Source organism: Aureibaculum koreense, from assembly GCF_034296135.1.
In the GTDB taxonomy this organism is placed as follows: domain Bacteria; phylum Bacteroidota; class Bacteroidia; order Flavobacteriales; family Flavobacteriaceae; genus Aureibaculum.
The window spans coordinates 1-57,671 of record NZ_JAXKVV010000009.1; the positions used below are offsets into that span (position 1 = coordinate 1).

49 protein-coding genes (1 of these 49 running past the window's edge) are annotated in these 57,671 nt (G+C 33.6%); 21 read left to right on the top strand and 28 right to left on the bottom strand.

The window, feature by feature from the left end; genetic code table 11:
- The first annotated feature begins 402 nt into the window (after positions 1-402).
- On the top strand, positions 403-3,054 hold the full coding sequence (locus tag UMM65_RS09675; protein ID WP_321976307.1) for a DUF7133 domain-containing protein: 2,652 nt from the start codon (positions 403-405) through the stop codon (positions 3,052-3,054).
- A gap of 78 nt (positions 3,055-3,132) precedes the next feature.
- Here the strand turns inward: UMM65_RS09675 and UMM65_RS09680 are convergent, their stop codons facing one another.
- Positions 3,133-4,770: an aminopeptidase P N-terminal domain-containing protein gene (locus tag UMM65_RS09680; RefSeq protein ID WP_321976308.1), complete on the bottom strand. Its 1,638-nt coding sequence runs from the start codon at positions 4,768-4,770 to the stop codon at positions 3,133-3,135.
- Positions 4,771-5,113: 343 nt separating this feature from the next.
- Here UMM65_RS09680 and thrA point away from each other — a divergent pair, with 343 nt between their 5' ends.
- Complete coding sequence (thrA, locus tag UMM65_RS09685) at positions 5,114-7,558, top strand: bifunctional aspartate kinase/homoserine dehydrogenase I (protein WP_321976309.1); 2,445 nt, start codon at positions 5,114-5,116, stop codon at positions 7,556-7,558.
- A 1-nt stretch (position 7,559) separates the two neighbouring features.
- A complete protein-coding gene (locus UMM65_RS09690; RefSeq protein ID WP_321976310.1) occupies positions 7,560-8,489 on the top strand; it encodes a homoserine kinase in 930 nt (309 codons plus the stop codon).
- Between the two features lie 4 nt (positions 8,490-8,493).
- Here UMM65_RS09690 and UMM65_RS09695 read toward each other — a convergent pair whose 3' ends face one another.
- The 8 genes from UMM65_RS09695 to UMM65_RS09730 all read right to left on the bottom strand — a co-directional run bounded on the left by UMM65_RS09695 (position 8,494) and on the right by UMM65_RS09730 (position 14,298).
- Positions 8,494-9,249 carry a LytR/AlgR family response regulator transcription factor gene (locus UMM65_RS09695; protein WP_321976311.1) on the bottom strand — a complete coding sequence of 252 codons (756 nt, stop codon included), beginning with the start codon at positions 9,247-9,249 and terminating at the stop codon, positions 8,494-8,496.
- Positions 9,246-10,382 carry an amidohydrolase family protein gene (locus tag UMM65_RS09700; RefSeq protein WP_321976312.1) on the bottom strand — a complete coding sequence of 379 codons (1,137 nt, stop codon included), beginning with the start codon at positions 10,380-10,382 and terminating at the stop codon, positions 9,246-9,248. Before UMM65_RS09700 ends, UMM65_RS09695 begins: the two co-directional genes overlap by 4 nt.
- Positions 10,379-10,717 (bottom strand): 2TM domain-containing protein, encoded by a 339-nt coding sequence (locus tag UMM65_RS09705; protein WP_321976313.1) that lies wholly within the window; start codon positions 10,715-10,717, stop codon positions 10,379-10,381. The genes UMM65_RS09700 and UMM65_RS09705 overlap by 4 nt, the downstream gene beginning before the upstream one ends.
- 10 nt (positions 10,718-10,727) lie before the next feature.
- On the bottom strand, positions 10,728-11,060 hold the full coding sequence (locus UMM65_RS09710) for a 2TM domain-containing protein (RefSeq protein ID WP_321976314.1): 333 nt from the start codon (positions 11,058-11,060) through the stop codon (positions 10,728-10,730).
- A 52-nt stretch (positions 11,061-11,112) separates the two neighbouring features.
- Complete coding sequence (locus UMM65_RS09715) at positions 11,113-11,427, bottom strand: 2TM domain-containing protein (protein WP_321976315.1); 315 nt, start codon at positions 11,425-11,427, stop codon at positions 11,113-11,115.
- 113 nt (positions 11,428-11,540) lie between these two features.
- Positions 11,541-12,869, bottom strand: a complete 1,329-nt coding sequence (locus tag UMM65_RS09720; protein WP_321976316.1) for a 2TM domain-containing protein — start codon at positions 12,867-12,869, stop codon at positions 11,541-11,543.
- 2 nt (positions 12,870-12,871) lie between these two features.
- Entirely contained in the window at positions 12,872-13,294 is a 423-nt protein-coding gene (locus UMM65_RS09725; protein WP_321976317.1) for a DUF2141 domain-containing protein, read from the bottom strand.
- Between the two features lie 5 nt (positions 13,295-13,299).
- On the bottom strand, positions 13,300-14,298 hold the full coding sequence (locus UMM65_RS09730) for a DUF2141 domain-containing protein (RefSeq protein ID WP_321976318.1): 999 nt from the start codon (positions 14,296-14,298) through the stop codon (positions 13,300-13,302).
- 257 nt (positions 14,299-14,555) lie between these two features.
- Between UMM65_RS09730 and UMM65_RS09735 the strand changes: the two genes are divergently transcribed.
- Both UMM65_RS09735 and UMM65_RS09740 read left to right on the top strand, forming a co-directional pair.
- Positions 14,556-14,756 carry a helix-turn-helix domain-containing protein gene (locus UMM65_RS09735; RefSeq protein ID WP_321976320.1) on the top strand — a complete coding sequence of 67 codons (201 nt, stop codon included), beginning with the start codon at positions 14,556-14,558 and terminating at the stop codon, positions 14,754-14,756.
- Between the two features lie 2 nt (positions 14,757-14,758).
- A complete protein-coding gene (locus UMM65_RS09740; protein WP_321976321.1) occupies positions 14,759-16,171 on the top strand; it encodes a Fic family protein in 1,413 nt (470 codons plus the stop codon).
- Between the two features lie 14 nt (positions 16,172-16,185).
- Here the strand turns inward: UMM65_RS09740 and UMM65_RS09745 are convergent, their stop codons facing one another.
- On the bottom strand, positions 16,186-18,348 hold the full coding sequence (locus UMM65_RS09745; RefSeq protein WP_321976322.1) for a TonB-dependent receptor: 2,163 nt from the start codon (positions 18,346-18,348) through the stop codon (positions 16,186-16,188).
- Positions 18,349-18,485: 137 nt separating this feature from the next.
- Here UMM65_RS09745 and UMM65_RS09750 point away from each other — a divergent pair, with 137 nt between their 5' ends.
- Positions 18,486-19,163 carry an FG-GAP repeat protein gene (locus UMM65_RS09750; protein WP_321976323.1) on the top strand — a complete coding sequence of 226 codons (678 nt, stop codon included), beginning with the start codon at positions 18,486-18,488 and terminating at the stop codon, positions 19,161-19,163.
- Positions 19,153-19,740: a hypothetical protein gene (locus tag UMM65_RS09755; protein ID WP_321976324.1), complete on the top strand. Its 588-nt coding sequence runs from the start codon at positions 19,153-19,155 to the stop codon at positions 19,738-19,740. The genes UMM65_RS09750 and UMM65_RS09755 overlap by 11 nt, the downstream gene beginning before the upstream one ends.
- Before the next feature lie 22 nt (positions 19,741-19,762).
- Here the strand turns inward: UMM65_RS09755 and UMM65_RS09760 are convergent, their stop codons facing one another.
- The 4 genes from UMM65_RS09760 to UMM65_RS09775 form a co-directional block, all read right to left on the bottom strand.
- Positions 19,763-22,285: a M14 metallopeptidase family protein gene (locus UMM65_RS09760; RefSeq protein ID WP_321976325.1), complete on the bottom strand. Its 2,523-nt coding sequence runs from the start codon at positions 22,283-22,285 to the stop codon at positions 19,763-19,765.
- 45 nt (positions 22,286-22,330) lie between these two features.
- Positions 22,331-22,468, bottom strand: a complete 138-nt coding sequence (locus UMM65_RS09765) for a hypothetical protein (protein WP_321976326.1) — start codon at positions 22,466-22,468, stop codon at positions 22,331-22,333.
- Positions 22,469-22,588: 120 nt separating this feature from the next.
- Complete coding sequence (locus tag UMM65_RS09770) at positions 22,589-22,966, bottom strand: PUR family DNA/RNA-binding protein (RefSeq protein ID WP_321976327.1); 378 nt, start codon at positions 22,964-22,966, stop codon at positions 22,589-22,591.
- Positions 22,967-23,161: 195 nt separating this feature from the next.
- A complete protein-coding gene (locus UMM65_RS09775; protein WP_321976328.1) occupies positions 23,162-24,922 on the bottom strand; it encodes an ABC transporter ATP-binding protein in 1,761 nt (586 codons plus the stop codon).
- A 170-nt stretch (positions 24,923-25,092) separates the two neighbouring features.
- Between UMM65_RS09775 and nusB the strand changes: the two genes are divergently transcribed.
- From nusB to UMM65_RS09810, 7 genes are all read left to right on the top strand, one after another.
- Positions 25,093-26,034 (top strand): transcription antitermination factor NusB, encoded by a 942-nt coding sequence (gene nusB / locus UMM65_RS09780; RefSeq protein WP_321976329.1) that lies wholly within the window; start codon positions 25,093-25,095, stop codon positions 26,032-26,034.
- A 121-nt stretch (positions 26,035-26,155) separates the two neighbouring features.
- Positions 26,156-26,617 carry a DUF1573 domain-containing protein gene (locus tag UMM65_RS09785; RefSeq protein WP_321976330.1) on the top strand — a complete coding sequence of 154 codons (462 nt, stop codon included), beginning with the start codon at positions 26,156-26,158 and terminating at the stop codon, positions 26,615-26,617.
- Positions 26,618-26,629: 12 nt separating this feature from the next.
- Positions 26,630-26,944, top strand: a complete 315-nt coding sequence (gene yajC / locus UMM65_RS09790; RefSeq protein WP_321976331.1) for a preprotein translocase subunit YajC — start codon at positions 26,630-26,632, stop codon at positions 26,942-26,944.
- 71 nt (positions 26,945-27,015) lie between these two features.
- Positions 27,016-27,984: a YbbR-like domain-containing protein gene (locus UMM65_RS09795; protein WP_321976332.1), complete on the top strand. Its 969-nt coding sequence runs from the start codon at positions 27,016-27,018 to the stop codon at positions 27,982-27,984.
- Positions 27,981-28,574: a dephospho-CoA kinase gene (gene coaE, locus UMM65_RS09800; RefSeq protein WP_321976333.1), complete on the top strand. Its 594-nt coding sequence runs from the start codon at positions 27,981-27,983 to the stop codon at positions 28,572-28,574. Before UMM65_RS09795 ends, coaE begins: the two co-directional genes overlap by 4 nt.
- 91 nt (positions 28,575-28,665) lie before the next feature.
- Positions 28,666-30,234: a sensor histidine kinase gene (locus UMM65_RS09805; RefSeq protein ID WP_321976334.1), complete on the top strand. Its 1,569-nt coding sequence runs from the start codon at positions 28,666-28,668 to the stop codon at positions 30,232-30,234.
- Between the two features lie 10 nt (positions 30,235-30,244).
- Complete coding sequence (locus UMM65_RS09810; protein WP_321976335.1) at positions 30,245-30,952, top strand: response regulator transcription factor; 708 nt, start codon at positions 30,245-30,247, stop codon at positions 30,950-30,952.
- A gap of 37 nt (positions 30,953-30,989) precedes the next feature.
- Here UMM65_RS09810 and UMM65_RS09815 read toward each other — a convergent pair whose 3' ends face one another.
- The 4 genes from UMM65_RS09815 to UMM65_RS09830 all read right to left on the bottom strand — a co-directional run bounded on the left by UMM65_RS09815 (position 30,990) and on the right by UMM65_RS09830 (position 36,656).
- Complete coding sequence (locus tag UMM65_RS09815; protein WP_321976336.1) at positions 30,990-31,313, bottom strand: hypothetical protein; 324 nt, start codon at positions 31,311-31,313, stop codon at positions 30,990-30,992.
- A 21-nt stretch (positions 31,314-31,334) separates the two neighbouring features.
- On the bottom strand, positions 31,335-32,297 hold the full coding sequence (locus UMM65_RS09820) for a PorP/SprF family type IX secretion system membrane protein (protein WP_321976337.1): 963 nt from the start codon (positions 32,295-32,297) through the stop codon (positions 31,335-31,337).
- 22 nt (positions 32,298-32,319) lie between these two features.
- On the bottom strand, positions 32,320-35,610 hold the full coding sequence (locus tag UMM65_RS09825; RefSeq protein WP_321976338.1) for a T9SS type B sorting domain-containing protein: 3,291 nt from the start codon (positions 35,608-35,610) through the stop codon (positions 32,320-32,322).
- Positions 35,611-35,873: 263 nt separating this feature from the next.
- The gene (locus tag UMM65_RS09830) at positions 35,874-36,656 is read right to left on the bottom strand and encodes a CDP-alcohol phosphatidyltransferase family protein (RefSeq protein ID WP_321976435.1); all 783 of its coding nucleotides are present in this window, start codon (positions 36,654-36,656) and stop codon (positions 35,874-35,876) included.
- A 228-nt stretch (positions 36,657-36,884) separates the two neighbouring features.
- On the opposite strand from UMM65_RS09830, the gene UMM65_RS09835 reads away from it, so the two are divergent.
- Entirely contained in the window at positions 36,885-38,741 is a 1,857-nt protein-coding gene (locus UMM65_RS09835; protein ID WP_321976339.1) for a DNA topoisomerase IV subunit B, read from the top strand.
- Positions 38,741-41,410: a DNA gyrase/topoisomerase IV subunit A gene (locus tag UMM65_RS09840; protein WP_321976340.1), complete on the top strand. Its 2,670-nt coding sequence runs from the start codon at positions 38,741-38,743 to the stop codon at positions 41,408-41,410. Before UMM65_RS09835 ends, UMM65_RS09840 begins: the two co-directional genes overlap by 1 nt.
- Positions 41,411-41,523: 113 nt before the next feature.
- On the opposite strand, the gene UMM65_RS09845 is transcribed toward UMM65_RS09840, so the two are convergent.
- Positions 41,524-42,081 carry a thioredoxin family protein gene (locus UMM65_RS09845; RefSeq protein WP_321976341.1) on the bottom strand — a complete coding sequence of 186 codons (558 nt, stop codon included), beginning with the start codon at positions 42,079-42,081 and terminating at the stop codon, positions 41,524-41,526.
- Positions 42,082-42,128: 47 nt separating this feature from the next.
- Between UMM65_RS09845 and UMM65_RS09850 the strand changes: the two genes are divergently transcribed.
- The 3 genes from UMM65_RS09850 to UMM65_RS09860 are packed head-to-tail and all read left to right on the top strand — an operon-like array spanning position 42,129 to position 45,634.
- The gene (locus tag UMM65_RS09850) at positions 42,129-42,467 is read left to right on the top strand and encodes a tRNA-binding protein (RefSeq protein ID WP_321976342.1); all 339 of its coding nucleotides are present in this window, start codon (positions 42,129-42,131) and stop codon (positions 42,465-42,467) included.
- Position 42,468: 1 nt separating this feature from the next.
- Positions 42,469-45,402, top strand: a complete 2,934-nt coding sequence (locus tag UMM65_RS09855) for an FAD-binding and (Fe-S)-binding domain-containing protein (protein WP_321976343.1) — start codon at positions 42,469-42,471, stop codon at positions 45,400-45,402.
- Between the two features lie 58 nt (positions 45,403-45,460).
- Positions 45,461-45,634: a hypothetical protein gene (locus UMM65_RS09860; protein WP_321976344.1), complete on the top strand. Its 174-nt coding sequence runs from the start codon at positions 45,461-45,463 to the stop codon at positions 45,632-45,634.
- On the opposite strand, the gene UMM65_RS09865 is transcribed toward UMM65_RS09860, so the two are convergent.
- From UMM65_RS09865 to UMM65_RS09905, 9 genes are all read right to left on the bottom strand, one after another.
- Positions 45,629-45,949, bottom strand: a complete 321-nt coding sequence (locus tag UMM65_RS09865) for a DUF6122 family protein (protein WP_321976345.1) — start codon at positions 45,947-45,949, stop codon at positions 45,629-45,631. The two genes, UMM65_RS09860 and UMM65_RS09865, sit on opposite strands and share 6 nt — an antisense overlap.
- Complete coding sequence (locus UMM65_RS09870; RefSeq protein ID WP_321976436.1) at positions 45,940-46,569, bottom strand: WbqC family protein; 630 nt, start codon at positions 46,567-46,569, stop codon at positions 45,940-45,942. Before UMM65_RS09870 ends, UMM65_RS09865 begins: the two co-directional genes overlap by 10 nt.
- Before the next feature lie 41 nt (positions 46,570-46,610).
- On the bottom strand, positions 46,611-48,173 hold the full coding sequence (lepB, locus tag UMM65_RS09875) for a signal peptidase I (protein ID WP_321976346.1): 1,563 nt from the start codon (positions 48,171-48,173) through the stop codon (positions 46,611-46,613).
- 282 nt (positions 48,174-48,455) lie between these two features.
- Entirely contained in the window at positions 48,456-49,157 is a 702-nt protein-coding gene (gene dapB, locus UMM65_RS09880) for a 4-hydroxy-tetrahydrodipicolinate reductase (RefSeq protein WP_321976348.1), read from the bottom strand.
- Between the two features lie 9 nt (positions 49,158-49,166).
- On the bottom strand, positions 49,167-49,748 hold the full coding sequence (locus tag UMM65_RS09885) for a DUF5683 domain-containing protein (RefSeq protein WP_321976349.1): 582 nt from the start codon (positions 49,746-49,748) through the stop codon (positions 49,167-49,169).
- Complete coding sequence (locus UMM65_RS09890) at positions 49,749-50,642, bottom strand: ParB/RepB/Spo0J family partition protein (protein WP_321976350.1); 894 nt, start codon at positions 50,640-50,642, stop codon at positions 49,749-49,751.
- On the bottom strand, positions 50,635-51,405 hold the full coding sequence (locus UMM65_RS09895; protein WP_321976351.1) for a ParA family protein: 771 nt from the start codon (positions 51,403-51,405) through the stop codon (positions 50,635-50,637). The genes UMM65_RS09890 and UMM65_RS09895 overlap by 8 nt, the downstream gene beginning before the upstream one ends.
- 141 nt (positions 51,406-51,546) lie before the next feature.
- Positions 51,547-54,360 carry a M16 family metallopeptidase gene (locus tag UMM65_RS09900; RefSeq protein ID WP_321976352.1) on the bottom strand — a complete coding sequence of 938 codons (2,814 nt, stop codon included), beginning with the start codon at positions 54,358-54,360 and terminating at the stop codon, positions 51,547-51,549.
- Between the two features lie 35 nt (positions 54,361-54,395).
- On the bottom strand, positions 54,396-55,283 hold the full coding sequence (locus UMM65_RS09905; protein WP_321976353.1) for an SDR family oxidoreductase: 888 nt from the start codon (positions 55,281-55,283) through the stop codon (positions 54,396-54,398).
- Between the two features lie 182 nt (positions 55,284-55,465).
- Here UMM65_RS09905 and rpmH point away from each other — a divergent pair, with 182 nt between their 5' ends.
- Positions 55,466-55,627 carry a 50S ribosomal protein L34 gene (gene rpmH / locus UMM65_RS09910; RefSeq protein ID WP_321976354.1) on the top strand — a complete coding sequence of 54 codons (162 nt, stop codon included), beginning with the start codon at positions 55,466-55,468 and terminating at the stop codon, positions 55,625-55,627.
- 144 nt (positions 55,628-55,771) lie between these two features.
- Positions 55,772-57,671: the 5' portion of a carbamoyl-phosphate synthase large subunit gene (gene carB / locus UMM65_RS09915; protein ID WP_321976355.1), read on the top strand. Its footprint extends 950 nt past the window's final position; 1,900 of the gene's 2,850 nt are visible here — the first part of the coding sequence; the start codon lies at positions 55,772-55,774; the stop codon falls past the right edge of the window.

Consider the following 57,671-nt stretch of genomic DNA (forward strand, 5'->3'; position numbering starts at 1 on the left):
GCTACAAGATAAAATTACTGAGATGGTAAACCAACTAACTCCTGAACTTATAAAATCTATCACCAGTTATCAATTATACACTAAAACATTTTTTGAGTATTTTTAAATCAGAAATGGTATAAGCTCATAGAAAATGCTCCTAATTTCATAATACATGTTTTAAATGTTTAAATATAAAGATTTTTACAAAAACCTGTTGCAAATTCACAATACTTCTTATTGAAGTAGCGGTGGTCTTATTCTTTTTTAAATTTATAAAATCAGGTATAAGAAAAAAATATCATAATTGTAAATTATAAAAATAAAACATAGTCTAAAATAATATAGACACTCAACTTATCTTAAAATTAATTAGATTTGTCTTTTAAACATATTTACAACCCACCATTTAAAGATTACAACATGATAAAAAGAATTGGATTTCTAATATTAATACTCTTATTAATTACTAATTGCAAAGAAAAAATTAAATGTGAATCAAGCTCAGATATTGTTGTTTACCCAACTGACTCTTTGATTAACACACTTAAATATCCAAAAAATTTGGTTATAACAGGCTTTTCTGGCCCCGAGGTTAATCCTAGTCCAGCTTGTATGGCAGTTGCACCCAACGGAGATGTGTTTGTTGGTGTTGATATGATCGGGTCGCTGGGAAAAGACATGGGTAAAGGTTTTATCAAGAAGTTGATAGACTGTAATCATGATGGCATAATGGATTCTTATACTCAATTTGCCCAATTAGATAATCCGCGTGGAATATTAGCTATTGGGGATCAAGTGTTCGTTTTACATACAACATTTTCTAGTGAAACTAAAAAAGCAGAAAACATGGATCTGGTCGTTTTTGACGATTTGGATAAAGATGGTGTTGCCGACGGACCTGCAAAAGTTTTGATAAAAAATATAAGCAATCCAAAATATTTACGTGAAAGAGGAACAGATCATGCCACAAATGGAATTCAAATGGGTATCGATGGTTGGATTTATATTGCTGTAGGTGATTTTGGTTTTTATAACGCAACGGATGCTAGTGGTAAGCAGCTAACCATGTTAGGCGGTGGCATTGTAAGGGTGAGACCTGATGGTACAGAAATGGAAGTCTATACACATGGATTACGAAATATATACGACGTAGCGATAGATCCATTTATGAATATCTTTACAAGAGGAAATACCAACGATGGTGGTGGATGGAACATTAGGTTCATCCACCAAATACAATCTGGTGAATATGGTTACCCAATGTTGTTTAAGCATTTTACTGAAGAAATTATTCCTGCCCTCGTAGATGTTGGCGGTGGTTCAGGTACAGGTGCATTGTATATGAATGATGACAGATGGCCCTCTGATTATAATAATGTACCAATGATGGCAGATTGGGGAAGAAGTCAACTGTATATTCATAGAGTTGAAAAAGATGGTCCTAGTTTTACCCAAAAGGATGAGCAATTTATCCAAATGCCACAAATAACCGATGTCGACGTTGATGCCGCTGGAGCAATGTATTTATCCGCTTGGGATGGTGCCGGGTATTCAGGAAACCCAGACAAAGGCTATGTTGTACGCGTTACACCCAAAGATTTTACTTATAATCCATTTTTAGATGTACAGGAAGCTTCTATAAATGAATTGGTAGATGCTTTAAAATCTGGTAGTGCAAAAGCCAGATTAAGTGCACAATATGAATTATTAAAACGTCCAAAATCAAAAACAGCCTCTAAAGTATTGCAATTAACAAAAGATAAAAATCAATCTTTAGAAGTTCGTACTGCAGCAGTTTTCACTTATGCTCAAATTGCTGGAGAAGAAGGGATTAAAAATTTGGCCGAACTTACAAACGATGGTGCTTTAAAAGAATTTGCTTTACGAGCAATGGCAGATCGTAAGTCTTATGTTGAAAAAGCACCTATCAACGCCTTTATTGAAGGTTTAAAATCATCATCTGATCGTGTAAAAGCAGCTTCAATTATTGGTTTAGGAAGATTAGGTGATCCAAAAGCAACTACAGAATTATTAAAAATTGAGGTACCCAATTCTTTTGTGGCACCTAAAATTAATACCGAAGGACCACATGCCACCCCAAATTCAGAAATCATATTACCGCACTTAGCGGTCAAAGCCTTGGTAAACTTAAATGCCGTTGATGAATGTATAGCCGCCCTTCAAAAAGAACAGAATGAAATAGCCCTTTGGGCGATGCGTTATATACATGATGCTAAGGTAGTTGAAGGCCTAATAAGTGCTTATGAAAATTCGGACAGTGAAGAATTCAAAGATAAAATATTAAACAACTTGGCCAGAATATACCATAAAGAACAACCTTATGACGCCTCTTGGTGGTGGAGTACAAGGCCAGACACACATGGTCCCTATTATAAAACTTTAGATTGGGAACAATCGCCAGTAATACGTTCATTTTTAATGGACAAGTTTAAAGAGAGCGGTAATAACAAAGCAAAAGATACTTTTTTCGCTGAGCTAAACAGTAAATATAGATTGGGCATAGATGCGTTTGGTGAGATTAAAAAAGAAGAACCTAAAGAAGATATGCCTGTTGTCGATTTCGAAAAAATAAAGAATAAAAAGGGACAAATAGGAGAAACTTCTATTGAAGATGTCATGTTAGCATTAGGCAAAATAAAAGGAAATTCTGAAAAAGGAAAAGCCTTGTTTACAAGTCAAGGTTGCATCGCATGCCATAGCATTACCAAAGATGAAGTTATGAAAGGGCCGTTTATGGGCCAAATAGGATCCATAATGAATAAGGAACAGATAGCAGAATCTATATTAAAGCCAAATGCCTCTATATCACAAGGATTTTCGACGGTACAAATTAAAACCAAAAGTGGCAAAACCTATGTAGGGTTTATCACAGAAGAATCTGCTGATAATTTAACTATTAGAGATATTGTTGGTACAGCCACACAATTAAAGAAAACGGATATAGAAACTAGAAAAGAATTAGAAACCTCAATGATGCCTGCTGGTTTGGTAAATTCCTTAAGTTTTGAAGAAATGGCTTCATTGGTTCAATTTTTAAAGGAGCAGAAGTAATCTGATTCTATAAAAATTCAGTATATATTGAGGTCTTATCAAAGGGAAATGCCACTTGATAAGACCTTATTAATATAACTATTCGTCTAGTTTTGGCAATTCAAAACTATTCAAAACGCTTGTTTCTTTCATTAATTTTTCTATCTCTTCTGCTTTCCGTGGTGCAGCCGCCGATAAATTCACAGGACCATTTTCAGTAACCAAAATATCATCTTCAATTCTAACTGCAATTCCCCACCATTTTTTATCGCACGGACTATTTTCTGGAATATAAATTCCGGGCTCAACAGTAAGTACCATATTCACTTTAAATTCTCCTTGACTGCCGGCATCATGTACATCCAACCCAATGTGGTGTGATGATCCATGAGGATAGTAGTTATGCTGTTCATCAATTGACTTTATAATCCCTAATTTAAACAAGCCTTCATTCACAATTTTACGAGTAGCAGCGTGAGATTCTGCGAATGTACTTCCTAATTTTACCAATGCTATACCCGCTTCTTGTGCATCATAAACAATATCATAAATAGCCCGTTGCTCTGGCGAAAATTTTCCGTTGGCAGGTATTGTTCTTGTTACATCCGCCGTATAACCATGGTATTCAGCACCTAAATCCATCAAAACCAAATCATTTCCAACTTTGGTTTTATTATTCTCAATATAATGTAAAATACAACCATTATGTCCACCACCAACAATAGAAGGGTAACCTTCATACTCTGCACCATATTTCTTATAAACAAATTCATGTACTCCTTGAATTTCCGCTTCTGACATGTTTGGGTGCATCGCTTTCATAATTTCACGTTGTCCCATAGCGGAAATTTCAATTGCTTTTTTAAGTAATTTCATTTCCTCTGGAAGTTTGGTTTCACGTAAAGAACCCATAAGGTGCCCCAAAGTACTGATGTCAATATTAGTCTTTGCTGGAGCTTCTAATTTTAAACTTATCTTTTGCTTAAACTCTTTTCTGAGCTCGTTGTTTTCGGCAGTCTGATATCCTTTTAATAGCTCATCTTCTTTAAGTTCTGGGTAAAAATCCATGTACCTCCCTAAATTCTGGGCAACATTGGCACTATTTTCTATTTCTGTAGCTTTTATCATTTGATATATTCTGTCTTTTGCCGGATTTGGCAATAAACTTTTATCATAATTTGCTTTACCTTTAAATTGTTGCACTAAATCGTATAAATCTGCATTATTTCTTCCAGAATCCCTATAATCATCATGAAAATCGAAAATTAATACTTTATCAAATTTTTTAAAGTCGTAAGACGCAGTACTAAATTCACTACCATTATAAACCATTTTAAATCCCAATTTTTCTTTAGTGCCCTCTACCCCTAATCTCTTACCCGTCCATTGTTCTGCCCTTGGATCTTTTTCTTGCACATAAATTACTTCATTGTAGGTATTAGAACCATCTGATTGGTTTTCAGAAAAAATCAACAGAACGGCATGTGGTTCTTTATAACCGGTTAAATAATAAAAATTTGGATCTTGATGATAAATATATTCAACATCATTAGCCCTGTTCCTAACAGGGTTTGCGAAAAATACAGCCACGCTGTTCGGAGGCATTTTTTGTCGGAGTGCTTCTCTCCTCTCTTTATGGAATTCTTTTGATAAGTAATCCTTTGGTAAATAGTCGTTTTGACTAAAACTAAATTGGGCAAAAAATAAGAAAATTATACAAGTAACTATTGATTTCATTATTAATGGTTTTTTGGTTACGTTCCAAAAATACAATTATATTCCTATCAATTAAAGTCTTAAATATTAATTATTTGTAAAAATTTAATATGGAAATCTAAAAAATTAATAAAAAGCACAACAAATTTAAAAACTTAACTCGTTATTAAAACAATATCCATTACATTTGAACCGTGCAAATAAAAAGATTACATAAAGATTCAACTTCCAGCATAGAAATTATTATTTTTAATGCACATACTACCACTATTACCCTTTGGGGTTAATCAATTATTTATTTTCCGTTTTGGACTATTTTTAAATAGCACTAAGTATTTTTTCAAAATTCAATAATTATCTCATCATGAAAGTTTTAAAATTTGGAGGAACATCGGTAGGTTCTTCAAAAAATATCAAAAAAATAATTGAAATTGTAGCTTCTAATCAAGAAGAAAAACAATTAATAGTGGTTTCGGCTTTTGCAAAAGTCACTAATTTGTTATTGGAAGCGGCACAACTGGCATCTATAAAAAAATCTGCATATACTTCTGTTATCGAAGAAATTAGAACAATTCATGTTCAAATAATTTCTGAGTTATTTACAGAAAAAGATAAAAATGAGTCGTTAAAATTTGTAAATCAGAAATTAGATGATCTTAGTGAAGTACTTCAAAGTATTTCTTTAATTAGCGAACTATCCGCCAAAAGTGAAGCCAATATTGTAAGCTATGGTGAAATACTGTCTTCTTTTGTAATCACTAAAGCGTTGCAAAAAAATAATTTTAAGGCGGTTAGAAAAGACACTAGAGAACTTATTTTAACGAATACCAATTACACAAGTGCTTCCGTAAATTTTGAAATTTCTAACAAGCAAATCCAGGCTTTTTTTAAATCCAATAAAAATAACGTTACCGTTTTACCAGGATTTATAGCAGCTGCCGAAAATGGTGATACTACCGTGTTGGGCAGGGGCGGTTCCGATTATACCGCATCAATTATTGCTGCTGCAATCCATGCAGATATTTTAGAAATTTGGACAGATGTTAGCGGCATGTTTACTGCCAATCCGTCTTTGGTGCAACAGGCCATGCCAATTGAGCAAATTTCATACGAAGAAGCTATGGAGTTGTCGCATTTTGGTGCAAAAGTTATTTATCCACCAACAATACATCCTGTTTTACAAAAAGAAATCCCGATCCGAATTAAAAATACCTTAAAACCTAAGGAAAAAGGTACTTTAATTACTAAAGTAAGCAAAGACAAAAAGAATCCCGTCAAGGGAATCAGTCATATAGACAATGTTACGTTAATAACTCTTGAGGGTTCAGGAATGGTCGGAATTCCTGGATTTTCAAAACGATTATTTGAAACCTTAGCTGCAGAAAAAATTAATGTAAAGTTAATAACCCAAGCCTCTTCAGAACATTCTATTTGTATTGGAATTGATGATAGTAATGCCAATCTTGCAAAAATTGCTATTGATAACACCTTTGAATTTGAAATTTTAAAGAATAAAATCAAGCCTTTACAAGTAGAAAAAAACCTTTCTATTATTGCTATTGTAGGTGATCAGATGAAAAGCCATCAAGGTATAAGTGGTAAGATGTTTGGCACATTGGGAAAAAACAATGTAAATATTAGAGCTATTGCCCAAGGTGCTTCCGAAAAGAATATTTCTGCCGTAATTGCCGCTAAAGATGTTAAAAAAGGGATTAACAGTTTACATGAAAGTTTCTTTAAAAATAATAATAAGCAACTGAATTTATTTATTACAGGCGTTGGCAATGTGGGTGCGAAATTGATTGAACAAATAGCCCAACAGTATAAATTCTTATTGGATAACCTAAATATTAATATTCGTATTGTTGGCTTGTCCAATTCCAGAAAAATGATTTTTGATGATGAAGGTTTGAATTTAGCCAATTGGCAAAAAGGATTGGAAAATGGGGAAAAAGCATCTTTAAATGGATTTTTAAATCGAGTTAAGGAATTAAACTTAAGAAATAGTGTTTTTGTGGATATTACGGCTAATGAAAAAGTTGCAGATATTTACACCGAATATTTAAAAAACAGTACTGCCGTGGTGGCCTGTAATAAAATTGCCAGTTCCGCCAGTTTTAAAAAATATAAAGAACTCAAAGAGCTGTCGCGTGAATACGATGTCCCTTATTTGTTTGAAACTAACGTAGGTGCAGGTTTGCCAATTATTGATACGTTGAATAACTTAATAGCGTCGGGTGATCAAATTCATAAAATCCAAGCCGTTTTGTCAGGAAGTTTAAATTTTATATTTAATAATTTCAATGCAAAAACCGAATTTTATGATGTGGTTAAGCAAGCACAAGAAGAAGGTTATACTGAACCAGACCCTAGAATAGATTTAAGCGGTGTTGACGTTGCCAGAAAAATACTAATTTTGGCAAGGGAAAGTGGTATAAAAATGAACTTAGAGGATATTGAAAATAATTCGTTTTTAACAGAAAATAACCACAATGCCGACAGTGTAGGTGATTTTTATAATTCGCTTAAAAAAGATGCTCCTCATTTTAAACAAATTTTAAAATCTGCCAACAACAACAATTGTCAATTAAAGTATGTAGCCGAACTAATTGACGGAAAAGCTAAAGTGGGATTGAAAGAAATTCCCGTTGGACATCCATTTTATAATTTGGAAGGTAAGGACAACATTGTGATGTTCTATACCAAAAGATATCCGGAACAACCCATGATAATTAAGGGTGCCGGTGCCGGTGCTGATGTTACGGCCTCAGGACTTTTTGCAGATATTATTAAAATAGCAAACAATTAATATGGAGACTATCAAAATTTTTGCTCCTGCAACGGTCGCTAATGTCTCTTGTGGGTTTGATGCTTTAGGCTTAGCGATTAACGCGGTTGGTGACGAGATGATTTTTACAAAAACAGAAGCAAAAGGAGTAACCATTAGCAAAATTGAAGGAGCGGATTTAACTTTTGATAGTCATAAAAATGCTGCTGGGGTTGTTGCTTGGACAATTTTGAAAAGGGTTCAACCTGATTTTGGCGTTGACATACAACTTTTTAAAAAAGTAAAACCTGGTAGTGGATTGGGCAGTAGTGCTTCCAGTTCCGCCGGTGCGGCTTTTGGCGTTAACGAATTATTGGGCAAGCCATTTTCAAATCTTGAATTGACGGAATTTGCCCGTTTAGGTGAACAAGCAGCTTGCGGGTCACCTATTGCAGATAATGTTGCCGCAGCAATTTATGGCGGATTTATACTTGTAAAGAGTTACGAACCTTTGGAAATTGTAAAATTACCTGTTCCAAAAGAGTTGTGGGTTACGGTTATCCATCCTCAAATAGAAATAAAAACCGAGGATGCCCGAAATGTATTACAGCCCACAGTTACAGTAGCCAATGCCGTAAAACAAAGTGCCAACCTAGCTGGATTAATTAGTGGTTTATACACTGATAATTATCAATTGATTGGTAGGTCTTTAGAAGATGTAATTGCTGAACCGTACCGCAAAAAATTAATTCCACATTTTGATAAAGTAAAAGAGGATGGATTGAAAGCAGGTGCCTTAGGGGCAGGAATTTCAGGCTCTGGCCCTACACTATTTGCTTTATGTCAAGGTGAAAAAATTGCCGAAAAAGTTGCTGAAACCATGAAAAGCATTTATAAACCAACCGATATTGATTTTAATATTCATGTTTCCAAAATCAATTTGGAGGGTTGTAAAGTAATTTCGGATATTTAATAGACTACGATAACCAATCTTTAAAGTCCCTTACCCGTTCTCTACTCACTATTATATCTTGATGCTTATAAGAATTCAATTTAATTTGAAGACGTGAGTTTGTGTAAGAGATAATATCTTTTATTGCATTAATGTTTACATAAAACTTACGGCTAGTCCTAAAAAAAGTTTGTGGCTCTAATTCATTTTCCAACTGTTCTAAGGTTAAATCGATTAAATAGTCCCTACCATCGATAGTGTGAATATAAGTGCCCTTGTTTTCACTATAAAAACATTCAATATTATCAATGGTTACCATTTTTAAATGTTGGCCAACCTTAATGGTAAAACGCTTTTTATATTCACGTTCAAGAGGATTTACCAATAACTTTTTTATATCATCAAAATCAATTGAAACCTTTTGTTTTGCGGGAAACCTGTCTTTAAACTTTGATACCGCTTTTTCTAAATCTTCCGTATCAATTGGTTTTAACAAATAATCGATACTATTTAATTTAAAAGCCTGTAACGCATATTCGTCATAAGCGGTTGTAAAAATTATAGCACTTTTTATTTCAATTGTCTCAAATATTTCAAAAGACAAACCATCAGACAATTGTATATCTAAAAAGATTAAATCTGGATGTGTGTTTTCTTGAAACCATGTTAGCGATTCTTCAACAGAATGTAACATGGCATTGGCTGAAAATCCAATTTTATGTAACATCCTATCCAACCTTCTTGCAGCTGGTTTTTCGTCTTCAATTATTATTATATTCATTCTAAGGTTACTTTTTTGCCCGCTTTCCAAACTGTTTTTATTTTGCTAATATCATCAATATTTTCTAAGGGATTTCCATCAATTAAAATCATATCTGCTACATAATCTTTTTTGATCATGCCTTTATTTCCCAAGTTAAATCTCTTAATGGGTGAGGAAGTTGCTCCTTTTAGCACATCAATGTTTGGAATTCCAGCTTCAACTAATAATTTTAGTTCTTTATATAAATCCGTACCATAATTTATTTGCAAATTCGGTGGATCTGTTCCTGCTAAAATAGGAACTCCCATATCATATAACCTTTTAACCTCAGCCTTTAGTTCATCCTCCGATATTCTTTTGACATCTGGGCTTTGTTCTTTTAGCATTTTGTGAAATTTTAACGTGGTCAATACCGTTGGGATTACAAAAAAATCTTTTTCCTCAGTTAATTCCTCTAATTTTTCTTTAGACATAACCTTGTCATCCCAAATATGTACCAAACCGTCAGCATTATTGCTGAGTACATTGTAAGCATCTTGAGCTTTTGAAACATGAACTACAGCTATTTTTTTATTTTTATGGGTTTCATCGATAATAGCTTTCACAGTTTCAATATCCAAAGTGGTTTTCCAAGGTTCAACAATAATTTTGATATAATCTGCTCCGCCATTAATCCTGTCAGAAACAAATCTTTCTGCTTCTTTAGGCGATGATAATGTAGGTACCGGAAAACCATATTGTGTTCCATGGCCGTCAGGTGCCGTTGCGGCATAACCTGCAATATAATAATTGGCGTAATTGGTGGAATCTTTTAAAGCAACCATCGTTTTTTGATAAGGCTCAACACCGTGCATATCAAAAAGGTTTAACACACCCGCTTTTGCCGCTTCTTGCAAAGAAGCTGATGCCCAAGCATGTACGTGTGCATTGGTCATTGCAGGTATTAAGGTTTTTCCTGAACCATCTATTGTTGTATGATTACCTTTAATTTCAGAATTAATTTCAGCAATTAAACCATCCTCAACTAGAACCGATGTTTTTTCAATTGTTTTTTCTCCATCAAAAACACGAACATCCTTGATTATAAAAGAGTCTTGAGCATTAAGAAAAATTGAATATGCTACAAATAGTAAAGTGAATAAGTTTTTCATTTTTTAAGTTTTTTGAATTGTTTTTCTTCTTCTTCCATAATTTTTTTGATTTTTCGTTCTTCCCAGTCTTTACCTAAAATTAATGGGTATCCAAAAACATTGAATGCGTGAAAAACAATACCTATACCCCAAAAAATCCACACGGAAAAAGTACCGAAATCCCAAAAGGCTTCGCTCCAGGTTTCACCGTTATAATAATTTCTAATTACTTTATTTGCGGTTATAAATGTATTAACAATCAGATAGATAGCTAAGTGCCAATAAAATCCTTTTAACTCATCAACCCGCTTTTTAGCTAGCCTATATTTTTTATTGTTTTTATATGATTCTTCCATAATGTTTTTATTAAAATTGATCTCTTTCCAATAATTCTTTAATCTTCCTTTCTTCCCAATTTTTAAAAAACGACAATTTATAACGATGGAGATATAAAAACTGTACTAAAAGTGCAACGCCCCAAATAACTGGAACTAAGGCAATATTTATCTTTAACCAGTTTAAAAAACCCTTCTCAATATCTGGTGTTTGTTCAATAACAAATGTAATGAGTTGATTTTTAAAAATCAGCCACGCAATTAAAAAAATAGCATAAACTACTAGGTGTTGATAGAACTCTTTTAATGCTGTTACGTGCTTTAATGCTCTTTCGTATTTACTGATATTTTTTTGTTTTTTCATTTTTTATAAATTATATAATCTAAAATGAATGTCTTAAATCTCATATCTAAATTTACTCCCAATGTTGTCTTTTTTCAAACCCTTTGGCATCCTTATCCATATATTCTTTTATTTTACGCTGCTCCCAATCACTCCCGAAAAAAGGATTCCATTCAAAGGCTTTAAGAGCGTGAAAAAAGACTCCAATACCCCAGCCAAATGCTGCCCATAAAAACCATGGGTGATCCCATCTATCAATATAGTAATTCAGTCCAGCTAAAAAGCCTATAAATATTACATACGAAAGTAAATTATTGTAGAACTTTTTAATTCTTTCAACGCGTTCTTTTGCTTTTAAATATTTGTTTTCTTTATCAAAATTTTCCATGATGTTTAAATTTAACTATTCCCTTTATTTTCTATTTTCTATATTCTATGTTCTATATTCTTTACTTTATTTCCCAAAGTCCAATATCTAAAATCTCAAGTCTCACATCCAACTCAATCTTTCTCCATAAATTCCCTAATCTTACGCTCTTCCCAATCCTTACCTAGTAGCGGATTGTAACCATAAGCCTCCATACCGTGCATAATTAGTCCAAAGCCCCAGCCCAATACCGGGAAAATAATCCATGGGAAGCTGGTGGTTCTATAATTTAGATACGCCAAAAAAGGAATGACAATGATGTAACTAATTAAATTGGCATAAAACCCTTTCATTTTTTCTACCTTTTCCTTTGCCTTTAAATATCTTTTATCTTCTATATAATTTTCTTGTGTTTGCATAACTGAAATCTGTTTTGTCAGCATGGGTAGTTTTACGATAAAAGACCCTACTGTTTTGTTAATATCTACTTTACGATCTGTTACCAATTGGTAACGTTGTTGAATGTTAGAAAGCCCTACTCCACTACTCTTTTTTAATACTTCTTTGGTTTGTAAATTATTTTCCACCACTAAGTGTCCGTTTTCTTCGTAGATTTTTATAGTAAGTGGATTTTTACTATTTACCACATTGTGTTTTACCGCATTTTCCAACAATAATTGTAATGCCAATGGAACCACCTTCGCTTCCGGATTACTTGCTTTGTCTGGAATACTGAAAACAATACTATCTTCAAAACGCATTTTCAATAAGCTGACATAGGTTTTGGCAAATTGCAATTCCTCGTCAACACTAATTAGTTCTTTATTTTTTTGTTCTAATACATAGCGGTATACTTTTGACAATGCCGTGGTAAAATCTTGTGCCGCATCAGGATTTTCATCAATTAAACTGGTCAAAACATTTAAACTATTGAATAAAAAATGAGGATCTAATTGATTTTTTAAGGCATCAAACTGTGCCGATGCCGTACCCGCAATTATTTTTTGTTCGGTAACTTTTTCCTTTTGCGATTTTTGATAAAAATATACCGCGTGGAAAAATATACTTATAACTAAAGTGATAATTATCGAGGTAAAATAAAACGTACCATTGTTTAACTCTTGCGTATAGAATTCGTTGAACCCCTCACCTTCAATTGCCATTTCTTGAAACATTCTGATAAAAACAATTGACACCATGGTCAACAGCACACTGCCAATACTACCGATTAACATTCTGTATTTACCGTACTTTTTCCATTCAATATTATCTAAATAGTCAAAGAAATAGGAGTTTACAAAAGTCAGTACGATGGAATACATTTGGTAATACCCAAAAGCGATCAATAAATTTTTATCAAAATTGATAGTTTGGCCAGAAAGCATTTGGTAAACCATGAAGACAGTCATTAGCAAAACACCTATGATAAAACCAACTCCAATTGTTTTTTTTATTTTAGACATTCTTAATCGTTGTAATTAATTGTGATCGATGTATCAGATTTTTCCAAATTAAATTTAGCATCTTTAAACTTTGGTGGTCCCAAATTTGCTTTTGCATTATTACTACAAGCATTGGGTTCGTTAGGTATTCCAACCCAATTCGTATCTAGCTTGCCGTTATCGTTTTCATCATGAAAAGAGGAAACTGCATATATACCTTTGGGTAATTCGGTAAATACTACCCTAGCTTTACCGTTTTTAATTTCAACAATCTCTCCTTTAAACGGTGTTTTAAGAAAATCATCTTCGTGATTGTAAACCGCTACAAACAATTTGCCTTTGTCAGATGCCAACCCTTCAAAAGTTACGGTCAAATCTGTTGTTGATTGCGACCATGAAACCAGTGAGCTACATACAAATACCATAAATATTAATCTTCTTAACATAGTTCTTAAAATTTAATAGTTAAATCTAAGGATTTATTTTCAACTGTAAATTTAGCCACATCAAAAGTTGGAGGTCCAATTAAAACAGGATTATTTGACATACTCCAATCCTCTGCCGGCATTCCGTTGGCATCAAAATCAAATTTATCATTATTATTGCTATCATGGTAACAAATAATGGCGTATTCACCTGGCTTTACACCTTCAAATTTAGTTGCAGCAATACCCTCTTTTATTGTACTCATTTTTCCACTTAAAGGAGCTTGCATAAAAGTAGTTTTATCGTAAAGAGCAAATCTAACTGCACCTTTATCACTGGTTACATTTGGTACGTTTACGGTAATGGTTACTGCTTTAACTTCCTCAGTAGCTTCTAACACATCGCCACAGCCTTTTAATACTTCTAACACCCATTCTTTGCCCCAATTTGGGTGAAATTCAGATTCAGGTTTAAAATTATCATACAAAGCAACGGTTTCCTGTAATCTTTTACAATGTGGCGTTAAGTCTTGTCCAAAATAACGTGCACCACCCATTTCAAACTCAATTAAACCACTACGGGCTCTCGGATTATTTGTATTCAATCGAATTGCTTTTTGATATAAATCTGTCGTTTCTGGTGTTAAACTTGCACCGTAGGTCATTGGATCCATCACTATTTTAGCTACATTAATAAATGCTTTTAATACATAAATCTCTGAGTTGTCAGGTGAAATATCATCTGCTTTATCGGCAAATTCTTCGGCCGCTTTTAATTGTGCAGCTACTTTGGTTTTGTCTTTCATTTCAAAAGTAGTTCTGGCTTTTAATAGAGCCAAGTTATAATATGGTAACCAATTGTCGGTTTCCACTTGGGCGATACGTTCAAAAGTATTGGCGGCCTCCTCATTTTTATTTTCTTCCATTAGTTTAAAGGCTTGTTGCATGCCTTGCTCAAATTTTGTTTGTGAATAGGTTACTTGGCATACCAAGAAAATTACGAGTGCTGTTACAAGTCTGATCATGATTTTTTGTTTTTTTAGATTATTAATTACGGTTCAAAAGTCCATAAAAAACAAGGTGTTTAAAAAAAGTGTTGACTGAATTGTGTTATTTCGGGGATGAATTGTTAATTTGGTTGAGTTAAGAAAAAAAATTACTTAGTTTAATTAACAATTATTGAATCGTTTGTTCTTCAGATATAATATTTGAAGTAAAAAATCTAAAAACTCATTTATAAATTATATTAATGTTGTATTTTTATATCATAAAATGAGATTTAATGAATAGAATTAAAGAGATACTTGAATCTAAAGGAATAAAACAGACTTGGTTGTCTGACAAACTAGATAAAAGCTATAATATGACTAATTCTTACGTCCAAAATAGAAGACAACCAAGCATAGAAGATTTATATAAAATCTCTGAAATATTAGAGGTTGATGTAAAAGACTTACTTGTTTCTAACAAAAACATAAAATAAGAATGAATTATAACACTGTAAATATTCAAACTATCAATAAGTTAAAGTTAGAACTTGATAAACTTATTCCGTTCTCTAAAGAAAATCAAAATAGACTTCAAAAAAAAATCAGACTTGAATTCAATTATAATTCGAATCATCTTGAAGGAAACACATTGACTTATGGACAAACTCAACTTTTACTTTTTTTTGACAAAAGTTCAGGAGATGTTCCCGTAAGTGATATTGAAGAAATGAAAGCTCATGATGCAGCTCTTTTTCAAATTATAGAAATGGCAAACGATGACGAGCGTCCTTTGTCTGAATCATTTATAAGAGAATTAAATGAAACTATTCTTGTAAAATCATTTTGGAAAGATGCTATCTCTCCAAATAGTGAAGTAACAAGAAAAAAAATTGAAATTGGTCAATACAAAAAATCTCCAAATAGTGTCCAATTAAAAAATGGTGAAATACATGAATATGCTTCGCCAGAAGAAACTCCTGCACTAATGAGAGATCTATTGAACTGGTATCAAGAGAAAAGCAAGAAATTACACCCTGTCCATTTGGCTGGAGAATTTCATTATAGATTTGTATGCATCCATCCTTTTGATGATGGTAATGGTAGAGTTGCACGATTATTAATGAATTATATTTTGTTAAAGCATAATTATCCTATGGTAATTATAAAATCAGAAGACAAGGAAAATTATTTAACCTCCTTACAAAAAGCGGATACTGGTGATTTATTGTCTATGATAGAATACGTAGAAAAACAATCTATAGCTTCTTTAGAGCTTAGTATTAAGGCTGGAAAAGGAGAAAATATTGACGAGCTAGGAGATATTGAAAAACAAATAGAAATTTTAAAAAGGGAAAAACTTACACAAACAAAAATTTTCAAGACACCAAAAGTTAGTTATGATTTAATTAAACATATTGATAATGATTTTTGGAATCCTCTAAATAATATTTTAGAAAAATTTAGTGATTTTTTTGCAGAAACAACAAATGAAGTACATATTAATCATTTAAAGTATAAAAAAACAAGAACTATTACGCCTTCAATAATGAGAACTGCAAGAATGTTTGCAGACAAAGAAGTTGAAGTAAAGCAATACGAAATATTTGGAAAAGATTTAGCTGAAGAAGAAATCGATAATATAAGATGGACTAAAAAAATGCTTTCTTTAAAGTCCGCTACCAAGAAGATGGATTATGAGGTTTCTTGTTCATTAAATTTAGATGAATCAAGTTATAACTTAAAGGTTATAAAATCTAATTATTCGGATGGTAATGGTATTATGAAAAATAAAACTATTCTTTTTGAAATAGAGAATGAATACAAATCTTATTTTATGAATGATATTATTGATAATATTTTAAAAGGAGTTTCAAATCATTTAATTACAATAATTCAAAATGAAAAGTAACACAAAAACTTCTCCTACAAATTATCCAGCTGATTCTTACTTTTATCATCACTAATAGTCCAAAAGAAACCTACGAAAAAGAAACGGTCAGCACTTGGTATAATGGCTTGTCGTTGAAACATACCGTTAGCATCTGGTGTATTGGCATAGTTATAACCGTAGGTATTTTTAATGCCCAGAATGTTAGAAACAGAAATAAAAAGTATTTTTTGTTGCGAAATTAAATAACTCCAATTCACACTAAAATTGTTATAGGTTTTGGTTTTACCATCCATAAAATTGTTGGAATTCGGGTTGTCATAAGGTCTTCCACTGGCAAAAGTATAGGTTGCCCCTACTTGGCTACGCCAGTCGTTAATCCAATATTTAGTAACCAATGAGGCGTTGTGCGTGTTGGCAAAACTAGGGGTAACGGATTGCCGAAAATCTCTATACTTACGTTCGGTATCTAAATAAGAATACGAAAGCCAGTACTGAAGGTTTTTGATATTTTTACTGTCTTTCCAAAATAAATCCAACCCTTTGGCGTAACCAAAACCATTATTGCTGAAATTGGCTGACGGTTGGTCAAATTCGGTATCATATTGTAATAAATTATTATAGTCTTTATAATAGATTTCCGCTCTAAATAATTGTCTATTCTTTTTATATTGATAATTTAAAATATAGTGTGTGGCTTTCTGCAAACCTAGGTTTTGTTCAATTTTTAATTCATTTTGCTGTGGGGTTTGGTAAAAATCGCCATAGGCCAAAGACAATTGCGATTGATTACTAAGCTTATAGGCTAAAGATATTCTTGGAGAAAAAGCGGTTTGGTTTAATAATGCGTTGTAGTCGCCTCGAACACCAAATTTACCTGCAAAATTATTAGAAAAGAATATTTCCGCTTCGGTAAAAGCTGAGCTCATATTGTGGGTAAACTTAGCACTCAAATTTTCAGTTTGATTTGTTATTCCTGTTTCTTTAAAATTAATTGAGGTCAATTCTGCACCATAAGATAATTTAAAAGCATTGCTAAAAGAATGTTTTAATTTGGCTTTTAAATGTACTGCATTTTCAATGTTATTTACATCTGTGTTTTCAAAACCCACATTGGTATTGCTATTACTGTAACTTAATCCCGTAGTTAATTTTAGGTCGTCGCCTATAAATCCGTCATAAGACAAATTCGTGTACCAATTGCTGTCTTTTAGTTTAAATCGTACTCTATTTTCATAATTTATATTTTCCTGCTCCACATCAAATTTTGAAAAATCATACGCCGAGTAAAATTTGAACAAACCATTTTTGGTATTATGTCTGTAAACTGCCTCCCCAGCAAAAGATTCGGGTAGTTTGTTCCATGTATCCCTATCCGGGGCTATTTTGTTATATGGCCCTAAATTGATATAGCTCGCATTAATTGTCAACGCATCTTTTTCCCATTTTTTGGTATGCCCTACTCCAACACCTAATGATATTAATGAAATATTGGTTTCATTTTGTTTGGGCTGGTTAATGGTATTTAATAACAAAACACTTGATAAAGCATTGCCATATTCAGCAGAATAACCACCTGTACTAAAGGTAATTCCATCAAATAAAAATGGAGAATACCGACCACGGGTAGGCGAATTATTTGTTGTGGAGATATAAGGTTTAAAAACTTGTAATCCGTCAATATATACTCCAGTTTCATCGGCAGTACCGCCACGCACAAATAACCTACCGTCTTCACCAACTGTTTGTGTGCCTGGTAAGGTTTGTAATGCCCCAATAAAATCACCAGCAACACCCGCAGTTGTAACCACATCTAAAGGACTCATTACCGAAGTTGCCGTAGTGCCACCCGCTCTAAACGAACCAGCAGAAAGTACAACGGCATCCAACGTATTTACCGCTTCATTAAGTATAATGCGTAATGAACTCAGCCTCGCTACATCAGTGGTTTGCCTATAAGTTTTGAAGTTTAGGTTAGATACAACCAAGGTTTGCTCACCAACTTCATTGGTTGTAAAAGTGAATTTTCCATCAATATCTGTTGTAGCACCATCATAGGTGTTTTCTAAATAAATGTTGGCACCAACAATCGGTTCACCTTTTTTATCTACTACTCTGCCAGAAATAGTAATTTGAGCATTTACATGACTGAAAATTGTTAAAAGTAATAATGCTAAAATTTTTTTTGTGAATTGCATCGTGTCGATTTTATGATGCAAATATGAATCAACCTAATAATTAAGCATAAAAACAATTTCTGAAATGTAATTTTTTAAGGATGAACTGTTGGGTTGCTAATATTTATGCCCTAATTGCGTTATATACTAAAAATTATATGCAAAAATATTTTATTTTACTCCTTTTAATTACCGCAAATACTTTTGCTCAAGTAACACATTATCAATTGGAAGATGAGGAAATCGATACTATTTTTACGGATAATCTAAAGCAAGAACTGGGTTTAGATTTTGAAATTTTCTCAGTTTATCAATACAATGATACCAGTGGAAAACACTTTTTGGTTTTTACTGAAAATACCTATTATGAACTCGGCGAAATCAAAAAAATGGACGGTATTGAGGGTTTTGATATTAAAAAGGACGATGATAACTACAATTTGCTTTATACCATAGAGGATTACTTGGATAAAGATATTGAAGAAGTTTCATTGTGGTTTTGGACCAAATACCTGAATTTAGATGATTTAGACGGTGATGGATTTGCCGATATCATCATTACCTACGGTTCTCACGCCAGTAACTTATATGATGATGGTCGGATTAGAATAGTAATAATTTATAAGAATAAAAAAATTGAAATCTCCCATAAAAATGGGGTCGAGGACGGTGAGCGGAATACTAAAGTTGACAAAGTGTTTTATAACTTGCCTATATCCATTCAAGAAAAAGTAAAAAGTATTATGGAACGGATTGCTGAAGCTGAGCATGGTATTTTCCCTGCCGGATGGCAAGAAGCTCTTAACCAAAAAAAGACATATTTTGATGAAAATTAATAGTTATATTTTATTGGCATTAATCATTCTGTTAAGTTTTACCAATTGTAAATCGACAAAAGGTATTTCTATTGTTCAAAATAAAAACAACGTCAATATTGCAAAGGACATGGAGATAGTGGCAATTGATAAAAGCCCTTTTTCATTTTATTTTAAACTTAAAAAATATACAGAAAACACTCCAGAAGTAGCAAAATTAGCAGCATTCTCTAACAAAAACGACTTGGATGCGTTACAAATCGGATTAAATATTAACCAGACCAAATGTTTTGATAAAGGCGATGCGTTGGCACTAAGACCAATTACTGGCTATGATGCACTCTTTATTGTCGATTATGGATTTCATGCTTTGTATTATGATAATCCAGAGGACAAATCAGTAGAACTTCTTTCTGAAAAAGACGGTATGGCAGATGTTGCATTTCATGTTAATCGCTTATTTACAAACGAAAAATACATTGAAATTACCGAGTATGAATTATCAGAAATTTACGTTGCTCTTTTTATTGACACTAACTACAACGAAACTATTGATGAAGGCGAATTGACAAAGTTTACCATCCAATTTAAAAACTAATACCGAGGTAGTAAAAAATCCTCTACATCAATTTTCCAAAGAAAATTGAATTCATCAACAACTTATTGGTGCCGTACCAAAAAGCCCTAAAATTGGTATTATCGGTAAATGCTATAACCTGACCTCTCCCCATTCCTGTGGTTTTAAATGGTAAGGTTTCCTTGATAGCCTTTAAATTTTCTTTAGAAATATACCCACTTAACAATGCTTTTTTGGTGTATTGCAAAGGATTTTTATAGTTAGACGTACTATCAGGTTTTATAAATAAAGTTGTATTTCTAAACAATGCAATTTTGTCTTTGTTATAACCATACCCTATGGGATGAGTAAGATCTATATCGGCTTCAAAAATAGCACCACCAATTACCTGTGCCCCTCTAAAATCTTCACGGTCGGCAAAAGATACATCTTTGGCTTCAACTTTCGATTTTTTAAAATCCAGTTCAATAAACTTATTGGTATCCAACCAGCGTATGGCATTTCTATATCCGATTAAAACGCCACCATTTTTAACAAAAGTTTTTAAATTTTCAGTAGCATCCTTTAAGGTGCTTCCTGAAGTATTTGCCATAATTATAGTTGTGTATTTATTTAGGTCGGCTCTATGCAAATCTTTAGTATCAAGTTTTGTAATGGGCATTTGATATCTGGTATCTAATAAATGCCAGATTTCCCCAGCATCATATGAAGATATTCCCTCACCTACCAATACGGCGATTTTAGGTTCTTCTAAAATTCTAAAATAAGAACTTCCCAAATCTATCCCTGTCGCTATTCCTGTATTTACAGCATTAAAATCCACCCCAGTTTCTTTAGCTGTTTGTTGTAATAAGTTATAAATTTCATCACTTATCTTTTCTTGATTAGCGACTGGAATTAAAATTGTACCATAATCATAATTCTTACCGCCAATACCAAATGGTTTTACAGCCACTTTTGCTCTTAAGTCGTTCTTTAAAATAGTATAAAGAGCTTTTGGTGTATAATATTCGTCCCATTCAAAAATATATGCATAATCACTTTTTGAACTCACTTTTCCTTCGGGAAAATCAAGAGAAGTAACCGCATCTCCTGCCGAGGCAACAGAATTGGTATATCCATAATTTAAATCGAAAGCCATAGGTAAGGTCCATGCTGAAACGTCATAAAATAAGCTATCTTGAAAGCTAGTTCTGGTTTCGAACATTGCTTTTATCATTCTATAATTAGGCTGATTTGCAGGGATTATATAGCTGTTGTCAGCAGAAAACCTATTTCCGCTGGCATTTACGTCTCCATTTAATTTATGGAATTTTATATGTTGACGTTCCAACATTTTAGCAAACTGATAGGTTTTACCTTTATCGTGGGCATCACCAAAAACAATGGCTTTGTTTCTGTCCTTTTTTATCTCATTTTGAGCCTCTTTATAAAAATCATTTTGGTATTTTAATAATTCTTCCCGCATGTTTTTACCCGCTTCTAAGGTTGACAATGCCGCTGTGAATTGATTACGAATCGTAAATGGAAAAGTCAACAAACCGTTGTCCGTGTCTTGTGCATGGCCTCTAGAACTGGCCTGTTCGAATAAAATACCAATACCGCCATTAATGTCAGGAAAAGTTGAGCCTTTTCCATAATAAAAATCGTCATAACGTTCTTCGGTAAAGTATAACGAGCCTATTTTATCCAACGCTTTGGCGTGATATTCACCAATTTTTGCGGTTAATTGTTGATTTAATTTAGGTGTTAACGGATGTGTCCTTGACGGAATTCCCGGCTGAAAAAAGAAAGTGGAATTCGTTCCCATTTCGTGGTGATCTGTTAAAATATTTGGCTTCCATTTATGAAAAGTTTTAATACGAGCTTGTGATTCTGGCAATTGTGTTACCAACCAATCTCTGTTCATATCAAACCAATAATGATTTGTTCTTCCCCCAGGCCACGCCTCGTCATATTCTCTATCATTGTTATCTGAAGTAACATTCTGATTTTTATGAACATTTACCCAAGACGCAAAACGATTCAATCCATCAGGATTAAAAGAAGGATCAAATAAAATTATGGTATTATTTAATAACTCATCAATTTCATTACCCTCGGCAGCAGCTAAATAATAGGCAACCAACAATCCGGCATTGGCACCACTCGGTTCGTTACCATGTATGGAAAACCCTTGATAAACCACAACAGGCATATCACTCACATTAACATCATTTGCAGAAGCATCTGACAATTTTAAATGCTCGCTTCTTATACTTTCAATATTCTGATGATTTTTAGGTGAGGTAATAGTTAACAACAAAATGGGACGATCTTCATAAGTCTTCCCTCTAGTTTCTATTGTAATTCTGTCAGAAGATTTAGCTAAAGTTTGCATATAATGCACCAACTTATCGTGAGAGATGTGCCACTCACCCACTTGATGCCCAATAACACTTTCTGGCGTTGGTATCTCAGAATTATAGGTAACATTTTGAGGTAAGTAATAATTAAGGTCTATTTTTTCTTGTGCATTTACAGTAAGAAAAGCGACAAGAAATAAAAACGTGATAATTTTTTTCATGATGGGATTGCTTTAAAAAAAGATTGTTAATTGCAAGTTTAAATCTTAGAATACCTTAAATACATAACCTAACAACCAATATAAAATGATAAAAACGAAAAAAGTGCCTATACAGCCACATTTACCACCTCCTATTTTTTTAGCACCGAACCAAGCGAGTATTATTCTTAATAATTTTTCCATTGTAGTATTTATTTAGCGTAAATATACTTTTAATTTCATAATTTAAAAAATGATATTTTTTGCAAAAAAAAAAGACTATCGTTTACGATAGCCTTTAATTCAATTTGAGTTAGTAATCTTTTAAATATCATCAAAATCTACATCGGTAAAACTAGTAGTTGATTTATTTTCTTGTTCGCTTGCAACTTCTTCAGTTGGTTTTTGATAATCTTTTTGGTGACGTTCAGAAATTACTTCTTCACCTTTTTCATTAATAATATAATCAGTTGCTTTGACTAACATTTCATTAAACTCGTTAAAATCTTCTTTGTATAAATAGATTTTATGCTTTTTATAATGAAAAGAACCATCATCATGGGTAAATTTTTTACTTTCTGTAACGGTTAAATAATAATCACCGGCTTTTGTAGATCTTACATCAAAAAAATAGGTTCTTCTTCCAGCTCTTAATACCTGAGAAAAGATTTCTTCTTGCTCGTTGTACTCTTTATCACTCATAATAATCTCAACTTAATATTTGGTAAAATTTGTAAATTACATGACAAATCTAAAAAAATAAATCATTTGCACAACACTTTATTAAATTTCTTTTTAATTAGCCTCACCCAAAACTAGCTTAAATACTAGTTTTGGCCTCTCCCAAGGAGAGGTTATATCGGTACTCCGACAAAAAGTCGGAGCGTTTTTTACGAATTATTGAGAACTTTGCTCCATCAATTGTTGGTTATAAATTTTCTGATAAAAACCTTTTTGGTTCAACAGTTCGTCATGTGTGCCCTTCTGAACAATTCTACCTTCGTCCAAAACAATTATTAAATCTGCATTTTTTGCAGAAGACACTCTATGCCCTATAATAATGGTAGTTTTGTCTTTACTAACCGCATTCAAATTATTTAGAATAATCTCTTCTGTTTCGGTGTCAACGGCGGATAAACAGTCGTCAAAAATTAGTATTTCAGGTTCTTTTATAATGGCCCTTGCAATGGATATTCTTTGTTTTTGACCACCGGATAAAGTAACACCTCTTTCACCAACAAAAGTTTCGTAAGATTTAGAGAAATCTTCAATATTATTGTGGATATGTGCATTTTTTGCAGCATTGACTATTACCTCTTTAACAGCATCTTCATCACCAAATTTAATGTTATTGGCAATGGTATCCGAAAACAAAAAGGCTTCCTGTGGCACAAAGCCTATACTGTTACGTAAACTTGTTAAATTAACTTCTTTTATAGGTACGTTATCAATAAGGATTTCTCCTTCGTCAACATCATATAATCTTGCAATAAGTTCCGCAATGGTTGACTTGCCCGATCCGGTTTTACCTAAAATAGCCAACATTTTGCCTTTTTCCAAAGTGAAACTAACATTTTTTAATGCAGTTGTATTGGTGTCATCATAAGTAAAGGTTACGTTCTTAAATTCTATTTTGCCCTCAATATTGGTAGGTGTTTCAACTGAATTTCGTATTTCTGGCTCTACCTCTAAAAACTCGTTAATTCTTTTTTGAGAAGCTTCGGCTTCTTGTACTATAGAAGTAACCCAACCCACAACGGCCACTGGCCAAGTTAACATATTGACGTAAATTATAAACTCGGCAATAACTCCAAAATTGGTTATTTGACCGTTTATATATCGTAAACCACCAATATAAATTACCATAATGTTACTAATACCGATTAATAAAACCATTAATGGAAAAAATAAGGCCTGCAATTTGTACAGATCGATGTTCTTTTCTTTACTTTCGTCGGCAACCTCGTTAAAATCCTTAAAAGTTGGTTTTTCAATGCCATAAGCTTTAATCACGTTCATTCCAGAAAAGAATTCTTGGGTTATGGAAGTTAATTTTGACAAAGTTTCCTGTTTAATTCTACTTCTCTTGTTGATTTCCCTGCTCAAAAAATAAATGGAAACGGATAAAACCGGCAAGGGTATAAGTGTATACAGGGTTAATGTTACATCCTTTTTTACCATATAAGAAATTACAACAACAAACAATGTTATCATATTAATGGAGTACATAATAGCAGGTCCAAAATACATTCTAACCTTGCTCACATCTTCACTGATTCTATTCATCAAGTCGCCAGTTCTGTTCTTTTTATAGAAATTTAAAGAGAGTTTTTGATAATGTTCAAAAATTTCGTTCTTAAGGTCGAATTCTATATAACGAGACATATTAATGATTGCCTGTCGCATAATAAATGTAAAAACACCTCCCAATAAAACCGCACCCAACATTAAAAGGATGTTTTGCAACAATAGATTCTTTACTGCTTGTAAATCACTGGTTTCACCATTAATATACTTTTCAACGCCATCTATAGAATCGCCAATTAGTATAGGTACAATTAAAGATAAAATCTTAGCAATTATTGTGCAAATTGTACCAATGATTAATCGGTATTTATACTTTACAAAAAATTTATTTAGATAACTTAAAGCTTTCACCAGATAATTTTAAATTGATGAGTACTGAATTGATTTAAATCAATTCAATAAAATTTTGACACCAAAGCGTAATACTATACCTTTGTCAAGATTTTTTTATATCGCCGAATATACAAGTTTAAAATGATAGTACAAATTCTAAGTTCTTTGACTTATAAAATGCGAAAGGTATGCTAAACAGGAGACACCTGAGAATTAAAGTAATGCAATCTGTATATGCTTTATTGCAATCTAAAAGTGATGATATAGTTAAAGAACAAAAATTCTTGAACTATAGCATCAACAAGATTTACGATTTGTATGTACTTCAATTAAGTTTACTTGCAGAGGTAAGAAATTTAGCAGAAAAGCATCAGGAAATTGGCAAAAAGAAATATTTAGCTACTTCAGAAGATAAAAATCCGAACAGAAAATTTATAGATCACCCTTTTTTATTGGGATTGAAAAATAATGTCTCATTGCAAAATTATATTAAAAACCAAAAATTAAAAAATTGGAAAGAAGACAGTGAATATGTCAGATTAATTTGGGACGCTATTAGAGAAAGCCATATTTATGCTGATTTTATAAAAAGTTCAGAGCATACTTCGCCCAAAGGAGATTTAAACTTTATTAGCGAACTTTATAAAAACGTAATTGCACCTAACGATAAGCTATTTGATTATTACGAGAGCCAACTGATAACTTGGGTAGATGATATTCCATTCGTAAACACATGGATTCTTAAAAATTTAAAGAAAATTACCGCCAATTCAAGTTTTGATAAAAATTCATTATATAAAAACAAGGATGATGAAGAGTTTGGAGTAGCGTTGTTTAAGAAAACAGTATTGCACCATCATGAATTTATGGACGATATTGATGCTAAAACACCAAATTGGGATACAGACAGAATTGCGGAAGTGGATTTTATACTTATGAAAATGGCCTTAACGGAGTTAATCTATTTCCCATCAATACCAACTAGGGTAACTATAAATGAGTATATAGAGATTGCCAAAGACTATTCTACCACTAAAAGCAGCTTTTTTATTAATGGTGTTTTAGATAAGTTATTAAAGGAGTACTCGGCAGATGATAAAATCAAAAAAATAGGAAGAGGATTATTGTGAAAATTTCTTAATTTTACACACGTTGAGGAACTTGGTAGAATATATCAAATTAAGACACAATTTTTGTGTCCATATAATTAAAATATTGTTTCTCGCAATGACAAAAAATAAAACTAAAATTATGAGATTACAAGTAAAATTAATAACAGTATTAGCGGTATTTTCTCTGATTTCATGTAAAGAAAATACGACTTCAAAAATTAAACAAGAAAATCTGGAAATAGCCAAACAACGTGATTATAAAATGACGGAGGGTGCGTCGGAAATTACATTTTCTAAAACTGAATATGATTTTGGCACCATCAATGAAGGTGATGTAGTTGAAACTACTTTCGATTTTAAAAACACAGGAAAATCAGCACTTATTATTTCAAATGCCACAAGTACATGTGGTTGTACAGTACCAGATTATCCAAAAGAACCTATACCTGTTGGCGGAACAGGATCTATTAAGGTGAAATTTGATTCGTCAGGTAAACCAAATCAACAAAATAAAGTGGTTACGTTAACAACAAATACTTCAAAAGGTAAAGAAACTGTTGTTATAAAAGCAAACGTAACACCAAAACAAACAGCAAGTTAAAACAAGTTATTTATGTATTCAATTATAGTATTACAAGCCGGTGGTGGTGGAATGGGGAATTTTATATTAATACCCGCAATGTTATTGGTTATTTATCTTTTTATGATAAGACCACAAATGAAAAGGGCAAAAAACGAGAAAAAATTCCAATCAGAAATAAAAAAAGGCACAAAAGTGATTACCACTAGCGGTATCCACGGTAAAATAGTAGATTTGACCGACGATGCCTGTGTAATTGAGACAGGAGCCGGTAAAATTAAATTTGAACGTACCGCAATTTCAATGGAACTAAGCAAAAAATATTTAACTCCCGCCACTAAGAAATAAACTTTTTTATACATTTTTTTTAAGAGTGGGTTTTATTTTGTTAAAACTCACTTTTTTGTTTACATTTATTAATGATGGCAAAAAAAAATAAAACGCCCGTAAAAATAAAAAACGCGAAAAAAACGAAAATGATATTGGGCTTTTTATTATTGTCCTTTTTGTTTTGGATATTGATAAAACTATCAAAAGAATATATTGACGTTGTACCGGTTAACGTAGAGTATATAAACTTGCCAGAAGGTAAAATACTACAAAAAGAACCGCTAAAAACAGCAAACATAACGTTAAAAACACATGGTTTTAACCTGATAAAATACCATCTTTTTAAAAGAAAGGTAAAGGTTGATCTAGAATCCATAAAACAAAAAAATAAGAATATTTATTATCAGCGTTCGGAAGACCTGTTATCGGAAATTAAAAGCCAATTACTATCAGATGTAGAAGTTTATGCTATAAAACCTGACACTTTATTTTATAATATAGGTCAGGGAATTACAAAAACAGTTGGTATAAAAACCAATTTAGAAATAGAATACCAATCTGGTTATAATTTGTTTGGAGATTTAAAAATAGAACCTAGCGAAGTTACAATATCCGGTCCTGAAATTTTAATAGATTCCATAGTTGAAGTTGAATCTAAAAAAGAAATATTACAGGATGTAAACACAGATTTTGAAGTTACCGTTCCATTAATGCAATTAGAAAAAAAATCGAAGGTGACTTACTCGGTAAATGAAATTAAAGTTAGCGGTAAAGTAGAAAAATTTACAGAAGCGAGATTTACAGTACCAATAACTATCGAAAATCTACCGGAAAATTACAGCATTAATACTTTTCCAAATCAAGTTGAAATTATTTTTCAAGTTGGTATATCAGATTATAATAAAATAAATAAGAACGATTTTAAGATAACTTGCGATTATGAACGGTCGGTAAAAGATGGACTAAATTATTTAATACCTGAAGTGGTGTTAAAACCATCTTATATTTCTGATATCAGAATAGTTCCGAATCAAATAGATTATTTAATAAAAGAATGATAAAAGTAGGTCTTACAGGCGGTATTGGTAGTGGCAAAACTACTGTCGCCAAATTCTTCAGAGAATTAGGCATCCCAGTCTATGTTGCTGATGTTGAAGCTAGAAAGTTAATGGATACCTCAAAAAGTATTCAGAAAAAACTGATCGAAGCTTTTGGTGCCGTTGCTTATATTAACGGAGAATTAAATAGACAATATTTAGCTCATCTGGTTTTTAACGATAAAGAAAAGCTAAAAATAATAAATAGCATTATTCATCCAAAAGTTTCCAAACACTTTTCTAAATGGTTAAAACTACAACACGCTCCCTATAGTATTCAAGAAAATGCAATTATTTTTGAAAATAATAAAGCTGATGAATTTGATTATATAATTTCCGTAACCGCACCCCTAGATGTAAGGATTAATAGAGTCATAACAAGAGATAACACTTCAAAGGAACAAGTATTGGCCAGAATCAATAACCAATGGGATGAAGAAAAGAAAAACAAGTTAGCCGATTTTGTAATTGAAAATATAGATTTATCGGAAACTAAAAAGCAGGTTAAAAGCATTCATCAAAAACTGTTAAAAATTTCAAAAAACAGATAGATTTCTTAAAAAACTGTTAAATAATTACGCTTTTAGTTAATCTTAGTTAAATCAATACTAAATCTTAAATAGATAAGTTAAATTTGTTAGAATGAGCAAACGGGTATTTGTACTACTTATTATACTAATGAGTATTGCTTTAATAGGCATCATAGCTGTACAAATTTATTGGATAAACTACTCTATTGATATTCGTAAGAAGCAATTTACAAATGATGTGAAATTTGCTTTGGCTAAAGTTTCCGAGAACATTCAAGAAAGGGAAATCAGTGATTATTATAGAAAATTTAAACCAGTAATTGATAGTGCATCCAGAATAGGTGATACAACGAAAAAAGAATTTATTTTCCAACAGGTTGATACCGCTAAAAACGAAGTTTTTTCATTCAGAAAAAGTATTTTAGAAAATGATAACAAATCGAGTGTACCACTTTTTGAAAGCGATTCTTTAACGTTTAAAACCTTTTTTGGTGAAAAAGAAGAAAAAATCACCAAAATCGACAATTTAAATTTAAACGATTTTAAAGAACAAACACCTGAACAGCGGATTTATGAAGTTGGTAGAATGACAAGATTGGAAGCTATACAATACGAAGATATTTTTAAAGATTTAGCTCCCCGACAACCTATATATGATAGAATTGGAACAAATGAAATTTCATTAAATCTAGAAAATGAATTAAGGGATAGAGGGGTTGATATTAAGTTCGAATTCGGAGTATTTGGTGATGGTTTGGCTACTAAGGTAAAGTCATCGAAATTTAAAAGCATAAAGGGGAAAAGTTATAGCGTACCTTTATTTATTGATAATGATGGGGATAGTGATTATGAATTACGTGTTACTTTTCCATCAAAAAATGAATATATTTTAGCTTCAATTACTAATATTTTGGTTTTGGCAGCTATTTTCATCTTGGTGATTATGTTGGCTTTTGGAAGTGCCATTTACCAATTAATTAAGCAAAAGCAGATTTCGGCAATTAAAACCGATTTTATTAACAACATGACGCATGAGTTTAAAACACCTATTGCAACTATAAATTTAGCTTTAGATGCTATTAAAAACCCTAAAATAATCAATGATAAAGAAAAGGTGTTACGTTATACGGAAATGATCCGTGAAGAGAATAAACGAATGCACGGTCAGGTGGAGAATGTATTGCGAATTTCAAGGTTAGAAAAAAATCAATTAGATATTACGCAAGGAGTTAATGATTTGCACGACATAGTTGAAGAAGCAATTACACATGTTGAATTGATTATAAAAGACAAAGGTGGTTATATTAATTTGCATTTAGAGGCTTTGCAAAGTGAGGTTATGGTCAATAAATTTCATTTTACAAATGTAATTACCAATATTTTGGATAATGCAATAAAATATACCAATGAACCACCTAAAATTGACATTTATACTGAAAATGCAGGTAATTATATAATTTTACATGTTAAAGACCAAGGAATTGGCATGAACAAGAATGTCCAAAAACATGTATTCGATAAGTTTTATAGAGAGCAAAAAGTTAATATACACGATGTAAAAGGGCACGGCCTAGGCTTGTCTTACGTAAAAAAAATAGTTGAACACCACCATGGTAATGTATATGTTGCAAGCGAAAAAGGAAAAGGAAGCACATTTACAATAAAATTACCGTTAATTTAATTTTAAAATTATGGCAAATAAAAAAATATTATTAGTTGAAGATGATCCAAATTTCGGCACAGTATTGAAAGATTATCTTATGTTGAACGATTATTCCGTTACCCATGCAAAGGATGGGCTAGAAGGTTTGATTATGTTCAAGAACGATGAGTTCGATCTTTGTATTTTGGACGTTATGATGCCCAGAAAAGATGGTTTTTCTTTAGCTAAAGACATAAGAACAACAAATACGGATGTTCCCATTGTTTTTTTAACGGCAAAAACCATGAAAGAAGATGTTTTAAAAGGGTACGAATCCGGTGCGGATGATTATTTGAACAAACCTTTTGATTCAGAAGTTTTGTTGCACAAAATCAAAGCGATTTTGCAACGTAAAGAAATTGATATGAGTGCCGATGATGAAAAGCACAAATTTCAAATCGGTAAATTTTTCTTAAATTCTAAGCTAAGACATTTATCTTTTGATGGCGGTGAACCGAGAAAACTTTCTCCAAAAGAAAATAAGTTGCTAAAAATGTTGGCTATTCATCTTAATGATTTAATGCCCAGAGAATTAGCATTAACTAAAATTTGGAGAGACGACAATTATTTTACTTCAAGAAGTATGGATGTATATATCGCCAAACTCCGTAAATATTTAAAACCCGACCCCAATGTTGAAATCATAAATATTCACGGTGAAGGTTTTCGATTGATAGTTGGAGAGAATAATCAATAATAAAAATTAGGGACAACTCGCGAGTTGTCCCTAATTTTTATTTTCCTTCTTCTGATTCTATTCCCATTACTTTGCCCTTTTCATTGACAAGTAATATATAGGGATAAGTTTTCCTTTCAATTTTGAATCTGTAAATTTTATCGGCCTTACTCCTTTTAGAAGGACTCAATTTATAGCTCACATCTTTTGAAATTTTGTATCCTGAATAGCTTTTGAGTGTTTCTTTTACACTCTCGGGAACTTCAAGCATTTGCACTTTATACACTCTATCTTCTTCTTTGTTTTCAGATTGTGCATTGCTATTTTGCAATCCAAAATACCCAAAACAAAGTAACATCGTAATAATTCTTATATTTTTCATTATAGTGAATTTTTAATTTTATTATTTTCTAGAACTCCAGCTCGTGTTATACCTGCCGCTATCAAAATCGTAACCCAATACCAATAATGGTGTTCCGTATGATCCTAGTTGTACGGACTCGTTAATATTAAATTGATAGCCCAAACCTAAATACATTTTATCTTTTTTCATTCCCAATAAAGGAGAAACAGAAAGTGGCTTAAAACTTTGGTCGTTTAAGAACCTGGTGTTAATACCTGCCCAATAATAACCATCATCTGTTAATTTTCTTGCTTTAAAGTTAATATCTGAAACGGAACGTCCATCTCCTTCAAAATATTTAAAGAATAAAGATGGTTCATATTCATATTCGTCATTATCACTTAAAAATGTGTAGCCCGTATATAAATAATAGTTTCTTAATTTAACAGGTTCTGAATTGTCGAATATTTTTGTTGTTTTGTTCAGAATATTCGATGCGTTAATGCCGACAAAATAATTTTTAATTCTATACAACCCTCCTACTTCAAAATTATGATTTGCAGTAGATTGGCTTGCACCCACGTTAGGGTCGTTATGGCCTGTACCCGTACCGTCATCAAATTTATCTGTGTCTATTTTAAAATGATTGAATTTATAAGACAGTCCTAATGATAAATATTCATCATCAGCCTGAGATAAAGTTAAGTGATACGCATAAGATAACTGTGCTCCCATTTGTTTGGTGTTACCGTTGCGGTCGTTATATAAAATAACTCCTATACCTGTATTTTCATTTATTCTGGTATCATAAGACAGCTGTTGCGTTAATGGTGCGTTTTTGACGCCCAACCATTGAGCCACGCCACTTAAGCGTAACTTATGTACGTCGTCAATACCTGCATAGGCTGGAGAGATTACAAAGGTATTCTCAACCAAATACTGTGAATATGGTGATAATTTTAACTCTTGTGCATTTGCCAGAAAAGTAAAGGCAAATAATATGATAGATATATATTTTTTCATTGGGTTGACTAGTTTTTTAATGTTATCTATATAAAGTAAAGTTGCCTTTAAACTCTCTTTTGTCATTCGGTGCATTTAATTTGATGATATACCAATAATCACCTGATGGTAATAGTTTACCCTTATAAACTCCGTTCCAAGATTGTTGAGTTCCTTTATATTCGGTAATTAATCGTTGATATCTATCAAATATTTTTACGGTTATGTCCGGATATATTTCAATATTTCTAGGATACCAAGTATCGTTTATACCATCTCCATCTGGTGTGAAGAAATTTGGAATTTCAATATCTTTAACTTCAATAATTTCTGAAACTATACATCCTTTATTGTCTTTAACATAGAATGTGTAGAAACCTGCTCCGCTTACTGAAAATACATTATTACTTCCAAAATCACTTTCATTAACATCTGGTGATATAAGTTTATCCGTATTTTTAAGCATTGCATATTGATATTCTGGCTCACCATTAGAAGCATTGACTACGTACTCTACTAAAGAATTCGTATTCTGAATATCAAGACTTACCGGTGTATAAGCTTCTACATTTACTACAACAGGCTCATCTGTACAACCAGTACTGGTATTTCTAACTCTAACGGTATGTTCTCCATTGGGTACATTTTCAAATACATTTGAAGATTGATAAGACCCACCGTTTAAACTATATTCAACTTCATTTTGATATTGTGCCGCTACATTTGCAATAATTTGATTTTCAGATCCTTCACATTTGAATCCTGCATCAGCTGTTAATTCTAAAAATGTTAATTGATCTATGGATACCGATTCTATAGTTTCACATGTATTTACACCTTTTACTTTGCGGATTATAATTTGGTAATCACCACTTGTCAATCCTGTAAAACTGGACGATGATTGGAAAGTTGTACCTCCATCTATACTATATGACAACGTATTACCCGCACTATTCTGACTCACATTGATGTTAATAGATCCATCACTTCCTCCATAACAAACAACATCTACTTTTTCAACAGCATATTCAATTTCTTGGTCAAAATCGATATTGGCAACCGTAGTTGTAGTACAACCGTTCGCATCTCTTACGGTAATGGTATGATTACCTTCAGTAGTAACTTCAAAAATATTTGAATCCTGATAGGTTGTTCCGTTATTAATACTGTATTGGTAAGGAGCTGTACCTCCAGTTCCGGTAGCCTCTATTCTTCCACTTAAAACATTACCGTTACAAGGCATAATATTATCTAAAACACTATTGGTAGCTTGTAATAAAGTTGGCTCTCCAATTGTAAATTGTTGTACGTCAAAACAACCATCAGTATTCGTAACTTTTACTGAATAAGTACCAATGTCTAAACCGGTAAAGTCGTGTGATTTTGAAGCGGTTGGCCCTTGAGTAGCAATTACCGAACCTCCTTGAGACAACTCATAAGTAAAAGTAGCTGCATCATCTACAACAGTAATATTAACTTTTCCGTCAGCACTATCTTTACACAACGCATCTGAAGGTGTAAATGTTACATCCAAACCAAGTACAGTAATAGTTCTAGTAGTAACGGTACAACCTGTTTTGGTTTGTGTTACAGTATAAATACCTGGACCGGTAACCGTAATAGTCTGACCAGTTCCTAAGTCATTATTATCCTGGTCAACCCATTCGTAAAGGTTATATCCGTCGTGACCAGAAATTGTTAAGTTGTTATTACAATATTGTTCAGTACTATCAAATTGACAAGAACTCGTATCAACAAATAAATCCATGGAACCCACATTAGGTAACCCACAACCATTGATGCCAATTAAACCTGGTTGATCTGAAACATTTTCGCCAGAAGTAACACCTCCATAGGAAGAGCTGATTGTATTTTGTAATAGATTAGTACAAGCATCTGTATAATCAAAACAATTATCAGAAGCAGTTACTTGATATCTTATATTATATGAATCTGAAGCACTATTCTTTAAGACTAACGTATCATCAATAGTAAACGTTATTTGTCTTGTGGCAGCATTAAATGTATATGTAATCAAACCGGGGGCCAATGGAGTACCTGATGCATCCAAAAATTCGAATGTAGTATCATCTAAGGTTACATTTATTGGCAATGTATTGGTTACAACAGTGTTTGTAGCATCATCTGTACCAATGTTTTTAAAATTAATATTGTACCAAACGGTTGCACCTAATGGTACAGGTGAGTTATAAGTTATAGGATTGTTAGACGTATCTTCAACACTAGTAAGGACCTGTAAAACAGGTTCAATAATATTGATTGAAAATGTATTTAAAAAGGTGAAGATGTGATCACCTCCGGTGGTATTTGTTACACGTACGGTGGCTCCGGTCTCTCCATTTCCTATTAGTGAATTACCTCCATTTAAAGGAGTAATGTCCAATATTTTTTGATCCCAACCCAATGTGTTTGTACTATTTAAATTTCTGTTGGTTACAATAGCTCCATCATGAGTTATATTACTGCTAAAGAAGTTATCTACATCGTTGGCTGGGTCATAAAGTGCTGTAAAACCAGGCTTTCCGTCTGCTTTAAATTGCATTTGATCACCGTACAACCCTAAATCACCTTCTAAAGCTGCAACTCCAACTTTTCCCTCAACAGGTCCTGAAGGTGGTGTTGTAAATCCTGAATAGCTAAAATCAACCGTCTCATATGGAGCATCGTTTACATAAGACAATCCGTCAAATGTACTAATGTATTTTCTTGGTTCGGACGGATCCTCATATACAATAACCAAAGACCAACCTGCTGCATTATTAGTACCTTCATTTGTGCTTAAATCCGCTACATAATAATCACCATTAGGGTTAGTAATTGAAGTTACAATTGATGTAACATCTTTGTAATAAATTAAACCTAAATCCTCTCTGAGTGATGAATTTGTAATATCTGCTGTTAATGTTTGATAACTGCCTCCAGGAATTTTAAATTTAATAACATTTGGAGCTGGATCAGAGGGTGCTGACACTGCACCCCAATATAAACCTGCATACACCACTCTATTACAAGAGCCTGTTGTAAAATTGGCACTACTGGAATTAAAAGTTGAAGCATCTCCATCAATATCTACAAAAACCATTTCAATATCATTGTTACGGTCAGTTCCATTATATGGTTGATTACTAGTTTCGCCTAGAATTGAATTACCAATTATGGTTAATTCACCATTTATACCAGTGCTTTCAAATCTTTTCTCAAAAGGAATGGTAGTTTGGGCATTTGATAATAACGGGAAAATTAATAATGCTAATAAAAGTAAAAGTGTGATATAGATAAAATTACACTTTTGATTAGTCTGGGTTGGTTTCATATTGTATAAGTATTTAGCGAAATTATAAGGTTAAACGCATGTTTGCTTCTTTTAGTATATACATAACAACTAATAATCAAAATTTCCTACCTCAAAGCTTTTTTCTGTTATTTTAGAATAAGTGCTTAAAACCAATTTAACATCATAATGTCGTGTAATTGAATTGTTTTAAGAAAAAAGTTCAGGAAGTTTGTAAACTAATGTTATATGGAGTTTTAATAATAAAACTAATAGTGATTTGGTAAGAAAAATGTGGAAGTGTATTATTTTTTAGAAGCTACAACTTTTACTGCAGATAAAACAACATAACTGATTATAATTAAAGGAATTGCAATAGTTTTAAGAAATACGGTTAGTATAATGGAAATAATTAAAAATAATATTTCTATAAAATTATTTTTTAACGTGAAATTTTTAAATTTTAATGAAAAAAGTGGAATCTCGGCATTCATTAAAAAACTAAAAATCAAAGTAACCGCTATTAAAAAATACGGATTTGAAATTAAATTAATAGCAACATCATTATTGCTGTAAGCCAAAATTACAGGCAAACTTAAAACGAACAATGCCATTGCAGGGGTTGGCAACCCAATAAAAGAAGATGTTTGTCGCTCATCTAAATTAAATTTTGCCAATCGATATGCGGCTGCTAAGGTTAGTAACAATCCAATAAATGGTAATAATTGAATTGGTTGAAACTTAAAACCAACCCAAATCATCGTTTCCGTATTTTCTACTGTGGTAATTTTCTCAAAAAAAGAAGATTGAAAAGAATTTTCATTGATAGAACTTAACATCAACTGAAACATAACAATTCCGGGTACTACACCACTGGTAACCACATCTGCTAACGAATCTAGCTGTAACCCCAACTCACTTTGAACATTTAACAGCCTTGCTACTAATCCATCAAAAAAGTCAAAAAATATTCCAATACAGACAAAAATTGCAGCCGTTACCAAGTCGTTATTTGCAGCAAACATTACCGCAATTACGCCCGACAATAAATTTAACAAGGTAATAATATTAGGAATATGCTTTTTGATAGGATTTGGTTTTTAGAATAGCAAATTTAGTTAAAAACATTTGAGATTTAAGATTTAAGATTCAAAATTGTCGGAAGACCAAAGACAGACAAAAGAAACTACTGCTAACTGAACACTTAACACTGCCAACTGAATAGTCATAACTATGTTAATAAAATATATTGATACAGTTTTATATTTTAAAGTGATTTGTTACTTTAGCAAACACACAAAATTTCAAGCAATTTAATGTCAGAACAAACCAAATATACCGAAGATAATATTAGGTCGTTAGACTGGAAAGAGCATATCCGTATGCGTCCAGGTATGTATATCGGTAAGTTGGGTGATGGTTCTTCTCCCGATGATGGTATCTACATCCTTATCAAAGAGGTGATTGACAATTCTATTGACGAATATGTGATGGGTGCTGGCAAAACCATTGAAATTTCGGTAAGGGACAAAACCGTTACCGTTAGGGATTATGGGCGAGGCATTCCACTTGGCAAGGTGGTTGACGTGGTTTCAAAGATGAATACGGGCGGTAAATATGATTCCCGAGCATTTAAAAAGTCTGTAGGATTAAATGGTGTGGGCACAAAAGCTGTAAACGCTCTGTCCTCCCATTTCAAGGTACAATCCGTTAGGGACGACAAAACCAAAATAGCAGAATTTGAGCAAGGAAATTTAACCAATGACGATAAAGTTCAAAGTTCTTCATTGAGAAAAGGCACCAAAGTAAGTTTTACACCTGACGAGACCATTTTTACCAATTACAAGTATAGAAACGAGTATATTATAAAAATGATTAAAAATTATGTCTACCTTAATCCAGGGTTGACAATAGTTTTTAATGGGGAAAAATATTTTTCAGAAAATGGATTAAAAGATTTATTAGATGAAAACATTTCTGAGGAAGATATGGCCTACCCCATCATACACCTCAAGGGCGAAGATATAGAAGTTGCCCTAACTCATAGCAAATCACAATATAGTGAAGAGTTCCACTCATTTGTAAACGGACAACATACCACGCAAGGCGGTACGCACCAAAACGCATTCAGGGAGGCCTTGGTAAAAACGGTTAGGGAATTTTTTGGCAAAAACTATGAAGCTTCGGATGTTAGAAAATCAGTAGTTTCCGCCATTAGCGTTAAAGTAATGGAGCCTGTTTTTGAAAGCCAGACCAAAACTAAATTGGGCTCAACGGAAATGGGCGGTAACCTGCCAACGGTAAGAACTTTTATTCTTGATTTTGTAAAGCGTAACCTTGACAATTACCTGCATAAAAATCCGAATACTGCCGAACAAATGCAAAAGAAAATCCTACAAGCTGAACGCGAACGCAAGGATTTATCTGGAATTAGAAAATTAGCTAGAGACCGGGCAAAAAAAGCAAATCTTCACAACAAGAAATTACGCGATTGCCGTGTCCACTTGGGAGATATGAAAAAAGAAAATCGATTGGACAGCACGTTGTTTATTACCGAGGGCGATTCGGCTAGTGGTTCTATCACAAAATCACGTGATGTCAACACCCAAGCGGTATTTAGCTTACGGGGAAAACCGTTGAACTCCTTTGGAATGAGCAAAAAAATCGTTTACGAAAACGAGGAATTCAATTTGCTTCAAGCCGCATTGAATATTGAAGATGGCATTGAAAACCTTCGTTACAACAACATAGTAATTGCCACAGATGCCGATGTTGACGGAATGCACATTAGATTGTTGTTGATCACATTCTTTCTTCAATTTTTTCCTGAATTGATTAAAGAAGGGCATTTGTATATTTTAGATACGCCTCTTTTCAGGGTGAGGGATAAAAAAGAAACCTTTTATTGCTATTCCGAGACCGAAAAACAAGAAGCCATAAGTAAACTGAGAGGAAAGCCAGAAATTACAAGGTTTAAAGGATTGGGGGAAATTTCGCCTGATGAATTTGCCAATTTTATTGGTGATAGCATTCGCTTAGACCCAGTAATGTTGGATAAAGAAATGTCTATAGAACAATTGTTGACTTTTTATATGGGCAAAAACACACCCGACCGACAAAAATTTATCATTAATAACCTAAAAGTTGAACTTGATTTAGTTGAGGAAGTATAATGCAAGAAGAAGAAAACCAACCTGAAAATAATTCCGAAAACCACACAGAAGAGACCATAACCAAGGTAACCGGTATGTACAAAGACTGGTTTTTGGACTATGCCTCTTATGTTATTTTGGAACGTGCCGTTCCCGCTATTGACGATGGGCTAAAACCCGTACAACGTCGTATTATGCAGTCCATGAAAGATTTGGACGATGGTCGTTATAACAAGGTTGCCAATTTAGTTGGTCATACCATGCAATACCATCCGCACGGCGACGCAAGTATTGCCGATGCCATGGTGCAACTCGGCCAAAAAGAACTGCTGATAGATATGCAGGGTAACTGGGGAAATATCCTCACGGGGGATAGTGCGGCAGCATCCAGGTATATTGAAGCCCGACTGTCGAAGTTTGCATTGGAAGTAGTTTTTAATCCAAAAACAACCGAATGGCAGGCTTCTTATGACGGAAGAAGGAAAGAACCTATTGATTTACCGGTAAAATTCCCTTTATTGTTGGCACAAGGTGCAGAAGGAATTGCCGTTGGTCTTTCAACTAAAATACTACCGCATAATTTCAATGAACTTATAGATGCTTCCATAAAGCACTTAAAAGGCAGGAGTTTTAAACTTTTCCCTGATTTTTTAACAGGTGGAATTGCCGATGTTACCAATTACAACGATGGTAAACGCGGTGGTAAGGTTAGGGTACGTGCTAAAATTTCTCAATATGACAAAAACACACTGGTTGTTAATGAAATACCTTACGGAACTACAACCTCATCTTTAATAGATTCTATTCTTAAAGCCAATGATAAAGGTAAAATAAAAATTAAAAAAATAGAGGACAACACTGCTGCCGAAGTTGAAATACTAGTGCATTTGCCCAATGGCGTTTCTCCAGACAAAACCATTGATGCTTTATATGCGTTCACCAACTGTGAAATGTCCATTTCCCCATTATGCTGTGTAATTGAGGACAACAAACCTATTTTTATTGGAGTTAACGAAATGCTTCGGAAATCGACAGACCACACCGTAGCTTTGTTAAAACAAGAACTCGAAATACAACTTAGCGAACTGGAAGAACAGTGGCATTTTGCTTCGTTAGAGCGTATTTTTATAGAGAACAGAATTTATCGTGATATAGAAGAAGAAGAAACTTGGGAAGGCGTAATTTCAGCTATTGACAAAGGTTTAAAGCCTTTTACCAAAAATTTAAAAAGAGCCGTAACCGAAGAAGACATAGTACGTTTAACAGAAATCCGTATCAAAAAAATATCAAAATTCGATATTGACAAAGCTAAACAACATATTGAGAGTCTGGAAGAAAAAATTGCTGAAGTAAAACACCATTTAGCCAATTTAATTGAATTTGCCATTGATTATTTTAAAAATTTAAAAGAAAAATACGGTAAGGACAAAGACCGAAAAACAGAAATTAGAATTTTTGAAGATATTGTGGCGACCAAAGTGGCAATGAAAAATGCCAAATTGTACGTTAATCGAAAGGAAGGTTTCTTTGGCACATCGCTGCGAAGGGAAGAGTTTGTAGCGGATTGCTCTGATATTGATGATATTATCGTCTTTTTGGAAGATGGCAGAATGATGGTTTCCAAAATAGATTCAAAAGCCTTTGTAGGTAAAAACATTATACATATTGCCGTCTTTAAGAAAAAAGACAAACGTACCATTTACAACATGATTTATCGTGATGGGAAATCCGGACCTACATACATGAAACGTTTTGCTGTTACCAGCATTACGAGGGATAAAGAGTACGATTTAACCGCGGGCAGTAAAAACTCCAAAGTATTGTACTTTTCCGCTAATCCTAATGGAGAAGCCGAAGTGGTTATGGTTTATTTAAGGGCATTGGGTAATATCAAAAAATTAAAGTGGGAAATCGATTTTGCTGATTTGGCCATTAAAGGTCGTGGAAGTAAGGGAAATACTGTTACCAAACATGCTGTTAAAAAGATAGAACTGAAAGAAAGAGGCATTTCAACATTAAAACCGCGTAAAATATGGTTTGACGACACAGTACAACGCCTTAATGTTGAAGGAAGAGGCGACCTATTGGGTGAATTTACCGCAGAAGACCGCTTGCTGATCATTACCCAATCAGGAACTATAAAAACCATTATTCCTGAACTTTCCACGCATTTTGACGACGATATGATAGTGCTGGAAAAATGGATACCGAACAAACCTATTTCGGCCATCCATTACGATGGTGAAAAAGAACGTTATTTCGTTAAGCGTTTTATGATAGACAATCCCAATAAAGAGGAAATTTTTATTACTGAACACCCAAAATCGCAATTGGAGATCGTCGCTACGGATTTTAGACCTATGGCAGAGATTGTTTTCTCAAAAAGATCGTTGGAAAACGAAATCATAAATTTTGAAGAATTTATTGCGGTAAAAGGAATTAAAGCGGTTGGAAATCAATTAACTACAGACAAAATAAAACAGATAAATTTATTAGATCCTTTGCCGTATGAAGAACCTGAAGTAAATCAAGTTGAGGTGGTTGAAGAGGAAGAAGTTAGTGATGAAAACAATGACGAAGAATCAGGTCTCAACGAAAAAGAAACACCCAATAAAGATATCAAGAAAGACTCAAATGATGATGATGATGATGACAACCTTGATAAAGACGGACAAATAAAATTGTTTTAGACGGTGAATAATCGAAATTTTCAACCTTTTTTATAATTCAAATAACTTTATGTTGACGGTTTAGACCGTTAGAGATGGCATGTTGATGCGATAAGCGTAGCGGTGCTACGTTTCTAACGTTTCCATTTAATATTACAGCCAATACTTGGTTTTTGAAGGGCATTATTTTCTTTATCTTGCAATAAGCAATCCAATGCATGGCGTAAATCCTTACCTGTTACTTCTACCCCATTCCCTGGACGGGAATCGTCCAATTGACCTCGATATACTAACTTCAAAACTTCATCAAAAACATAAATGTCTGGCGTGCAAGCCGCATCATAAGCTTTTGCTACTTCTTGAGTTTCGTCATACAAATACGGGAATGGATAGTTCATATCACCAGCTACCTTTTTCATTAATTCTGGTGAATCTTGTGGATAATCTTCAACATCATTGGAAGAAATAGCCACAAAAGATATCCCTTTGTCCATATAATAGTTCGCTACGTTGACCAACTCCTCATTTACATGAATTACGAACGGGCAATGGTTGCAAATAAAGAAAATAACTGTTCCTTTATCACCCTTTAGTCCTTTCAATGATAATATTTTATTGGTAACAGAATCCATTAAATTAAAATTGGGAGCTTTAGTTCCCAAGGGAATCATATTTGAGGGTGTCCTAGCCATTTTTTTAAATTATATTTGTAGCTTTAAACTATAAAATTACAAAATATATGTCAGACATCATTTCTTTTGAAGATTTTACCAAAGTAGATATCCGAACTGGGATTATTATTGAGGTTAACGATTTTCCTAAAGCTAAAAAACCCGCTTATCAATTGACTATTGATTTTGGCAAATTAGGAATCAAAAAATCAAGTGCTCAAATAACTGAACTGTATTCAAAAGAAGATTTACTGAACAAACAAATAACCGCTGTGGTTAATTTTAAACCCAAACAAATTGCTAATTTCGTAAGTGAATGTCTGGTTTTAGGTGTTTACAACGATAAAAATGAAGTGGTACTTTTAAAAACATCAACAAAAACAATCAGCGGTACACCCATAAATTAAGATGCCTTCAACAACCAAAATAAACCTACCAAGATTAGAAGAAAAACTGTCTGGCGAACTCTTTTTTGACGATTTGCACAAGAGTATTTATGCTACGGACGCTTCTGTTTATAGAAAAATTCCATTAGCCGTAGCGTTACCTAAAAATAGTAACGATCTAAAGTTACTTATTGATTTTGCACAAACACATCAAATTACATTAATACCAAGGGCAGCAGGAACTTCATTGGCAGGGCAATGTGTTGGTGATGGCATTGTGGTCGATATTTCCAAGTATTTTACAGAAATATTGGAGTTTGACGAAAACGCAAAAACCATAACAGTGCAGCCCGGTATCGTGCGGGACGAATTGAACCTTTACCTTAAACCTTTTGGACTTTTTTTTGGCCCCAATACTTCTACCAGTAATCGGTGTATGATTGGTGGTATGGTGGGCAATAATTCCTCTGGAACAACCTCCATTCAATATGGTGTTACACGAGATAAAATTATTAGTTTAAATGTTTCATTATCAGATGGTTCAGAAACTGTATTTGAATCATTAGACAAGGATACTTTTAACCAAAAATTAAAAGGAAAAAATTTAGAAAGTGGCATTTATAACACACTTTTCCATGAACTTTCAGACAAGGAAAATCAACGGGAAATCATCAAGGAATTTCCTAAACCATCTATCCACCGAAGAAATACGGGTTATGCGGTTGACGAGCTTTTGAAAACATCAATATTTACAGATTCCAATGAACATATAAATATCGCAAAATTGCTTTGTGGCAGTGAAGGAACATTGGCATTTACAACGGCAATCAAGTTACAATTAGATGATTTACCACCGCCTAAAAGTGTTGTGGTTGCAGCACATTTCAATAGCATTCAGGAAAGTCTTGAAGCCACCGTTGTCGCTATGAATCACAATTTATATACCTGTGAGTTGATGGACAAAACCATACTCGATTGCACGAAAAACAATCGTGAGCAACTTAAAAATAGGTATTTCGTTGAGGGAGATCCAAAAGCTATTTTATTATTAGAAATAAAAGCGGATACTGATGAGGAAACCGATAAATTGGCGGATATATTGATTGTTGATCTCAAAAAACACAATTTTGGCTATGCCTATCCAAAATTGTTTAATGAAGATAGTGAAAAAGCGGCTGAACTTCGTAAAGCTGGGCTAGGCTTACTCGGCAATATTGTAGGAGATAATAAAGCCGTAGCCTGTATAGAGGATACTGCGGTAGATTTAAAGGACTTACCCGAATATATCAAGGAGTTTACCGCTATGATGGATAATTATGGCCAGAAAGCCGTGTATTATGCTCATGCAGGTGCAGGTGAATTACACCTCCGCCCTATTCTGAATTTAAAAAAATCAGAAGACGTAGTTCTATTCAAAACCATCACAACAGAAACAGCAAAATTGGTCAAAAAATACAAAGGCTCATTTAGTGGTGAACATGGAGATGGTATTGTACGTGGAGCTTTTATTCCAATGATGATCGGAGATAAAAACTATGAACTGCTCAAACGGATAAAGTACGCTTTTGATCCTAACAACATTTTTAACAAAGGTAAAATTGTGGACGCTTTTCCTATGGATGAATCTTTGCGTTACGAAGTCGACAGAAAAGAGCCTGATATTAAAACCCTAATGGATTTTTCGGATTCCGAAGGCATCTTAAAAGCTGCCGAAAAATGTAATGGTTCCGGAGATTGCCGTAAAACCACGAATATGGGTGGCATGATGTGCCCAAGTTACAGAGCTACTTTAGACGAAAAAGACACAACAAGGGCGAGAGCTAATGCCTTACGTGAATTTTTAACAATCCCGATAGCTATCGGGACTGACAACGACAATAAATTTGACCACGAAGAGCTTAAAAAGGTATTTGACCTATGCTTAAGTTGTAAGGCGTGTGCAAGTGAATGTCCTAGTAATGTTGATGTTGCCAGTTTTAAAGCGGAGTTTTTGTATCAATACCAAAAGGTGAATAAACCTTCTTTTAGAACAAAAATGTTTGCCAATAATGTCAAATATAATAAATGGGGCAGCATTTTTCCAACTTTAACAAACACCATTTTAAATACATCCGTTTCCAAAAAGGTTATGGGTATTGCCATTGAGCGAAGTGTTCCTAAATTGGCAAAACAAACCTTGAGAAAATGGATTAAAAAAAACAAGTCCCAATTAAAGCCAACCCTACCACTTAAAGGCAAATTGACGCTATTTTGCGATGAGTTTACCAATTATTATGATGTTCAAATAGGAATTGATGCTATAAAATTATTGACCAAATTAGGATATAAAATCAATTTTATTGATCATGTTGAAAGCGGTAGAAGCCATATCTCAAAAGGATTTTTAGATGAAGCCAAAGCATTAGCGAATAAAAATATTGCAGTTTTTAAAGATAACATTCACAAAGACAATCCTCTGGTGGGTATTGAGCCTTCGGCGATTTTAACCTTTAGAGATGAATATTTACGTCTAGCAGAAGATAAAGAAGCTGCTAAATCGTTGGCATTTCATGCATATACCATTGAAGAGTTTTTAAGCAACGAAATAGTAGCAGGCAATATTAATACTTCGCAATTTACTAGAGAAACTAAAGAAATTAAAATTCACGGTCATTGTCATCAGAAATCGCTATCTACGATATCAGCGACTTTCAACATGTTAAATTTGCCGGAAAATTATGAGGTAACTATTATCAATTCAGGATGCTGTGGTATGGCAGGTTCTTTTGGATATGAAAAAGAACATTATGAATTGAGTATGCAAGTTGGCGAACAATCGCTTTTTTCTAAAATCAGGAAACTTAATCCCAAAACTGAAATTTCTGCTGCTGGAACTAGTTGTAGACATCAGATTTTTGACGGAACACAAAAGGTTGCATCGCATCCGGTGCAAATACTTTTACAGGCCTTGGAATAAACTTAATTTTGTTTGTTATTCAAGTTTTAATTATATTATTACCATAAATCCAATAAAAATGAACAAAAATAAAGTTTTAACAACGGTTGCAATTTTACTTATACTATTAGGAATAGCTATGATATACATCGGCGGTTTCTACGGGCCCAAAGTAATGCTACCACCAATTATTACGGGAGTTGGGTTCTTTTTAATAGCATGGGCATTAAATGTGTTAAAAGATAAATTATAACCACAAACAATCCAATGCATCGGTTATTAAGTGAAATAGCAATCCCACAGCTACTATTCGAGTGATTTTGAGGAATAGCATTCCAACGTAAATTACGGCGGCATAATAGGTATGTAACGGATGGTAATTTATACTACATCTGAGTGGATCAAAAAAAGGTGTAGCCAGCAAATGGTCTAAATCTATCACCATAGTTAAAATTAGTATTAACCATGCTTTCTTCCATATTGATGGAAAGAAAATATATGCCAAAATTCCAGGAAAAAGAAAATGCAAATTGTAATGGATAATACTTCTAACAACTTCTAAATCCATTCAACTTCTTGATTTTCTAGATAATTAATAGCATTTGGCCCTTCCATAAACAATAAATCCAATATACTTAGGTTTGGAATAAATCCATGTTTATCAGAAAAAACTTGGTAGTACTTTGGTAAATTGTATTTCTTTTTTGATTTGGCATCCGCCAAAAAACGGAAGTCAACACTCTTGTGATAATTTAGCTGGAAATCCTTTGTTCTGTGGATAGTAATTTCCATAGGTAAATTGTCAATCATCAATTCCTGGGAATCCAAATTTAAATCAAGTAGATATTTATGTTTTTTTAAAAGCAATGCTCTCAAATCATCCTCATAAAACTCATAAAATGGTGACGACTTATACGCAGATGCCATAGATTTGATATGCTGTCGCTGCCAACTAATGCTATTGTCCAACAACACGTCTTTTGTTTTTTGCTTACTATTGCCTTGTAATACAGGTATATTAAGTAATTGTTTGCCATTTGCACCGTAAATATAACATCGGGTTCTGTAGGTTTGCTTTTGGTAGTTATCCTCAACCTCAAAAGTAGCTTCGTTTGTATGAGCCAACGCAATAAAATGGATTATTGGAGAGAAATATGTTGGATATAAAATGATAATGAAAAAATGAATTAATGACTAAGACAAAAACTATTGCATTAAAATACTGCTATCTATTTTTTCCTTCTTTTCCTAAAAAAGTCGAAAACAAACCAAAGCACCACTAAACCAATAAACCATTTAAAATAGGATACTGGTTTTCCGTTACCACCAACAGTTGTAAAGAAACGTTCCCAACGTGGGCTCCAGCCTTCCCAGCTCATCCAAATTAATACAGGCTTGCCTACGACGTGATCAAAAGGTACAAAGCCCCAAGCACGAGCATCTAAAGAGTTTTGACGGTTATCACCCATCATCCAATAATAATCTTGCTTGAAAGTATAGCTATCAGCATCTTTTCCGTTAATGAGAATTTCATCTCCGTTAATAATCAAGTTATTTCCTTCATATTCTCTGATAAGCCTTTTATAGAAAGGTAAACTTTCTTTTGTCAATTTAACAGTTTCCCCTTTTTTAGGGATGTAAATGGGGCCAAAATTATCTGTATTCCATCCCAATGAAGGTACATGTGGAAAAACACCGCCATCCCTACCCTTAGGTTGCATAGATTTTGTAACGCTTTTTACAGCCGGGTTTTTAGCAATAAGAGCTGCTTCTTCATCAGTTAAGGTTAAAAAATAATTTCCATTTTGCATACGACCACCTTCCCTTACATTATACCTATTGGCCAAAGCAGTTTGGCTTATTGCTTGACCCCCAGTATTGACGTTAAAATTATATTGTATTTTAGCTCTATCGTTATAAGTTGTACGTTCTCCATTAATATAAATATAACCGTCACGTATTTCCAATGAATCTCCAGCAATAGCCACACAACGCTTAACCAAATTCGTTTTTTTATCAATGGGCTTGTAATAATTTCTATCGGGATTGAATTTGTTCATATCCAACAAAGTATCCGCAGGTTGATTGAAAACCACAATATCGTTACGTTTTATTTTTTGGAAACCGGGCAATCGCATATAGGGCAATTGCAATTTATTTTTCCAAGAGGTTTCCTTTTTCTCAATGTTATCATTAAAAAGATATGATTTACTATTGGTAAAAGGAATCGTGTCATGTACCATTGGCAAAGCGACCGTAGTCATTGGCACCCTTGCTCCATAATGGAATTTACTCACGAACAGGAAATCGCCTATTAACAATGTCTTTTCCAAAGAAGAAGAAGGGATTGTATAAGGCTGCATTACATAGGTATGAACCAACGTAGCTGCTATAATTGCAAAAACAATAGAGCTAATCCACTCCCCTGCGGTTGTACGTGGTTTTAAACTTCTATCTTCAATATACTCAACATCAGTCGCATAATTGACGTAAAAAATATAAAGTCCAAGCGTTATAATTACAAGAATAGTATCTAATCTTGAATTTTTACCAAAACTTCTAATGGTTTCTACCCAAACCACTGGAAACATCAGCAAGTTGACGATAGGAATAAATAGTAAAATTACCCACCACCATGGGCGATTGATAATTTTCATTAATATTATGGCATTATAAACGGGTATGGCGGCTTCCCAAGCCTGTCTTCCTGCTTTTACATATAATTTCCAAGTTCCTAAAAAGTGGATTACTTGTATTACTAGGAAAAATATAAACCATTCTGTAAATGTCATCTTTGTTGTAAGTTATTGTGTTATTAGTTCAAGGTTTAAAAAACAAATTTCAAGTACCAAATTCCAATTAAACTCAAGAAATTAATTTCAAAAAATCAAAACTCTCCAATCGTAATTCGTATATTGATTATCCGTTATTAGTAATAATATTGTGCACGTCATGCTGAACTTGTTTCAGCATCTCATAACTGCTTAAAATTCAGATATTTATTTGATGCGACCCTGAAACAAGTTCAGGGTGACGAACCGATTATGTCACATTACGGATAATCAATTCGTATATCAAATTCCCAACACATCTTTCATGGTGAAAATTCCTTTTTTATCTTTTAGCCACTCTGCCGCAATAACGGCACCTAATGCAAAACCATCTCTATTTTTGGCGGTATGGGTTATTTCTATTTCATCAACATCCGATGTATAGGAAACTATATGCGTGCCTGGCACATTTTCTATCCGTTTTGATGTTATTGGTATGGTCTTTTCGTTTTCTGTTACATCTAAACTCCAGTTTTGTTTATTGGTTTGTTCAATAATTCCCTCTGCCAATGTTATTGCTGTACCGCTTGGAGCATCTAATTTTTGTGTATGATGCGTTTCTTCTAAACTCACATTATAAACATCAAAATCCTTCATTAGCTTAGCAAGTTGCTTGTTCAATTCAAAAAATAAATTAACGCCTAAACTATAATTCGATGCGTAAATAAATGCTCCATTTTTTGATTTGCAATTTGCCACTGCCCTATCAAAATCATCTAACCAACCTGTTGTACCCGAGACAATTGGAACATTGTTGTTAAAGCATAAGTTTATATTGTTAAAAGCTTCTGCAGGTACGCTAAAATCTATGGCAACATCAGCTTTTGACAACTCATAATCGGTTGTATCTACATCTATTTTAGCCACAATTGTGTGGCCTCTTTCCAATGCAATTCTTTCAATGGTCTTACCCATTTTACCATATCCGAATAATGCTATTTTCATGCGGCTAAATTAAAAATTAAAACTGATTGTTGCACCGAATCCCGCTTGATTTGTAGCGGGCATCGTAAAAATTGTGGGATTGAACGAAATATTGGTATTTAAGGCTTTATCGGGTAAATGGGCATCTACGTTGGCTTCAATAATATTTAAAATGTACAAACCTATGGAAATGAACAACGATAAATCCCTATTTTTTTTGTAAAAATTCTGAGCTCTTTCCAAACTGGCTTTAGTTAATTGAGGTTTTTCGCCTGTACCATCAAATTCATGTGGCCTGTCGGCAAGTTCCAATTTAAAAGCTTCTCTGTATCTGTTATATTTATTGTTATTATCAACATAAAAATAAACACCAGTACCCACTGCTGCCCAAACTATAGGCGTTTTCCAATACTTTTTGTTGTAAATCTGCCCCAATCCAGGAAAAACAGCTGAATAAAATGCCGCTTTTGAAGGTGCTAAAATATTAATTTCATCAGCTACAAAAGTGGTATCGATTTTACTGACTTTCAGTTTAGATGGAATCGTGTCTTGTGCAAAAACATTAGCAAAAGAGCTTAAAAAGAATGCAATATAGACACACCATTTGAACATCTATTGCAATAATTTTTTTATGCGATTAAAATCTTCTTGTGAACTAAAAGGGATTTCTATTTTTCCTTTATTTTCGCCCGAAAGTCTAATTTTTACTTTGTTTCCTACAAAATCACTAATTTCTTTAGTGCTTTGTTTGATATATTCCGGGACAGTATTGGTAACGGTAACTTTTTCAGTTGATTTACCTTCACGTACGTTCTTCACCAATTGCTCGGTTTGCCTTACGGAAAGGTTATTTTTGATAATTTTCTCGTAAATATCCAACTGCTTTGCAAAATTATCGACACTAATTAATGCCCTTCCATGCCCCATGGATAAAAAACCATCACGCATACCTGTTTGTATGATCGGGTCTAATTTTAACAGTCTCAAATAATTGGTTACCGTTGACCTGTCTTTACCAACACGCTTACTTAATTCTTCTTGAGTAAGGTTTATCTCTTCGATTAATCGTTGATAAGATAAGGCAACTTCTATAGGATCTAAATCTTTACGCTGGATGTTTTCAACCAATGCCATTTCCAGCATTTCTTGGTCATTTGCCAATCTAATATAGGCTGGAATGGTTTTAGAACCAATAAGTTTTGAAGCTCTAAAACGACGTTCACCAGAAACCAGTTGGAATTTATGACCTTCTAATTTTCTAACGGTAATAGGCTGAATCACGCCCAATTCCCTTATAGAATCTGCTAACTCTTTTAAGTCTTCTTCGTTAAAATGGGTTCTGGGCTGAAAAGGATTTACCTCAATTGAAGACAACTCGATTTCAACAATATTACCTACAACTTTATCGGCGTTTTTGTCTCGTACAGAACGAATATCATCAACAGGGTCTTTTAACAATGCTGATAATCCCCTACCTAATGCCTGCTTTTTTACAGCTTTAGCCATTCTTGTTCTTTTTTAAAATTTCGTGTGCTAAGTTAATATAATTTACCGCACCTTTACTCGTGGCATCATACGCAATAATGCTCTCGCCATAACTCGGTGCTTCGCCCAAACGTATATTTCGTTGGATTATAGTCTTAAACACCATATTCTGAAAGTGTTTTTTTACTTCCGCAACTACTTGATTGGAAAGTCGTAAACGAGAATCGTACATGGTAAGTAACAATCCTTCTATATCCAAATCAGGATTATGGACTTTTTGAACGCTCTTTATTGTGTTTAGCAATTTACCCAATCCCTCAAGTGCATAATATTCACATTGAATGGGAATAATCACGGAATCCGCTGAAGTCAGAGCGTTTAAGGTTATTAACCCTAATGATGGAGCACAATCTATTAATATGAAATCGTAATCGTTCTTTACTTCCTTAATCGCTTGTTTAAGCATGTATTCTCGATGGTCTTTATCAACCAATTCCAATTCAATGGCAACCAAATCAATGTGCGAAGGAACGACATCAACATTTGGCGAATTGGTCGTAACAATAGCATCCTTAATATTTACTGAATGTTCCAATAATTGATAAGTACCTGCAGTAACACCATCAACATCTATTCCCAAACCTGAAGTTGCATTGGCTTGTGGATCTGCATCTATCAATAAAACTTTCTTCTCCAACACGCCTAAAGCAGCAGCTAGGTTAACTGTTGTAGTAGTTTTTCCTACGCCTCCTTTTTGATTTGCAACGGCTATAATTTTACCCATTAAACTCCTTAAATTTTTAGGGTATAAAAATACAACTATTTATGAGTTATAGAAATGAAGTTGTAAACAAAACATGAACAAAAAAACTGCCTTAGGATTGTTTCCAATCTCTAAGGCAGTTTATTATAATGTTAATAAGTTTTATTCGTGATTTTCTGGATATAGGATAGCCAAGATATAACCATCGGTAAGATATTTATTGGCAACCGCTTGGATACTTTCAACAGTAATATTGTCGATTTGTTTTGTTTTACCTGTTATTCTGGACTTATCCAACTTGTCAAAATCGACACTTTTTAAAGCTCCTATCCAATAATCGTTTTTCTTCAAGTTTTCTTTATACTCCATTAGTTGAGCTTGTTTCACCTTTTCAACATCTTCTTCCGTAGGCCCGTTTTCAATAATTTCTTGAACCTGTGCCAAAGCCGCTTCTTTCAATTTTTCAACATTCTCTGGTCCGCATGGGAAAGAAATGGTAAAACTATAAGCACCATAAGGTAATTTGCTCAATCCTCCTCCTGCACCAACTCCGTAAACACCAGCTTCTTCTTCACGAAGTTTTTCAACCAACTTAATTGTTAAAATTTCGCCAAGACTTCGCAATAGATGGTCGTCTTTGGCATTATATTTAGTCTCACCACTATACTGAATCAGTACATTACTTTTGGGTTCTGTACCTTTTTTAATAATTTTTTCGTGAGAGCCCGATAGAGACCTAAATCCTAAATCTTTTATATCTTCTTTTGTATCGGTACTTGGAAGGCTTGCTAAATATTGTTTTGAAAATTCTCTTAATTTGGCTTCATCAAAATTTCCTACAAAATAGAAATTAAAATCTCCGGCATTGGCAAAACGCTCTTTATATTTTTCATATGCTAAATTATAATCGGCGTTATCAAATTCTTCTGGGGTTGGAAAGCCCAAATATCTTTCGTTTTTTTGGTTCATGAATTTTCCCAATTCTATTTGAAAATAAACATTGGGGTTGGACATTATACTCGCTAAAAAAGCTTTTTGTTTACTAGCAAAAGAAGCAAATGCTTTTTCATCTTTATTTAAAGCGGTAAAATTCAAATAAATTAATTGGAATAAGGTTTCTAAATCTTTTGGGGTTGACCTGCCAGATAGTCCTTCACTCGATGCTCCAATAAACGGGCTTACAGATGCAATTTTACCCGTTAGCATTTTACCGAGATCTGTTTTATTATAACCATTTACTCCCGCTTCGTTTAAACCGGCATTGGCTCTTGCCGTTTTTTTATAGGTATCTAAATCATATTCATTGGTTCCTCCGTAACTAAAAGCCTCAAAAAGTACCTCATCGTCTTTAAAATCTGTTTTTTTATACACTACCGTTGCTCCATTGACCAAGGTTAATGTAGTTGTTCCTAAATTTTCGTCTTTAACTTCTTTGATTATTGCTCCTGCTTTCGGAATTTCTGACATTAAAGATTCCCCTAAATCAGAATCTTCATAAGGTTTAATGTCAGATTTTTCTACTTCGGCCAATAAATCAGTCACTTGTTGTTCGGTAATTTTAGGAGTATCTTCTTTATCAGAACCCGTTAATATAACCACTCTGTTATCTTTGTGCAAGTAATTGGAAATTAATTTGTTGATTTCATCCAATTGAATGGTTGGCAATGTTTTTTTATAAAAATTATATTCCCAATCAATTCCGGGTATAGGTTCTTTTTCTAGAAAATTACGTGCATATTCCCCTACATAGCTGGCCGATTCGTTTTTATCCTTATTTTGAAATGCCTTTTCTATACTGGCTAAAATTGCTGTTTTGGCACGTTTAAGCTCATCTTCCTGAAAACCGTGACGCTTTACACGTTCGTTTTCTTCTAACAACGTTTTTAAAGCTGTTAGTTGACCAGTTGGACTGGACATTGCTCTTGATTGATAAGCATTTTTGCTTCTGGCCAGAGTACCTCCGTAGAACGAAGAACCAAAGACAAATGGAGGGTTTTCACCATTGGCCAATTCTCTTAATCGGTTATTTATCATTTGGGAAAATAAGCTTTTGACTATTGATTTTCTATAATCTTCTAAGGTAATTGTGGACTTTGGAGTCTCATGGTCTTTATGCAATAACTGCACTTGGTTAAAAGTAGCCTCCTTATCTGTTGATATGGAAATGAGTGTCTCTTCATGATTTGGAACTTCAAATACTTTACGCTCTCGTGGGTTGGTTTTAGCTTTTGCATTGCTAAAATGTTCTTTAATCTTAGCCTCCAACTTGTCCAAATCAACATCACCCACGGCAATAACCGCCATTAAATCTGGTCTGTACCAATCGTCCCTGAATCTTTTAATAGCTTCGGGCTTAAAATTCTCTAAAATCTCTTTTTTACCGATAGGCAATCTTTCAGCGTACTGAGAATTGTACATCATTTTAGGTAAATAATTGGCCAACATTCGTTTATTCGCCCCTAAGCCTATTCGGTACTCTTCTAGCACCACACCTCTTTCGTTCTCAATTTCTTCATTTGTTAGCAATGTATTAAAAGCCCAATCTTCGATAATTTGAAATCCCTTTTCCAATTTTTCTTCATCATCACTCGGAATTGGCAACTCATAAACAGTTTCGTCAAAACTTGTGTACGCATTTAAGTGTGCACCAAATTTCACACCAATACTTTGTAAATAATCTACCAACTCGTTCTTTTCAAAGTTCTTGGTACCGTTAAAATTCATATGCTCCATAAAATGGGCCAAACCTTGCTGATCTTCGTCTTCTAAAATTGATCCAGCATTTATGACCAACCGCAGTTCAACTTTATTTTCTGGTTTACCATTGTTCCGAATATAATAAGTGAGTCCATTTTCTAATTTGCCAATCCTTACGTTCGGGTCGGTAGGAATTTTAGCGTTTAAGTCTGTTGTTTCTTGTGCAAAAGCTGTAGTACTAATAAATAGCACCGCTAATGCGTAAATTAGTTTTCTCATTGTAGTTTTGGTTTTAATGTTCCTATTATAATTATTTAGTTTTTATTCTTTTTGGACCGAATCATCATTTCTAACATATCCCACATCTCCTGTGGTATTTGCTCCAACATATTAAATTGTCCCGCACCTTGCAACCATTCGCCACCATCTATTGTAATTACCTCACCATTAACATAGGCAGAAAAGTCTGACATTAAATACGCTGCTAAATTTGCCAATTCTTGGTGTTCTCCTACCCTACGTAATGGCACTTTCTTTTTCATATCAAATTTATCTTTTAAATCTCCAGGTAATAACCTGTCCCATGCACCTTTGGTGGGGAATGGTCCTGGTGCAATGGCATTAAATCTAATATTATACTTTGCCCACTCTACTGCTAAAGAACGTGTCATGGCTAATACTCCTGCTTTTGCTGTTGCCGATGGCACCACATAGGCAGAACCTGTCCAAGCATAGGTAGTTACTATATTTAATACCGTAGCTTTAGTTTGTTTTTCGGCAATCCAGTGTTTACCAAAAGCCAAAGTACAGTTTTTTGTACCTTTTAATACAATATCAATAATGGTGTCAAATGCATTTGAGGATAATCTTTCTGTGGGACTTATAAAATTACCGGCCGCATTGTTCAACAGTCCATCAACTTTTCCATATTCGTCCAAAGAAGCTCTGAGCATGGCTTCTACTTCATCATAATTTCTAACATCACACTGTACGGGTAATACTTTGCCTCCTGTTTTTTCTTCCAACTCGGCTTTAACAGTATTTAATTTTTCTAAATTCCGAGAGGTGATTACCACATTTGCCCCCAGTTCTAAAAAATAAGTGGTCATTGCTTTGCCAAGCCCACTTCCGCCGCCTGTAATTACAATTACCCTATCCTTTAAACTGCCTTCTTTGAGCATTGACTCTTGATATGTATTCATTAAGTTTATTTTCTTGTAAAATTATTGAAAAATCCTAAAAACGACCAGAATAAATCTCTTTATTTTTTTATTAAAAAAACTATTGTGCAAAACAAAAGGATTTGTATATTTGCGGTCGATTTTAGCAAGGGCTTATAAAAAGCTTATTTAACTGATAAGAAGATTTTTAAAGATATAGAATAATGAGTAAAAGAACGTATCAACCGTCAAAGAGAAAAAGAAAGAACAAACACGGCTTTAGAGAAAGAATGGCAAGTGTAAACGGAAGAAAAGTTTTAGCCCGTAGAAGAGCTAAAGGTAGAAAGAGACTTTCAGTTTCATCTGATCCTAGCCCGAAAAAATAATGAAATTCAATTTCAATTATATACAAGGTGTTACTTTTTTAGTAACACCTTTTTTTTATATCTTCTTAATAAGTTTTTAAAATTATTAGGTTAAAGAAAATAGAAATTTTAAATATTTGTATCCGCAAAAAATAAATCCATAAAATGCCAAAAAATACAGCCATCAAATCTGTTTTAATTATAGGTTCAGGTCCAATCATTATCGGTCAAGCTTGTGAGTTTGATTATTCAGGAAGTCAATCTTTAAGATCTTTAACCGAGGAAGGAATCGAAACTATTCTCATCAATTCGAATCCAGCTACTATCATGACGGATCCCTCAATGGCTGATCACGTTTACTTATTACCCTTGACTACAAAATCTTTAGTTAAAATTTTAACCGATCATCCTCAAATAGATGCGGTTTTGCCAACAATGGGAGGGCAAACTGCATTAAACCTTTGTATTGAAGCCGATAATAAAGGTATTTGGAAAGATTTTGGTGTAAAACTTATTGGCGTTGACATAGATGCCATCAATATTACTGAAGATAGAGAACAATTCCGAAATTTAATGGGTGAAATTGGTGTTGGTATGGCTCCTCAAGCTACCGCAACATCTTTCTTAAAAGGTAAAGAAATAGCACAAGAGTTTGGGTTTCCACTTGTTATTCGCTCGTCCTATACTTTAGGAGGTGCGGGAGCATCGATTGTTTATAAGCCAGAAGATTTTGATGAATTGCTAAGAAGAGGCCTTGAAGCCTCACCTATCCATGAAGTGATGATTGACAAAGCCATGATGGGTTGGAAAGAGTATGAACTGGAACTATTACGTGATAGAAATGACAATGTAGTAATTATTTGTGCTATAGAAAATATGGATCCGATGGGTATTCATACCGGTGATTCCATTACGGTGGCTCCAGCAATGACCTTGTCAGATAAAACCTATCAGAAAATGCGTGATATGGCCATACACATGATGCGTTCGATAGGCGACTTTGAAGGTGGATGTAACGTACAATTTGCGGTAAGTCCAGATGAAAAAGAAGAGATAATTGCCATTGAAATAAATCCTCGTGTTTCGCGATCTTCAGCATTAGCATCTAAAGCAACAGGATATCCCATAGCGAAAATAGCAACAAAATTGGCCATTGGATATAATTTGGACGAACTGGACAATCAGATCACAAAATCTACTTCTGCCCTCTTTGAACCTACATTAGATTATGTAATTGTAAAAATACCACGTTGGAATTTTGATAAATTTGAAGGTTCAGACCGTACTTTAGGCCTACAAATGAAAGCTGTTGGTGAAGTTATGGGGATCGGAAGGTCTTTCCAAGAAGCTTTACATAAGGCAACGCAATCACTTGAAATTAAGCGTAATGGAATCGGTGCAGACGGTAAGGGCGAAAAAGATTATGAGAAGATTATCGATAAATTAAAAAACCCGAGTTGGGATCGTGTTTTCATCATTTACGATGCCATTCAAATGGGAATGCCATTGAGCAGAATACACGAAATTACCAAAATAGATATGTGGTTTTTACGTCAATACGAAGAACTGCACTTTTTGGAAAAAGAAATATCAACACATAGTTTGGAAACGTTACCGAAGGACCTATTATTGGAAGCAAAACAGAAAGGTTATGGAGACAGGCAAATTGCCCATATGCTAGATTGTTACGAAAGCGAAGTCTATAACAGACGGAAAGAACTTAACATTAACCGTGTTTACAAATTGGTAGATACTTGTGCAGCAGAGTTTAAAGCCCAAACACCTTACTATTACTCAACTTTTGAGAATAATAGTATTATAAACGGTGTGGCTTCCGCCGAAAATGAATCTATAGTCACAGACAAAAAGAAAATCATTGTGTTGGGCTCTGGCCCTAACCGTATTGGACAAGGTATTGAATTTGACTATTGTTGCGTCCATGGGGTGTTAGCTGCTCAAGAAGCAGGTTATGAAGCAATTATGATTAACTGTAATCCTGAGACTGTTTCTACAGATTTTGACACTGCCGATAAACTGTATTTTGAACCGGTTTTTTGGGAACATA

What these genes read in the sequence shown, in the direction of transcription:
- UMM65_RS09820 (WP_321976337.1), bottom strand. Translation starts at nt 32,297, where the DNA reads ATGAAAAAATATATATCTATCATATTATTTGCCTTTACTTTTCTGGCA.
- UMM65_RS09695 (WP_321976311.1), bottom strand. Translation starts at nt 9,249, where the DNA reads ATGAATATAATAATAATTGAAGACGAAAAACCAGCTGCAAGAAGGTTG.
- dapB (WP_321976348.1), bottom strand. Translation starts at nt 49,157, where the DNA reads ATGAAAATAGCATTATTCGGATATGGTAAAATGGGTAAGACCATTGAA.
- UMM65_RS09675 (WP_321976307.1), top strand. Translation starts at nt 403, where the DNA reads ATGATAAAAAGAATTGGATTTCTAATATTAATACTCTTATTAATTACT.
- UMM65_RS09680 (WP_321976308.1), bottom strand. Translation starts at nt 4,770, where the DNA reads ATGAAATCAATAGTTACTTGTATAATTTTCTTATTTTTTGCCCAATTT.
- UMM65_RS09700 (WP_321976312.1), bottom strand. Translation starts at nt 10,382, where the DNA reads ATGAAAAACTTATTCACTTTACTATTTGTAGCATATTCAATTTTTCTT.
- UMM65_RS09770 (WP_321976327.1), bottom strand. Translation starts at nt 22,966, where the DNA reads ATGAGTGATAAAGAGTACAACGAGCAAGAAGAAATCTTTTCTCAGGTA.
- rpmH (WP_321976354.1), top strand. Translation starts at nt 55,466, where the DNA reads ATGAGTAAAAGAACGTATCAACCGTCAAAGAGAAAAAGAAAGAACAAA.
- UMM65_RS09725 (WP_321976317.1), bottom strand. Translation starts at nt 13,294, where the DNA reads ATGTTAAGAAGATTAATATTTATGGTATTTGTATGTAGCTCACTGGTT.
- UMM65_RS09835 (WP_321976339.1), top strand. Translation starts at nt 36,885, where the DNA reads ATGTCAGAACAAACCAAATATACCGAAGATAATATTAGGTCGTTAGAC.
- UMM65_RS09850 (WP_321976342.1), top strand. Translation starts at nt 42,129, where the DNA reads ATGTCAGACATCATTTCTTTTGAAGATTTTACCAAAGTAGATATCCGA.
- UMM65_RS09690 (WP_321976310.1), top strand. Translation starts at nt 7,560, where the DNA reads ATGGAGACTATCAAAATTTTTGCTCCTGCAACGGTCGCTAATGTCTCT.
- UMM65_RS09895 (WP_321976351.1), bottom strand. Translation starts at nt 51,405, where the DNA reads ATGGGTAAAATTATAGCCGTTGCAAATCAAAAAGGAGGCGTAGGAAAA.
- lepB (WP_321976346.1), bottom strand. Translation starts at nt 48,173, where the DNA reads ATGACATTTACAGAATGGTTTATATTTTTCCTAGTAATACAAGTAATC.
- UMM65_RS09815 (WP_321976336.1), bottom strand. Translation starts at nt 31,313, where the DNA reads ATGAAAAATATAAGAATTATTACGATGTTACTTTGTTTTGGGTATTTT.
- UMM65_RS09750 (WP_321976323.1), top strand. Translation starts at nt 18,486, where the DNA reads ATGCAAAAATATTTTATTTTACTCCTTTTAATTACCGCAAATACTTTT.
- nusB (WP_321976329.1), top strand. Translation starts at nt 25,093, where the DNA reads ATGCTAAACAGGAGACACCTGAGAATTAAAGTAATGCAATCTGTATAT.
- UMM65_RS09905 (WP_321976353.1), bottom strand. Translation starts at nt 55,283, where the DNA reads ATGAATACATATCAAGAGTCAATGCTCAAAGAAGGCAGTTTAAAGGAT.
- UMM65_RS09845 (WP_321976341.1), bottom strand. Translation starts at nt 42,081, where the DNA reads ATGGCTAGGACACCCTCAAATATGATTCCCTTGGGAACTAAAGCTCCC.
- UMM65_RS09840 (WP_321976340.1), top strand. Translation starts at nt 38,741, where the DNA reads ATGCAAGAAGAAGAAAACCAACCTGAAAATAATTCCGAAAACCACACA.
- yajC (WP_321976331.1), top strand. Translation starts at nt 26,630, where the DNA reads ATGTATTCAATTATAGTATTACAAGCCGGTGGTGGTGGAATGGGGAAT.
- UMM65_RS09885 (WP_321976349.1), bottom strand. Translation starts at nt 49,748, where the DNA reads ATGTTCAAATGGTGTGTCTATATTGCATTCTTTTTAAGCTCTTTTGCT.
- thrA (WP_321976309.1), top strand. Translation starts at nt 5,114, where the DNA reads ATGAAAGTTTTAAAATTTGGAGGAACATCGGTAGGTTCTTCAAAAAAT.
- UMM65_RS09795 (WP_321976332.1), top strand. Translation starts at nt 27,016, where the DNA reads ATGATGGCAAAAAAAAATAAAACGCCCGTAAAAATAAAAAACGCGAAA.
- UMM65_RS09785 (WP_321976330.1), top strand. Translation starts at nt 26,156, where the DNA reads ATGAGATTACAAGTAAAATTAATAACAGTATTAGCGGTATTTTCTCTG.
- UMM65_RS09805 (WP_321976334.1), top strand. Translation starts at nt 28,666, where the DNA reads ATGAGCAAACGGGTATTTGTACTACTTATTATACTAATGAGTATTGCT.
- UMM65_RS09710 (WP_321976314.1), bottom strand. Translation starts at nt 11,060, where the DNA reads ATGAAAAAACAAAAAAATATCAGTAAATACGAAAGAGCATTAAAGCAC.
- UMM65_RS09890 (WP_321976350.1), bottom strand. Translation starts at nt 50,642, where the DNA reads ATGGCTAAAGCTGTAAAAAAGCAGGCATTAGGTAGGGGATTATCAGCA.
- UMM65_RS09860 (WP_321976344.1), top strand. Translation starts at nt 45,461, where the DNA reads ATGAACAAAAATAAAGTTTTAACAACGGTTGCAATTTTACTTATACTA.
- UMM65_RS09730 (WP_321976318.1), bottom strand. Translation starts at nt 14,298, where the DNA reads ATGATCAGACTTGTAACAGCACTCGTAATTTTCTTGGTATGCCAAGTA.
- UMM65_RS09740 (WP_321976321.1), top strand. Translation starts at nt 14,759, where the DNA reads ATGAATTATAACACTGTAAATATTCAAACTATCAATAAGTTAAAGTTA.
- UMM65_RS09735 (WP_321976320.1), top strand. Translation starts at nt 14,556, where the DNA reads ATGAATAGAATTAAAGAGATACTTGAATCTAAAGGAATAAAACAGACT.
- UMM65_RS09720 (WP_321976316.1), bottom strand. Translation starts at nt 12,869, where the DNA reads ATGTCTAAAATAAAAAAAACAATTGGAGTTGGTTTTATCATAGGTGTT.
- UMM65_RS09760 (WP_321976325.1), bottom strand. Translation starts at nt 22,285, where the DNA reads ATGAAAAAAATTATCACGTTTTTATTTCTTGTCGCTTTTCTTACTGTA.
- coaE (WP_321976333.1), top strand. Translation starts at nt 27,981, where the DNA reads ATGATAAAAGTAGGTCTTACAGGCGGTATTGGTAGTGGCAAAACTACT.
- UMM65_RS09755 (WP_321976324.1), top strand. Translation starts at nt 19,153, where the DNA reads ATGAAAATTAATAGTTATATTTTATTGGCATTAATCATTCTGTTAAGT.
- UMM65_RS09705 (WP_321976313.1), bottom strand. Translation starts at nt 10,717, where the DNA reads ATGGAAGAATCATATAAAAACAATAAAAAATATAGGCTAGCTAAAAAG.
- UMM65_RS09900 (WP_321976352.1), bottom strand. Translation starts at nt 54,360, where the DNA reads ATGAGAAAACTAATTTACGCATTAGCGGTGCTATTTATTAGTACTACA.
- UMM65_RS09745 (WP_321976322.1), bottom strand. Translation starts at nt 18,348, where the DNA reads ATGCAATTCACAAAAAAAATTTTAGCATTATTACTTTTAACAATTTTC.
- UMM65_RS09765 (WP_321976326.1), bottom strand. Translation starts at nt 22,468, where the DNA reads ATGGAAAAATTATTAAGAATAATACTCGCTTGGTTCGGTGCTAAAAAA.
- UMM65_RS09810 (WP_321976335.1), top strand. Translation starts at nt 30,245, where the DNA reads ATGGCAAATAAAAAAATATTATTAGTTGAAGATGATCCAAATTTCGGC.
- UMM65_RS09855 (WP_321976343.1), top strand. Translation starts at nt 42,469, where the DNA reads ATGCCTTCAACAACCAAAATAAACCTACCAAGATTAGAAGAAAAACTG.
- UMM65_RS09825 (WP_321976338.1), bottom strand. Translation starts at nt 35,610, where the DNA reads ATGAAACCAACCCAGACTAATCAAAAGTGTAATTTTATCTATATCACA.
- UMM65_RS09715 (WP_321976315.1), bottom strand. Translation starts at nt 11,427, where the DNA reads ATGGAAAATTTTGATAAAGAAAACAAATATTTAAAAGCAAAAGAACGC.
- UMM65_RS09865 (WP_321976345.1), bottom strand. Translation starts at nt 45,949, where the DNA reads ATGGATTTAGAAGTTGTTAGAAGTATTATCCATTACAATTTGCATTTT.